This window comes from Streptomyces sp. NPDC007896 (genome assembly GCF_042959425.1).
Lineage (GTDB): Bacteria > Actinomycetota > Actinomycetes > Streptomycetales > Streptomycetaceae > Streptomyces.
This window is the reverse complement of the sequence record NZ_JBIBKX010000027.1, coordinates 1-56,497: the sequence shown is the minus strand read 5'-3', so window position 1 is coordinate 56,497 and position 56,497 is coordinate 1. Positions and strand designations below refer to the sequence as shown.

Here is a 56,497-nt window from a genome sequence, read left to right as displayed (position 1 = left end):
GCACAGCCCGGGCCGGGTCGACGCCATGCGCGGCGAGATCGACCGGATCACCAAGGAACTGATGGAGTCCTTCGAGGCGGGTCGGCAGATCGACATCGTCGACGATTTCGCCTACCCGCTGCCCGTCACGGTGATCTGCCGCCTGCTCGGCGTACCGCGCGAGGACGAGCCGCTGTTCCGGGCCTGGTCCGACGCTCTGGTCGCAGCCGCCGACGTCAGGCCCGAAGAGGACACCGCCGAGACGGACAAGGCGGGCGACCAGGCGCGCATCGAGATGGGCGGGTACCTGGTCAACCTCGCAGAACAGCGTCGTGGCAAGCCGAGCGACGACATGCTCTCCGCCTTCGTCAACGAACCGGACCCGGCCCTGCGGCTCACGCAGGAGGAACTCGCGGAAACCGCCGTGCTGCTCCTCATCGCGGGACACGAGACCACGGTCAACCTGATCACCAACGGGGTGCTCACCTTGCTGCGCCAACCCGAGCACCTGGACCAGCTGCGTAGTGACCCCGACCTGCTGCCGCGAGCGGTGGAGGAACTGCTGCGCTACGAACCTCCGGTCCACATACGTGAGCGCCTCCCGCTCGCCGACATCGACGTCGCCGGTACGCCGATCGCCCAAGGTACCCCCGTCCTTCTGGTACTTGCCTCGGGCAACCGCGACCCCAAGCGGTTCCACGATCCCGACCGGTTCGACCCCACCCGCCCGGACAACGAGCACCTCGGCTTCGGGAGCGGCATCCACGTCTGCTTCGGCGCACCCCTCGCCCGCATCGAAGCCCAGGCCGCCCTGGGCGCACTGCTCCCCCACCTCGGCACGGCACGCCTGGTCCAGGACCCGCCCCCCTACCGCGAGAACGCCATGCTCCGCGGACCCCGCCACCTGCCCATCCAACTCTGAGCCTGCGGGGCGGCGACAGCAGGCGAGAGAGACCAGCCGCCCCGGCACATTACGCAGGCCGCAGGAACCGGTGCGCAGTCGGCGCCAGTCGGCCGGTGCGCGACAGGATGCTCTTCACGCTGTCGCGGGAAGGGGCCGCCGGGCGAGGTCACGGGCCTCGTCCGCGGAGAGGCCGAGCATGTGCAGGATCATCTCGGCCAGTGTGCCTGCGGCCTGGTCGCTGTCGGCCTCGGGCTGGTTGCACCACAGCTCCAGGAGCGCCAGCAGGCTGCCGTTCAGCACGGTCAGGGCGATCACCGGGTCGACCACGGTGAACCGCCCTGCGGCCATGCCCTCCTCCACGTCGCGCTTCGCCCGCGGAGCCAGTCCGTCGCCGGCGCATATCCGACCGAGCTGGCTGTGGCACAGGATCTGCATGATCTCCGGGTACGACTCGGCCATGTTCGCGCTGAGCCGCACGCCCCCGGCGAGGCGCTCGGCGGGATCATCGACGCCGTGCAGGCGTTCGTCGACGGCTTGGGCGTACTCCTCCAGTGCATCGGCCACGGCCGCGTCGAACAGGTCCGGCTTGCCCGTGAAGTGGTTGTAGAAGGAGCCGAGGCCCACATCCGCGCGCTCCGCGATGGCATGGATGCTGGCGCTGGTGCCGCCGGACTCGGCCAGGATCTGCCGCGCGGCGCGGACGAGTGCCTGGCGGGTCTCGGCGCGACGGCGTTCGAATCGGTTCCTGCGTGGGGCTGGCATCGGCATGCTCCATAAATAAGAGCAGCAGTTCTGATGAATTCATCATTGCATCGCCGACCTCGGACGTCTACCCCGGCCCGCTAATCCCGACTCCGCGGTCGCGTGATTGACAGCACACGGTCACATCTGACGCTTTGATCAGTTTCGAGGGGCTTGACGATAAAGCGGTCGTATCTGATTATTTCATCAGAAGTGGACAAACTCGTCCAAGGTTGGCAGGCGTCGTGCCGACTTCCCTTCCACCACGGCCACAGATCGGGCCGACTCCACACAGCCGACGCTGTCTCACACCGATGGGAAGAACCGGATGACGAACACCGACCACACGCCACTCACCGAACCGGTGAGCCCCCGAGAGATACCCGATGCGGCCATAGCGATGCTCGATATGCAGAGGACCGTGGTGGGGTGGACGCACGCCGCCGAGCAGCTTGTCGGGTACTCAGCCGGGGAAGTGGTGGGCCGGTCCGCCACACACGTGCTGCCGCCCGGCGAACACGCCCCGAGTGCTTCGGCGTTCGCCGAGCAGTGTCGTGCCCAGGATGGCTGGTCCGGCACCGTGACGGTGCGCCACCGCGACGGCCACGCCATCAAAATGACGCTGCGGATCTCACGGCTGTGGGGGCAGGACGCCGGCACCCGGTGGCTGGTGTCCGTGACCGACATAGGCACCCTGTCCTCGGGGGCGTCCAACGGAGCTGTGCGGGAGTCGCTCCTGGCCCACGCGCCGATCGGCATCGCCGTCTATGACCCGCAGCTGCGCTGTACCTGGGTCAACGACGTCATGGAGCGCCACGACGGCACTCCTGCTGAGCGACGGTTCGGACGCCGCCTGCGGGACTCACTGCCCGCCGTCGAGGCCGAAGCGCTCGAGGTGGTGATGCGGCAGGTGCTGGAGAGTGGCACCACCACGGTCCACGAGTACCGGACGTGGTCGTCGACGGACCGGCGCCGGGAGCACGCGTTCTCGGCCTCGTTCTTCTGCCTCCAGGACGCGGACGGCACGGCAATGGCAGTGTGCTCCATGAGCGTGGACGTCACCGGCAACCGGCGGGCGCGCGAGCGCCTTGCCATCCTCAGCGAAGCCAGCACGCGCATCGGCAGCACCCTCGAGGTCATGCGGACCGGGCAGGAACTGGCCGACCTTGCCGTGCCCCTGCTGGCCGACCACGCAGTCGTCGACCTGATGGAGTCGGTTCCCTTCGGCGTGGATCCCTCGGCGGGGACCGGCAAGGCGAACGGCCGCCCACCTGTGCTGCGCCGTGCCGGTGTGGCCTCCATCGACCCAGGCATCCTCAAGTTGCCGTGGGTGCGCCAAGAGGTGATCCGCCCCTTCCCGACCTCGCTGTTCGCCACCGCCCTGCGCACGGGCAGGTCTTACCTGGAATCGGTGCTGGACACCTATTCAGGCCACTGGGTCAGTCACGACCCAGTGCAAACGCAGAAGCTCCGTGACAGCGGCGTCCACTCCTTGATGGTCGTGCCCATCCGTGCGCGGCGCTGTGTGCTGGGACTGGCCGTGTTCGGCCGCTCCGAGGAGCCGACGCCGTTCCAGGAGGACGACCTCCTCCTCGCCGAGGAGCTCGTCACCCGGGCCGCGCTCAGCCTGGACAACGCTCTCCAGTACGCCCGCCAACGCACCGCGGCCCTGACGCTCCAACGCGACCTGCTCCCCCACCATGTGGGAGGCGGCGCCGCCCTCGATGTGGCCTCGCGCTATGTGCCGGCTGACATGGACCACGGCGTGGGGGGCGACTGGTTCGACGTGATCAAGCTGTCCGGCGCCCGGGTGGCCCTCGTCGTCGGAGATGTGGTCGGACACGGCATCAACGCCGCGGCGACGATGGGCCGATTGCGCACCGCCGTGCGCACGCTCGCTGACATGGAACTGCCTCCCCACGAACTGCTGGCGCACCTCGATGACACGGTCAGGCGGCTGAGCGAGGAAGATGCCGACGCTCCGGACCAGCTCCCCGCGGCGGTGGGCGCCACCTGTCTGTATGCCGTCTACGACCCGGTCACCCGGCGGTGCACGATGGCGCGGGCCGGGCATCCCCCGCCCGCGATCATCCACCCGCAGGGCCACATCACTTTCCCGGACATGCCCGCCGGGGCCCCGCTCGGCCTCGGCCTCGGTCTGGTCCCCTTCGAGTCAGTGGAACTGGAACTGGCCGAGGGAACTCTGCTCGCGCTCTACACCGACGGTCTGGTCGAGTCCCGCGACGACGACATCGACGTGGGCCTGAATCGCCTGGGCGCCGCCCTGGCAGAGTCCGGTTCGTCCCTGGAAGACCTGTGCTCTCACGTGATCGAGACCTTGCCGACTCAGGCCCCGGCCGACGATGTCACCTTGCTCCTTGCGCGGACTCGCGGACTCGAACCGGCCCAGGTCGCCTCCTGGGAACTGCCGAACGAGCCGGCCGCTGTCCGCATCGCCCGACAGGCAGCCGCCCGTCAGCTCGGCGAATGGGGGCTTGAGCACCTGGTGGCCACCGTGCAGCTGATCGTCAGTGAACTGGTCACCAACGCCATCCGCTACGGCGGCGGCCCGATCCGCCTACGGCTCATCCATCACCAGTTCTTGACGTGCGAAGTCTCCGACAGCAACACCAGCCACCCACGCCCCCGTCATCCCCACATCATCGACGAGAAGGGCCGCGGTCTTTTCCTCGTCGCTCAGTTGTCCCGCAGGTGGGGCTCCCGCTCCGCAACGGACGGCAAGGTCGTCTGGGCCGAACAGGACCTGCCCTCCAAAGCCCTTGCGGCGTGACGCGCGACCGACCGGGGGCTGGCGGCCGCCACAGCATGCCGATCTCTCGAGCCGCAGGCTCTCGCAAAGGAAGCCACAGAAGGAAGCCACACATGGACATAGAGAATGTCAAGAACGCCTACTCGGCAGGCGCCGCCCAAGGACCGACGGGTGTCTCCGGTTCCGGTCCCAGCGGCAGATCGCACCCCTTCGACGGTCCAGCAGCCGCCGTACTCGACGATCGAGGCACGGTAGTGCGGTGGACCTGGGCAGCAGAGGAGCTGACGGGGTTCCGCTCCGAGGAGGTCTGTGGCCGCCCCGTGCGGGAACTGGTGGCCGACCTCCCGGACGACCTGCGCGACGCGGAGATGCCGGCGTCCGGCCGGGTACGGCTGTGGCACCGGTGCGGCGACACCATCGATGTCACCTTCCGGACCACCAAGGTGGGGGGCTCCGGCTCGGCGGAGGTCCTCGTCCTGGCGGCCCCTACACACCACGTCGCCGGCCACGAGCACGGCGCGGCGCTCCTGCGTGCACTGTCCGCACAGAACCGGATCACCATCGCTGTGTACGACACGGATCTCATCACTGTGCAGACGAACGCCGCGCCGGACACTCTCGACGGCCGTCCGGTACAGCCCGGCGCTCGGCTGAGCGACGTGCTGGAGGCCACGGACGCCGAGAACCTCAAGGCACTACTGCGCCAGGTAATCGAGACGGGTACCCCAGTGGTCCGCAGAGACCAGCACGTGAGCTGTCGGCACGATCCGGCGCGACAGCACGCGCTGTCGCTGTCCGCCTTCCGTCTGGAGGACGCGCGAGGACGCCCCACGGGAGTCGCAGCCCTGTACTTCGACAACGCCGACCAGATGCGCGCCCGCCGCCTTCTGGATCTCGCCCGCGAGGTGGCCGAGCGAGTAGGAAAGTCCCTGGATGTCGTGCGCACCGCGCAGGACCTCGCGGACGTTCTCGCACCTGCCTTCGGGGATCTCGCCGCAGTCGACCTTGCGCACTCCGTTTTCGACGGGGACGAACCCTCGAAGCAGCTGAACGGTGGAAACATGGGCAACGCGGCCCTTGCGCCGGCCACCGCGGTGTGGCCGGCCGGCATCAAGCGCGGCCAGTCCATCCCGCCCCTTCCCGACCACCCCCTGCTGCGCAGCTTCCGACACGGCGAGCCAGTCGTCTTCGGCCTTGACGACTTCATCGCCATGGTCAGAGACGCGCAGCTGGTCGAGTATCTCGTCCCGAAGGGCACCCATTCGGTGATGGTGGCACCGTTGCATGCCCGCGGGCTCACACTCGGCGCCATAACGGCCTGGCGCCGCGGCCGATCCGACCCCTTCACCGAGGACGAGGCGGATCTCATGAAGCAGATCGCCTCACGGGGTGCGCTCGCCATCGACAACGCCCGCCGTTACACGCGCGAGCACAGGGCGGCCGTAGCGCTGCAGCAGCTCCTCCTTCCCCCGGCCACGACCGACACTCCGGCAGCCGAGACCGCCGGCGCCTACCTGCCCGCAGGCGGCGGAGCAGAAATCAGCGGCGACTGGTACGACGCCATTGCCCTGCCCTCTCTCCGGGTGGCCCTTGTCGCCGGAGACGTGGTCGGCCATGGCATGCCCGCAAGCGCCACCATGGGCCGCCTGCGCGCCGCCATCCAGACGCTCGCGGACCTGGAACTCGAACCGGACGAGCTGCTCACCCGGATCGCGGACCTGGTCCAGCGCCTCGCGGCCGAAGCCCCACTCGGCGACCACGACATCGTCGGCGGCACATGCCTGTACGCGGTCTACGACCCGGTCACCAGGCGCTGCACCATCGCCAGTGCCGGCCACCCGCCACCCGTCCTGGTCCGGCCCGACGGCACCGCCGAAGCAGTCGGGATCTCGCCAGGGCCACCACTCGCCCTCGGCGGCATGCCGTACGAGACCACCGTGATCGACGTCGAGCCGGGCAGCGTCCTCGCCCTCTACACCGACGGCCTGGTCGAACGGGGCGACCGCGACACCGGCCAAGGCCTGCGGCGCCTGACGGAAGCCCTCGCCGCGTCCTGCCGTCCGGATCGTGCCCTGGACGAAACCGGCCGGGCTCTCCTCGCCGACCTGGCAGACCAGGCTCCGCGCGACGACGCGGCCCTGCTGCTCGCCCGCACCCGCGCTGTCCCAGCGGCGGACACCGCTCACTGGGAGATCCCGGCCGATCCGGCCGCCGTCTCCAAAGCTCGAGAGTGGATAACCCGCCAACTCACCATGTGGGGCCTGGACGACCTCCTCTTCACCACCGAACTCATCGTCAGCGAACTGGTCACCAACGCCATCCGCTACGGCCGTCCGCCGATGGACCTCCGTCTGATTCGCCACCATGTCCTGGTGTGCGAGGTCACCGACTCCAGCAGCACCCAACCCCGCCTGCGGCGTGCCCGCACAACCGACGAGGGAGGACGCGGCCTGTTCCTCGTCTCTCAACTCGGCGGACGATGGGGCTGCCGCCATGGCCAGAACGGCAAGACTATCTGGTCCGAGCAAGTCATCCAGGATTACCTCTGAAGCTACGGCTCACCGTGGGTCGAGGCAGAGTCGCCCACAGCTCTGATGTCTCGCAACCCGGTGTGCCATGACAACACCTATCCGCGGCTGGAGTCTGCGAGCAGGCGCAGACCCCCACCTCGTGGCCGCGGCGCGGCTCGGATCGATGGAGGCGCAGCGACCGGGATCAGGTGCCATCACCGAAGCCTGGCTTGGTATTAATCACGGAAGAGACGTCCACGACCACGTCACTCGCACGCTACTCCGGCACCCCGGCAGCGATCAGGGTGGCGATGACGAGTGGGACGACATCATCATCCAGTACCCCGTCATTAACACTCTCCAACAAGGCGGCCGTCAGCGCTTCTCCCTTGATCGCTAGGGGAAACGGTAGACCCCTGATGCCCAACTGCCATCGTTTGGGACAGAATTCGTCCCGCTGATGCGAGTAGCGGGTGTCTCGCGGACGCCGAACATGATCGTTCCAAAGCGCAGCGTCTCCGGCATGATCCGCCGGACAGGCCCTAAGTCCCCCTGAAGATGAGCCGCATTGCATCACAGCTGCTGCGAGGCATAGGGCAGTGCCACACTGTGTCCCCGGGGAGAGGGGTGGGGCCATGGGATTCGGTTCCCGTGTCGGTGTTCCAGGGATGAGTGTGCGCGTCTCGACGCGCGGGGTGCGGACCTCGATCGGTCCGCGTGTGGCAAGGGTCAGTGTGGGCAGCGGCGGCGTCCGGGCGTCAACAGGTCTCGGCCCCTTCTACGCGTCGAGTTCCCTCAGCGGCAGCCGACGGCGGACCAGCACGCGTCGCACCGCGCGGCCCCGGTCGGTCGCGCCCTCAGCCACCCAGCTGGAGCGGGCACACCGTCAGGCGGAAAGAGCGCAGCAGGAGGCGGAGCGCGATGCCGCCATCGCTCGGTTGCGAGAGCTGAGGCGACAGACGACCAGCGTCCACCTGCAGACCTTCCCCGTCGCGCACCCGCCCTTGATCCCAGACGCTCCGCAATTGGGCCTGCCCTGGGCGCTCGCCGAGGCCCAGACCTTCCACCTCCAGGGGGTGGGGCGGCCGGCCCGTACCGAACGGGCTGCCGCCAAACAACGCGCGCAGCAGGATGCGCCCGCATACCTGGCCGCGGAGACAGCACGTCTGCATGCGGCCCGTGAACGGATGGCCTCCGAGGCCGAACAGTGGTGGCAGGCCCTGCTCGCCAACGACGAAGACACGGTCTGCGAGGCGGTGAACACCGCCTTCTCCGACAACCCGGCCGCCGGCTGCGCCGTCGGCATGGACGGCACTGCTCTGTCGGTCGTGATGCGGCAGCAGGACCTCGACTCGATGCCCCCCAGACACACGGCCTCACCCCCAGCGGGCGCCCCACCCTGAAGAACCTGACCAAACGCGATCGGATTCTGTGGTGGCTGACCGCCATGGGCTCCAACATCATCGCCACCCTCAAGGAAGGCTTCGCCACCGCCCCGGGCATCACGGCCATCGACCTTGCCGTCATGACGCGACTGCCCGACACCCAGCGCCTCGGCTTCGTCGCCTACGGCCGCTGGAGCCGTCAGGCGATCGAGTCCACGCCCTGGCTGGACCCCGAGGACGCCCTGCGCTTCCTGGACATCGGACAGGACGTCGCCTGCTCCGTCACCACCAGCGCCTCCGGCAACCTCTCCAGCACGGTCAAACCACTGGACACCACCCGCGTGCCCGGCCTGCAGGATCTGCTGGATCACGCCCAGGACGAGCCCGACTCCGGCGATCTCTCCCTCGCCGCCCTGGACATCACCCTCGGGGCCAACACCCCGCCCGACGACCGGACCACGATCAGCGACCCATACCGGATCACACCGTTCACCGAGTGGAAGCACGGATCTGTTTCCTCGCCGCCTCCCCCTCCGATCGTCCCTCCCGTCACGCCGACCGTGCTCGTTCCCGGGCAGACCCTCGTCCTGCCCGAGGAAGCCTGGCAGGGGCTACGTATCGTCTTCCGCTTCGCCGGTGCGGACGCGGACCTCACGCTCTTCCTGATCGGGGGCGACGGCCAGGTGGCCGGCGATGAGGACTTCGTCTTCTACAACCAGCCCGCCACCGCCGACGGCGTCGCACGTCTCCTGGGCAAGCAGCAGGAAGGACCGCACACCGTCGAACGCGCCACCATCCATCTATCCGCCCTGCCCGAGCGGGTGCGGCGCGTCGCCGTCGCCATCAACATGGATGTTGAAACCGGCCTGACCTGCGGATCCCTCACACACGCCGCTTTGGACATGGACTGCGTGACTGGCGCCGCCTGGACGTTCCAGCCTCCCGCTGACCCGAACATCCGCGCCATGGTCATCGCCGAGCTGTACCGGCACACCGCCGACGGCCACCCCGTATGGAAGCTCCGCGCCCTCGGTCAAGGCTGGGCGGACGGCCTCGACGGACTCGCCCGCGCCTACGGCGTCGACGTCGAATGACTGTCGCTCATCGTCCAGTAGAAGAGCCTGGTGCGTGCTCTCTTGCAGGTCCTGGTCTGCCGAGGGGCGGATCATGCAAGCGACGATGCCCTAAGGGAATCCGTCCGGCCGCACGGCGATCCCCCGGGCCCAGAACCACCGCTGTGCCAGACTGGTGCAGCTCAGGTTGGGTATCTCCTTGACTGGACTCGCCGAAGGACTTGTGACACCTGGCCGGCGCCCGCCTCCTCCGGACGATCTAGAGGTCGTCTTAGGGGCGGACTACTGGTAGACCGTGGTGATCGGTGTGGAGACACTGGCGCCACTGTTGGGGGCGGAGTAGGAGATGGTCCACAGCGCTGCTGTCTTGTTCGGGTAGCCATACAGATAGCCGCCGTTGTCGCATCCGTAGTTCAGCCGCTGCCCGGCAAGGGTGGAGGTACCGCCGCCTGTGAAGGAGCAGCGAGCTCCGTTGGACAGGACAAGGGTGATCGGTTCGATCTCGGGTCCGCCGGGCCTGTGATCGTTGTTGCCGGGAAAGCCCTGCGGGACCGACAGTTCGACCATGCGGTTGGGGGCTCCGTCCAAGCACAGCGCGCTGGTGTCCCCGGGATTTGAGTCCGGGGAGAAACACGGGTCAAGGATCCGGTCACCGGCACTGCAGCGCCAGGCGTCCGTACGCATGGTGGACTCGGCGGTCCCGAAGCAGGAGCCGCTGGACCGGCCGGTGACGGTGATGCCGCCCGCTGGCGTGCCGTCCGGGGACCAGGGACTGATCGTGACCACCTGCGTCTGAGTCGCCTGCACGGACGAGACCACCGCGGCCGGAGTTTGCGACGGGGCGGAGGCAGTGGGGCGGCCGGTGGGGGAGCTCGATGTCGCCGGTCCGGCAACAGGGGTGGCGCGGGCAGCGGTCGCCCGCAGGGGTTGGTTGCCGCGCGCTTGGGCATGGCCGGGCGCCAGCGCGAGCCAAGTGCCCGTGGCTGACGCGGCGAACACCGCGGCCGCGATGACGGTAAGCCAGGTCCGGCCGATGGGACGGCGTGTCGCAGGAGTGGGCCAGGCGGGGTCTCCGACGGTCGGGGGGTGCCACTGCTGGGCGAGCAGGTTCGGGACCTCGGTGGGCCGGTCGTGGAACGCGCCGAGGACCTGGGTCGCCTGCTCGCCGAGCAGTTCGGCGGTCTTCTCCGCGACGGCGGCGGCCGGAGGGCGGTGGGCCGGGTCTTTGGCGAGGCAGGACTCCGCCACGCCGGCCAACTCGTCGGGGACGCCCGCGAGGTCCGGCTCGCCATTGAGCACGCGGAAGGCGACGGCCTCGGCGTTGCCGGTGCCGAAGGGGTGGCGACCGGTGGCCGCGAAGGCGAGCAGCGCGCCCCAGGCGAAGACGTCCCCGGGCGGCCCGGCGGTGCCGTCCCGGTAGTACTCGGGGCTGAGCCAGCCCGGGGTCCCCGTCAGCATGCCGGTGCGGGTGACCGCGGTGCCGTCGGCGACGTGGGCGATGCCGAAGTCCAGCACCCGCGGCCCGTCCGGGGCAAGGATCACATTCGCGGGCTTCAGGTCGCGGTGGACCACCCCGACGGCGTGCACGGCCGCCAGCGCCCCGGCGGTGCCTGCGGCGAGCAGGTGCAGCTGGATCCCGGCCAGTGGCCCATGTGCCGCCGTATGCTGAGCGAGCGTCAGGCCCGGAACGTAGGCGGTGGCCAGCCACGGGGTCTCCGCCTCGGGATCGGCCTCCAGCAGCGGCACCAGGCCCGGGCCCGAAACCCGCCGCAGCACCTGTATCTCGCGGCGGAACCGCGCCCGGAACTGCTCATCCGCCGCCTGTCCGGCATGCACGACCTTCACTGCCACCCGCTCGCCCCGCTCCCCCACCGCGGCGTACACCGTGCCCATCCCACCCGCACCCAGCACCCCAACCACCCGGAAACGCCCGATCCGGACCGGATCGGAAGCACGACGAGCAGCAACCAGCGACACGAACAACAACCCCCGCCAGGAGCGAAATGTGAACGAGATGTGAACCCTAGCGAGGATCGCTGACGCCGTGGGCCAGTTGACGCCAGCTGAGATCCACCCGTGCCTTGCGCGCCAACAGACAGCGGGTTCGCTGGGCAGCCCTCTCTGCGGCAAGGACCCTGATGAGCCCGGCGGAGTCTGTCCGGATCAGGATCTCGGTGCCGTAGCGGTGGCTGTCGGGGACTTGGGCCAGGGCGTCGTCGAGCACCGTGATGTGGTCGGCGGCGGTGTTCGCTCCGGCGTTGCCCGGTCGTAGTCGTCCGGACAGGGCCTCGCCGGTGTTGACCGGGAAGCACAGCAACGGGTGGTAGCCAAAACCACCCTTGTAGGTGGCTGCGGCCAGTTCCTTTTCCGAGTGCCAGGCCACCAACGTGGCGTCGATGTCCAGCACCAGGCCGGGCAGGGTCTCGAGGCCAGGAGCGATTGGACGACTCACCGTCCCTGCTCAGAAGGCACTTTTGCGTTCACGACACGGTGACCACCCGCACCCCAGCTGAAAGGCCGAGGTTAGTGCGGGAAGCGGCGGGGTGGGCGAGTGACTATGGATTCGCGGAACTCGGCAATCCGCGAGTGAACTTGGCGCATCAGGTGGGTGTCCTCGATCCGATCCAGGTAGAGGCAGCGGGCTGCCAGGCCCGGGAGGTCGAAGGCGAAGTACAGGGACATCAGCGGGTTCACGAACAACTCGCTGCCCCGGGTGCGGTCAGTGAACCGGACATCGCCGAACGAGCCGCGCACGGCTGCCGCGATGGAACCGTTCACGATGCTGGGGTGCTCCGGGGTGTGGTGCTGAGCGTGCGTCACCGCGTCAAGGTAGAGAGCGCCCTCACGGGTGGCCCGCGGTATCGAGAACGCACCGAGGTACGCGCCGTCGCGCTCCAGCGCGGCGATATTCTCCAATACCTGCATATGGTTTACGCCGTGGTACGCGTCTACACCGAAGCCGACTGACACGACGAGCCGCGTCGGTACGCTGTCCAGCGCGGCCAGCGCCGCCACGCTCGTCAGGTCCTCCTCTGGAGTGCCGAGCCCGGCTTCATCGCCGCGCATCAGAATGTCCGTACCGCCGTCGACCAGCACCACAGCGTCGACGCAGTGCAGCTCGATCAGTGCTTCGTAGGCGTCGCGCAGCGGGCGCACCCCGGTCTGGGGGAAGGCGTACACGGTGAACGGGTAGCCGTGCTGGCGCAGCCACTGAGCGAGAGTCCGCTCCGGGAAGTAGCCCTGGTGCAAAGCGGAGTCGGGAGTGACGGCGGCCAGGTCGGGGGCGACCCAGTCATCGATCGGGAGACCGGCGAGTGCACTGAAGGAGAGGTTCGCGAGATATACCTGCTTGCCCTGATGCAGGAGGGAGAGAGCCAACGGCAGGCCGGAGTAAATGTCGAAGCCGCCACCCGCGCCAGCGACGAGGATCCGTTCAGCATCGGCCAGCCGGGTGAAGAGTGGGTTGGAGTGGAGGGACGTCATGACGATCATTGTCCGGGGACCCGGCCCCGGGCGCTCCCGAGTTCTCAACGCGACGACGGAGCCACGGAGTAACCGGAATCAAGACCTCCGACCATCGACCGCCCAGAGTCAACCTGTTGCGGTGATGGCCCTGACTGCGGACACGACCGGGTGGCCGTACCGGCGGCGCAGGGCCGCGCTGGAGTCTGTGTTCGCCGCCCGCCGACCATCGGCGCCATGGGCGCTGCGCCCGTCGACCACCGAGGCCGATGTCGTGCGCGAGTGGCTGACGTGGGCGTCGGTCGAGATGGAGGGGGTGGTCGGTGGTCTTCAAGAGGCTGGACGACGCCTACCGGCCCTCGGTGAGGGGCTGCCAGAAATACAAGGTCCGCGAGACGAGCGAGGCGATCGTCGGCGTGGTCACCGGCTCCCCGGCCACTCCCCGCACGCTGCTGCTCGGCAGGTACGACACCGATGGCCGCCTTCAGTACGTCGGCCGCACCACCACTCTCGCCCGGGCAAAGGGTGCTGCGGTGGGCGGACTCCTCGCTCCGGCCCAGCACTGCCATCCCTGGACGGGCTGGTCTTTCTCCGCCGAGTGGGGCACCAGGGAGACGCTGAACGTCACGCTGGTGCGACCCGAACTGGTGGTAAAAGCCGGCGTCGACGTCGCTCGCGACGCCTCCGGCCGATGGCGCCATCCCGCACGCCGGCACCGCGCCCGCCCCGACCTCTCCCCCTCCGACGTCCCCACGTGACGCCGCCGCTCTGACTGCGGCGCAGCGCGGCGGCCCCGGCCGACGCGCGGGGAGCACCGACGGCGCCCGATCCCCTCGCCCGCCGCCCGGGACTGTCCCACCCACCCACTTTCCTTGTTCTTCCTGCTGTGGGGCGTGGTCCGGGGGCGTAGAGGGGATGTCGGCCTCTCGACCACGGCCTGACCGACATGGTGGCCTGCGGGTTCACAGGAAGGTGCGGCAGAGGGGGCGGGCAGTCGTCGCCCGGGTTGTCGGAGGGGATTCCGGCCTGGTCCACGGAGGCGTTGTCGCTTCGTGACCGTGGTCGGGCCTCCATGGTCGGGGCTCTGGTCGGGGCCGACTGCTGCTGTGGCCGCTACGCGCGGCGCCGGGCAGGACGGTGCCGCACCGGACGGGAAACGAGCGGAACCGTGATGATCAGCGTGGACGCGGGCAGCGGGGACCGGCTGGCGCTGGCCGTGCTGATGCAGTACCGGATGGCCACCACCGAGCAGATGACGGCCGATCAGGAGCCTCAATGCGGGCCGTCTGCCGGTGCCGTAGCGATTCCTCGCTACGGCCCTTGCCAATCCTGCTCGGCAAGGCCTCACTCGATGGGTCGTGAGCGGGCGACCCAGGGTGGAGCTTGGCGGGGCGGCACGGCGGCCGGACCGTGCCCTGCGAGTCCCCTCCGGCGGCCGTTTGGATTCAGCCGCCGCTCTTGCGCCGGAACGACCGCTGACTCGCAGCCGGGCCGTGCGCCCCGCGGACCTTCGACGCGCCGGTGTTCGCAGCGAGGGCGGCCGCGTCCGCCTGCATGCCCCGCTTGCGCGCCAGGGCGTCCCGGAACTTGCGTTTCAAGTCATCCTGCCCGTCATCGTCGGGTGCCGGCGCGGGCTCCTCGATGTCGGCCGGCTCCGAACCTTCTTGCTGTGAGGGCTCTGCAGTCATGGTGACCTCCGTGTTCGGGCAGTGGGAAGCACAGCTTGTCATGAACCTCGGTGTCCGCGATCAGGCCCCCAGTCCGGGCGCGCGTCCGCGTGCGGGGGCGTAGGGTCCCAGGCGCAACGACAGCGCGGGCAGCGAGAGGACGGTGACGACAAGGAGCGCGGCCACGGCGAACAACGTCCTGTGGCGCTCGACCCGCTCGGCCCAGCGGCCCCGGGACCTTGCCGTTCCGTGCCGCTGCGTGTTCACGGGCGGGTGACCGGTCCCTGGGTTCCGGCTGGTCACGGCTCGCCACTGACGCCTGGTCAGCAGTCTGCCCCCGAAGAGGCCGAGCAGGGCCGGCAGCAGGGTCACCGCCGCGATCACCGTGGCCAGGACGGCCGTCGCGGCGCTGATCCCCATCGCGCTGAGGGGGCCGATCCGCAGGACGAGCAGGCCGAGGAGGGCGGTGACGACGGTGAGCCCGGCGAAGACCACCGCCCGCCCGGAGGTGTCCAGTGCGCGTACCGCCGCCTGCTCGGGTGCCAGGCCGGTCCGCAGGGCGGTCCGGTAGCGGGTGACGATGAACAGGGCGTAGTCGATGCCGACTCCGAGCCCGATGAGGGCCGCGACCGTCGGGGCGTCGCTGCCCAGGGTCATCACGTGCGAGGTCAGTCCGACGGCGAGCAGTCCGGCGCCGAGCGCGGCGATCGCGACCAGCAGGGGCAGGAGCATGCCCAGCAGGGAGCCGAAGGCGACGAAGAGGATGATGCCGGCGGCGACCAGCCCGATCGCCTCGGTGCTCTGCGCCTCGCCCTCGGCCGCGGAGCTGATGGCCTGGCCGCCGAGTTCGACCTGCAGATCCGCGTCACGCGCGGCCTGAGCGGTGTCGATGACCAGGGTGACGTCGGCGACCGGTATCCGGTCGGCCTGCGCGTCGAACGTCACCGTCGCGTAGGCGGTCCTGCCGTCCTTGCTGATCCGGGACGCTCCCGCGGGGCCGTACATGCTGGTCACCGAGGCGACCGAGGGCAGTACCGCGACCCGGTCCAGCATGGAGGTCACCTTCTGTCGGACGGCGGTGTCCCGGATCGACCCGTCGCGGCGCACGTGCACCACGATCTGGTCGCTGTCCCCGGCCTGCTGGGGCTCGGACGCCTGGAGCCGCGCCTGCGCCTTCGACGACTCCAGCCCCGGCAGGCTGAACGCGTCGGAGTAGCGGGCGCCGAGCGTCGCGTACGGCACGGCGAGCGCGACCAGCACGGCGGCCCAGATCCCGACGACGAAGAGGCGGTCCGGAAGCACCATCTGGCTAGTGCGGACATGGCTGAACAACCTTCTTTGCGGTGCGGAGAGTGGAACGAGAGCGGAAGGGGGGTCGGCGCGCACTGGTCGGCGCGGCTGCGTCGATCCGCCAGGGGGCCGCGGCCGACCTGGGCCCGCGTCCCCGGCGGCGGGTCGGGGTCCCGACAGGGGCTCAGGAGTCAGCCGGCAGGGGACTCGGCTCCGCTGGGGGCTCAGAATCGGTCGGCACGGACGCGGGGGACTTAGGAATCAGTCGGCACGGACGCGGGCGTGGTGGGGATCGGCTTGTCGAGCATGGTGCACACCGCGGCGTTCACCAGGGCCTGGTCGGCGGCGCCGGACTTGGGGTTCGCGATGCCGAAGATGGTCGTGGCGAAGACCGAGACGGTGCGCCGGCCGGTGCGGTCGGTGTAGTCCCAGCTGGAGTAGCCGGGGACCTGGCCGTCGTGGCCCCAGACGGTGCCACAGGGGGTGCCCACCTTCTTCTCCAGGCCGAGACCGTAGCGGTTCGGGTTGCCGCTCTCCTCCGCGACAGTGGTCTTCATCTCCTTGAGCTGGGCGGGCGGCAGGAGCTTGCCGGACATCAGCGCGGTGTCGAACCGGGCCCAGTCCTGCGCGGTGGAGACCATGCCCCCCGCGGCCCACTCCGTGCTGAGGTTGATCCAGGTGGTGTCGACGTAGCCGGCGGCCCGGGCGGGGCCGGCGAACGCGGTCCCGGCAGGCGTGCCGAGGGGAAGCACGGGGGCCAGATGTGCGGCGTCGGGTTCGTAGCCGTGGGCGAGACGGGGGCTCTTCGCCTCGCCGGAGCCGGTGACCAGGTAGGTGCTCTTCAGGTGCAACGGCCCGGCGATCCGCTCCTGGATCAGATCGCTCAGGCTATGTCCGGCAGCCTTCTCGGCGACCAGGCCGAGCGCGATGTAGTTGGTATTGCTGTAGGAGTACTTCGCACCGGGCGCGAACAGCGGGTCGTGCCGGACGGCCGCGGCGAGCACCTCCCTGGGAGTCCACTGCCGGGTGTCTGACCGGTGAACGCCTTCAGGACGTCGGGATCGTCAATGGTGTTGAACAGGCCGCTGGTGTGGTTGAGCAGCATCCGCAAGGTGATCGCGGCGCCGTTCGGGATGAGGCCGGGCAGCCACCTCTCGACCGGGTCGGTCAGCCGGAGCCGGTGTTCGGCGACCAGTTGGAGGACCACGGTGGCGACCATCGTCTTGGTGTTGGAGCCCATCCGGAACTCGTCGCTCGCGGCGAGCGCGTGGTCGGCCCTGGTCCAGGGCGCCTGCCGGGCGATCTCGATCACTCGCCCGTTGCCCTTGTCGACCCGCACGACAACGCCGGGAGCTCCGGCGTCCACGTCCCGCTGGGCGAGCGTTGTCAGTCGGGCCTCCTGGGCTGTCACCACGCCGGGCCGTCCGGTCGGGGTGTGGGCGGTGCCCTGCGCCGCGGCGGACGCCTCGCAGGCCGCGAGCGTACCCGTCAGTGCCGCGGCCAGGGCCAGCGTCAGGTATGCCTGCCGAGCATGGCGCGGGTAGGGCGTGTTCCGGGGCATGAGGTGTCCTCCTGGACATGAGGCATGGGTCGATCGAACGTGGGGCGTGGGTCGATCGGGTCGGGCGAGGACCGCATCCACGTGGGGCCTGCCGCACCACGCGTTCCGACCACTTCAGCCTCCCGGCCACGGAGACGAAGAACACGGGTGCTGGGCCCCTGCGATGGTGGAGATAACCCCAGTGCGCGGACTCGGGCCGGCCGGTCATCATCAACTTCTGGCCCGTACGGTGGCCTGGCGTCGGCCGGCCGGTCGACGCGGCACCGATGCACGACGATGGACCGATGCACGACGATGGAGCCCGATGACTCACACCGGCGAGCGCCACTCCCCCCGTGGCACACCGCAGTCGGGGGAACGTCCCGCGCCCGGCGTCGCCCCGCGCACCGGTCTCGCCCTGCGGGTGAGCCTGCTGGGCTGGTCGCTGGTGCTGCTGCTCGGTGCGGTCCTGGGTTTCGGCCTGCTCACGCTCTGGATCACCTCGGTGACGGTCGTCGCGTTCTGGGTCGGCATCCCGCTGACCCTGCTTTCGACCGTCCTGGTGCGCTGGTTCGCCGACCTGCACCGTCAGTGGGCCGCCGACCGGCACGGTGAACCGGTGGCCCGGCCCTACTTGCCGACACCCGACGGCGGTTGGCCGGTGCGGCTGTGGGCGATCCTGCGCGATCCGGCGACCTGGCGGGACTGGGCCTGGCTGGTGGCCAACTCGATCACCGGGTGGTTCACCTACGGGCTGTCGTTCGTGTTCTTCCTCTGCGGCGTCTTCTACCTGAGCTATCCGCTGCTGTTCGCGCTGACCCCTCCTCAGGTGTTCCGCACGCCGCTGGGCAACGGCTTTCGTCTGCACAGCGTCCAGGAGTCGTTCGCGCTGGTTCCGCTGGGCCCGGTGTTCCTCCTGCTCTGGTACACCACCGCCGAGCGGCTGGCGAACCTCAACGCCTTGGTGATCCGCTCCCTGCTGGCGCCCACAGCGCAGGCACAACTACGGTCCCGTGTCGCAGAGTTGGCCGCCTCGCGGGCCGAGACCGTCGACACCCAGGCGGGCGAACTGCGCCGGATCGAACGGGACCTGCACGACGGCGCACAGGCCCGACTGGTGTCGCTGGGCATGAGCCTGGGCCTGGCCGAACAACTCCTGCCCGACGATCCGCAGGCCGTCCAGCAGCTGCTGGCCGAGGCCCGCGCATCGACCTCCAGCGCCCTGGCCGAACTGCGGGACCTAGTGCGCGGCATCCATCCGCCGGTGCTCGCGGACCGCGGGCTGGACGGCGCCCTGCAGGCCCTGGCCCTGGCAAACCCGATACCGACGACGGTGGTCACCCGCCTGCCCGGACGGTTGCCCGCGCCGGTCGAGTCCGCGGCCTATTTCGCCGTCGCCGAGGCCCTGGCGAACGCCATTAAGCATGCCCAGGCCCGGCGCATCCAGATCACCGTGGAGTTCACGCCCCACAAGGGCACGACGGCGGGGTTGCTGACGATGCGGGTGTCCGACGACGGCCGTGGGGGCGCCCGTCCCGACGGCGGCACCGGCCTTCGGGGCATCGCGCGCCGCCTGGGGGCCTTCGACGGCACCCTGAGCGCCGACAGTCCGCCCGGCGGACCCACCGAGATAAGGATGTCGCTGCCGTGCGCATCGTCATAGCCGAAGACCACGGAAGCTGGAGCGCATGACGACCCCTCACAGACGGGCAATGGCCGAGCAGATGCTGCCCAGCCGTTGCACCGCCACACCGGCCAGGCACCGCGCGCGGGAGCACGCACGCGGTGCGGAGGGCGCCGTCGAGGTACGCGGGGCAACGGCGAAAGCCTCTGGCCGTGCCCCTCTTCACGCGGTGCCCCGATGCCAAAGGCGGAACAACCGGGGCTGGTTGAGCATTCATCTGTGACTGCCCAGGGACGGTGTCCCCGGGCCCCACCTCCAGCCCATCGGGACAATCCTGCCTGAGGCCCTGGCTGGTCTCCCCCGTCCAGCCAGGGCTTCTCACTGCCCGGACGCCCATCGGCCAAGGACGCTCCCTGCTGCCTCAGTCGAGCAGTTGCTATTCACCGAGAACTGGCGCGACGGCGTACACGGCCTGGTCAATGAACGCCTGCTCCCGCATGGCCGGGTACCTTTCCCAGCAGAGTCAGGGACGGCACGGCACTTACGGAAGACCGGTGCGGTGAAGCGGCACAACAGTCGGAGCGGGTTCTACGGGGCACTGACGGGCGCGGTCGTGGCGGCCATGGCGGCCAGCGGCTGCAGCGCGGGGAGTGGCAGCGCAACCGGCCCGGCCGCCACCTCATCGCAGCCGACCCCCAGCACCGCACTGAGCGCCACCGCCTGGAAGAAGTGGAGTCTCGCGCCGCTGCCCGCGCCCCCGAAACCCCCTGCCGACAAGCCCGTCAAACTGTCCGCTACCGGAACCGTCCCGGTCTTCGAGCACCTACCGACCTCGCAGAAGGTCGTCTTCATTACGGTCGACGACGGAGCGGAGAAGGACCCCAAGTTCATCGAGATGATAAGGGACTTGAAGATTCCGATCACGATGTTCCTCATGAACGACACCATCAAGTCGGACTACGGATACTTCAAACCACTGCAGGCGATGGGGAACCACATCCAGAACCACACCCTGCACCACCCCGCGATGAACACCATCCCGTTGGCCCGCCAGAAGGAAGAAGTGTGCGGCGACCAGAAGATCCTCACCCATCAGTACGGCACCGCACCGCTGCTGTTCCGCCCGCCCTACGGCGCATACAACAGCGACACCAAGACCGCGGTCGGGGAATGCGGGCCCCGGGCCATCGTCCGGTGGCGGGAATCCATGCAGATCACCACCATGCGGTATCAGGAAGCGGACAAGAAGCTGCGCCCCGGCGACATCATCCTCGCCCACTTCCGTGGGTCCAAGGAACTCAAGGGCACCACGATGACGGAGATGTTCGGCAATCTGCTCAAGCACATCCAGAAGCAGGGATTCACCGTGGCGCGCCTGGAGGACTACATCCAGCCACCGGCTGGGTGAGACCGTGGGACGAACCTCCGGCGCACCCCGCGGTCCCGGCGGTGGGGCCTGTCAGAGGCGATCGAAGCACTACTAGGAACTGTCCGGCCGATCCGTGTGGTACGCCATGTGGCTGCAGCGCATCGACACCAAGATCGCCGACCTCCAGAAGCGGGAAGCCGAACAGGAACAGGGCCAGAAGAACCGGCCACAGGAGCCGGACTGGATCGTCGAACTCGGCATCGGCAACGGACGCCCGCCCATCGAAGTGCACGTGGGCGGCTGCTACGCCGCAGGCAAACGACGACGCCCCGTCCCGCGCGACGAAGCACGCCGGCTCCTCACCTCAGGCGTGCGCGCCTGTACGCACTGCAAGCCCGACGCCCAGCTCCGCATCCTCGACTGACAGTGAGGATGTGACGTGGTGACGCCGCGGGTGGGTCTGACTCGCCGACTGACTGACGTCTCGACTGTCCTGTGTGGGATTTGTCGGCCCGCCGGACATCACCACGCGCGCGGCCGGACGGCCGCTTGTGACCTTTTGGCTTGGTCCAGAAGACCCATCACTGTCTTGTCCACCCGCCCGACCGGCGCGTACCGCCCTCCCGTCACAGATGGCGGCGCGGCGCGTGTTCGTCGGCCTCGCTGATCAGCTCCGGGTGCCACCGCTGTCACCGTTCGCGAATGCGCCACCACCAGCGCCCTGCCGTCCACTCGCTCACCCAACCCGGGTTCGGAAGAGTACGACGCTCGAACTCAACATCGATCTGCTCCACCAGGCGGCCCAGGTCGGCTCGGGCTCCCCTCGGAAGGTGCCTCAGAGCCACGTCCAGCGCATCGCGGCCGTCTTCGACCTCGATACCGGGACTCTCACCTGGGCCAGTCAGATAACGTCCCGGCTGCCTGAAGGCCCACTCAAATCGGCTGAGCGCGTCAGCAACGGCATTCGGCCACAGGTACTCGGCCTCAACACGGCGAACAGCGGCCCGTGTCCGAGCAGATACCCCCGGAATCCGAGGGACCGGCACATGTGTGGGGGGCCGCCACCGCTCCACGCGGACGGCCTTCGGGCGCCTACGCGGCATCGCCCTTTCGGATGGGAACCATGTCGGCATTCTGCCACGGCCCACACCTTCGAGGTGGGGCCAACCGACTCGGTCACGCTACCCATCGAAGATCCCCAACTGGGGCCATCAGACTCGCTTGGGTTCTATAGGTCGTTGCAACACCTGCCCTGAGGGATGTTGCGATGACCAAGCCGCGCCGGAAGCCCAAGAAGCCTGGACCTGCCCCGCTCGCCGAGAAGCGTGATCAATACCTTCGGCTCATGGCGCAGGGAATGAGCAACTCGGCCGCGTGCCGCGAGGTGGGTATCAACCGTAGGACCGGGACCCGGTGGAGGTACGGACGGAAGGTCGTTGACCGGGCAGGCCGCGAACGCGTCTACTCGCCGATCGCCGAACAGCGGGACATCGTCGAGGTGTCGCCGCGCTATCTGTCCGAGGACGAGCGGATCGTCATCGCCGACCTGCTCCGGGCCAAGAAGTCCCTGCGCGCCATCGCCCGCGAGCTCGGCCGCGACCCCGCCACGATCAGCCGCGAGATACGCCGCAACCGCGACCCGCGCACCGGCAAGTACCACCCGTTTCAGGCCCAGCGGCGAGCTGCCGTGCGCCGCGCCCGCTCGAAGGAGGGAAAGATACGGCGCGATCCGGAGCTGAAGGAGTTCATCCAGCAGCACCTGGACCGCCGTTGGAGCCCGGAGCAGATCAGCCAGGTCCTGCGTGCCGCCTTCCCGGACGAACCAGACCGCCACCTGGCGCACGAGACCATCTACCAGGCGATCTACCTGCCGCACCGCGGCGGCCTGGAACGCAAGCCCGGCCTGCTGCGATCCGGCCGCCGCGCCCGGCGCCGCCGTCGCCGCGTTGATGAGCGCGCCACCCGCTTCATCGCCCCAGGCACCCTGATCAACCAGCGCCCGGCCGAAGCCACGGACCGCCAGATCGCAGGTCATTGGGAGGGCGACCTCATAGTCGGCCAGGGCAATAGATCGGCCATCGGCACCCTGGTCGACCGCGCTACCCGCTACGTCAAGCTCCTGCACCTGCCCGACGGCCGGGGAGCCGAGCACGTCCGCGACGCCCTCCTGCACGCCTTCGCCGAACTCCCCGCCGAGGTCGCCCGCTCGCTGACCTGGGATCAGGGCAGCGAAATGAGCCGACACGACGAGTTCACCCGCGCCACTGACATACCGATCTACTTCTGCGAGCCGGCCAGCCCATGGCAGCGCGGCTCCAACGAGAACACCAACGCCCCGGCGCCGCCAACCAGTCCTGGACCCTGACGCCCTCCGGTCAACTCACGGTCTACGGCGGAGCGAAGTACCTGGACGCCAAAGGCAGCGCCACGACCGACGGCACCCCGGTGCAGATCTACGACTGCAACGCCACCCCCGGCCAGCAGTGGACCGTCAACAGCGACGGCACCGTGGTCAACCCCAACTCCGGCAAGTGCCTGGACGCCACCGCAGGCGACACCACCCCCACCACCCCGCTGGAGCTCTGGACCTGCACCGGCGGCACCAACCAGACCTGGTACCGCGCCAACACCACCGCCGTCTACAAGGGGAAACAGTCCGGCCGCTGCCTGGACCTGCCCGGCGGCAACCAGGCCAACGGCACCCGTCCTGCGCTGTGGGACTGCAACGGCGGCACCAACCAGACATGGTCCTCCACCGTGAGCGGCGAACTGACCGTGTTCGCCAACCGCTGCCTGGACGCCACCGGCGGAGCCACCACCGACGGCACCCCGCTACAGATCTACGACTGCAACGGCACCCCCGGCCAGCAGTGGCGAACCCGCTCCGACGGCACGATCGTCAACGTCGGCTCCGGCAAGTGCCTCGACACAACCGGCAACGGCAACAGCAACGGCACCCAACTCGAACTCCGGACCTGCGACGCAGACACCAACCAGACCTGGACCCGATCATGAGCCCGACACTCATCCAGAGATAAGCCGCAACCCGGCGGCGCCGACGCCCGGTGTCAGTGGTCGCTGGCAGGATGCGTTGCATGACCTCAGCCACCGCAGCCGACTACGGCTGGGTACGTTCCTCGTCCTCACTGTTCGGGTACGCGCTGGAGATCGGGTACACCCTGACCCTGGTGCGGGGAGTCTCGCCCGCAGAGCTGCTCGGCCTGGCGGGGGCCTAGCAGCGGGGTGTGTGTATTGGGCTCGACACCCTGATCGGGGAACACCAGGAACTCATCCACGAGTCCGATGGCTGGGACGAGTCCGTCATCGCGGGAGCGTGCACCGTCCGGGGCGAGGGAGGAGATTGGACCCTCGCCCTGGCGTTCGGCGGTGATCTGGGGTCGCCTCGATTCATGGAGGAGCTCTCCGCCGGGACCCGTGCCGTCTCCCATTCGAGCAACGGGGGAAAGCCCATGCACTTCTTCCACTGGCGCGAGAACGGGGAATTGCGCACGACGTTCGAGTGGCCCTCGGTCAGAACCGGCAGCACCCCGGACGAGCTGAACGCCGTAATGACGGAGGTCGGGCTCAACCCCACCGGTGATGAAGCCCCCGACGTGGATCGCAAGGCAGCACTGTTCGCACTGGCCGAGCGCCTTACAGGCGTCCGAGTGACCGAGGAACTGCTGGCGGAGGCCGAATACCGGATGGCCGATGTGCCCGAGGCGCCGGCCGATGAGTGGGAGAGCGTCACCATCGACAGCACGGACCCGTACGGCAAGCGGACTTACGTGCAGCTTCGACCGGACCAGCTCTGAACAAAGCCATGCGGCCGGTCGGAGGTGAAGCCGGTACTGTCCGGCATGCAGGCGTGGCGTCCGTTCCTCGGGCGGGGTGTCTGCCGTCCGGTCGCCCGGCTGGCCCCGGCCCGCCCTCTCGAGATTCTCTCGTGCAGCAAGCTCCAGTGCCTCCCGTGCCACCCCGACGGCCCAACCGGCTCATCGCGACAACCGGCTCTCGCGGCCGTGTCCCTGCATCAGCTGGAAAACCCGAAGCCACTGACCCAAGTGGCGCCACCGCCACCCCTTGCAGACAGTAAGAAGCATGAACCGGCACCGACGCTCAGCCCGTCGAGCCCCGTGGATCGCGGGCGGTGCCGCCGTGCTGGTCGCCGGTGGCATCGGCGTCGGCATTTGGGCGATAGTGACGCCCGACCATGAAGCCCCTAGGCCCACGCCGTCGGACATAACACGGCCCACGTCGACACGCACCCCGGGGCCCAAGCCGACAGCGACAGCTCGTCCCCGGCAATCGGCACCCTCGAGCAACCGGCCTCAGCCGACGCCCCGCGAGACGGCGGCGGCCCCCTCGTCCGGGCCGAAACCGAAGCCACCGGCAACGCGGCTCCCCGCGCCCAACCCGTCGGCGACAGCAGTGCCGAAGCCCACGCCGAAGCCGCCCGTACCGTCCCTGCCCACGCCCACACCGAAGCCGCCCGTACCGTCCCTGCCCACGCCCACGCAGCCTCCAGCACCCAAACCACCGACAACAGCAACAGCGACGTCCATACCGACGCTGACCGCGCCGCCCCCGCCCAGGCCCACACCGATACGGCCTTCTGCGCCCAAGTCCACGCCACCCGTGCCGCCTCCGTCGCCGACGCCGACGCCGACGCCGACGCTGTCACAGCCTCCGACGCCGACGCCGACGCCGTCACAGCCTCCGTCGCCGACGCCGACGCCATCGCCGACACGGTGGTACACGAGCGCGGCGGCGACGGCCGCTGCTCAGCGCATGGCCGCCGCTGGAGTGGTCGGCGATCCTGCCTGTTCGCTGGCGGCCGTCGGCAACCCGGACCCGGCGCTGCTTCCAAAGGGCCTCACGTCGGTCGGCACCGGGCAGGCCGGCAACTACTGGTGCCTGATCTGGTAGCGCCCTGGGTCCGGTCGTGTCAGGTGTCCTCGCGGCCCGAGCGCAGCACTCACGGAAGCGGGGAGACATACCGGTCTCCTCTTCGCGCCGTATGACGTCGAAAGCCCGCCGGCTACCGGCCGGATCCATGGTCCTGGCCGGTGAGCAGGGCTGGTTCGCGTTCGGTGTGCGTCTCCTGGGCCGAGCCGGAAGCCGGGCAGCCTGGGCCGGGCAGTCGAGGATCGGGCGTGCAGGCAGGACCCCGTTGGTCGTGAGGTCGCCTCCCGTGTCCTGCCCCGCAGCTGTGTGTGCTGGTGGCGCAAGGCCCCGCGGTGTGCCGGCGGCGGTGGTCATGGTGACGTCGACAGTGCCGGTTCCCGCGGAGGGGGCGACGGCGGTGAGCGACAACGACGTCCCGCCCTGAACGGCGACGCCGCCACAGCTCACACCTGACCGGGCGTCGGTCTCGAAGGCAGGGACCGGCGTGGGGGGAAGCGATCGGCAAGGGAAGCGGTCGACGAGGTTCATGTGTCGGTGCGGGCCTGGCCGTGGTCGGCGTGGCGGGCGCTGAGGGCCAGAGTGCCTTCGCCTTGCGTGCGGCGTGCGTCTCAATGCGGGTGCGGACCGCCGTGGGGCGCGCGATCCGGGATCCTGGTCGGCCGGGGGTGCGGCCGTGTTGCTGTGTGGGCAGGCGCCGGCGTTCCGGAGTGGGGCGGCTCGGGCGCGTCAGCTGTGGTTCAGGGACCACACGACCTGGTCCTCGTGCCAGCGGGCGGTGCTGACACCGTGCCACGAGGCCGCTTCGTCGACCTGGTCCTCGTACCAGCGGGCGGCGCTGACGCCGCGCCACGAGGCCGCTTCGCCCTCGTGGTCCGCAGCCCGTACGTAGCGCACAGTGTCCTGCCCACGGTGGTCGTCACGGCGGTCGTCGTCCGTGTGGCGGCCGGCTTGCTCGCTGCTGGTCGCGGAGGTTGCGGACACGTACTGCGTGTGCTGCACGGGCACCGAAGTCGTGGCTGCCGACGCCGAGCCGCCGGCTCCGAGAAGGGCTCCGCCGGCCAGTGCCGTGGAGGCGAGTGCGATCGAGACGCGCTTGGTCATGCTGTTCATGGTCATTTCCCTTGCGAGACTGCCGCGGTTTCGCCGAGCTGGCGGCCGCCGCTTCCATGTGAACCGAGATCCGGAAATCCCGGGTCAGTCGGCTTGCCGCAAGGTCATCCGGAGGGGTGCCTCACATTCGGCTCTGCCACCGTACCCGAGGGGTGCCTCATATTTGCAGTGAGGCTCATCACAGCACGTCAGAGTGGCGAGATTGCGATCGGAAACATGACAACAACCGAATTCGAGGGGGGCCTCATGTTACGCTCGAGCCATGAGCCACCACCACGCCCCGTCCGCGAGGGAGACACCGGCGAAACCCCTGCGCCGTGACGCACAGCGCAATAGGGACGCGATCGTGGCCGCCGCCCGCACGGCCTTCTCCGAGCAGGGCCTCGGGGCATCCCTGGAGGGCATCGCCCGCGAGGCCGGCGTCGCGATCGGCACGCTCTACCGCCACTTCCCCACCCGGCTCGCCCTGGTCGAAACACTCTTCAACGCGAAGTACACGGAACTGCTCACCACCGCGGAAGAAGCCGCGGCCATGGACGACGCCTGGGAGGGGTTCTGCCGCTACCTGGAGAAACTCTGCCAGCTGCAGGCCTGCGACCGCGCCTTCAACGACCTGGTCTCGGCACGGCTGCCCCTTCACGTGGCCGGCCGCGAGATGTACGAACGCGCCAAGGAAATCTGCATCCAGATCATGCACAACGCCCAGGAACAGGGCGTCCTGCGCGGCGACGTCACCGCGCAGGACATCGCCTTCGTGATCTGGTCCCAGGCCGGGATCATCCAGGCCACACGCACCATCGCCCCCCAAGCCTGGCGCCGCCACCTCCACCTGATGCTCGACGCCTTCCGCACCGAGGGCGCCCACGAACTGCCCGAACCCCCTCTGACCAGCCAGCAGGTCGACCAGACCCTCGTCACTCTCGAGTGCACCGAAGAGGACTGCCGCGAGCAGTCCTGACCACACGCGAGACCAGGCCGCGGACAACAGCTGCGCATCACACCGGACCGGCGCCACACCGGACCGGTACCTCGGCCGACCGGCCGGGACGACCCCGGACAGCACTCCGGGCGGCAGGACCACGGGCCGTCCGACCGCCGTCTTCCGGCTGCCCCGGCCCGCGCTGTCACCGGGATTCCCGGAGGATGCCCCGTCCTTCAGGCCGGGGAGGAATCCGGTTTCCCGCGTAGCGGGGCAGGAGAAGCCGGATCGCCGCCGGGCGATCCGGCGTCTGGCCGGGGAGCGGCGAGGGCGACCTCCAGGAGGTGGAGGATCTCGGAGTTGAGGGACCGCCGGTCCGCAGCGGCGCGGGCGGTCACCTGTTCGTGCAGGTCTGCCGGGATCCGGAGTGAGAAACGAATCACGACGCTACGGTGGCCTCATGACGACGCCAAGTGAAGCCGACAGGGCCGGGCACGCCCGGTACACCTACCGGCTTCGCGTGTCGTCGAGTGCCCGTGTGGCGCTGGAGGCGGAGTGGGCACGGTGCCGGTGGATCTGGAACGAGTGCGTCGCCAAGTCCAAGGCGGTCCACCTGCACAACAAGACCACGGGACAGAAGCGGACCTGTGGCCCGGCGCAGCTCGACCGGATGCTGACCGGGGCGCGGGAGCGTACGCCGTGGCTGCGTGAGGGCAGCTCGGTTGTTCAGCAGCAGCTGATCCGGGACTTCGGCAGGTCCCGCGCGAAGGCGCACAAGGACATCCGGGAACGCCTGCCTCAGCGGCAGCGGGCTGGTATGCCGGGGTGGAAGAAGAAGCGCGAGGCGTTGCCGACGCTGAACTACACCCGGCGCGGGTTCCGGCTGAAGGACGACCGCCTGTGCCTGGCGGGTGGGATCGTGCTGAGCGCGGTGTGGTCGCGCAACCTGCCGGGCGAACCCTCCTCGGTGCGCGTGTACCAAGACAGCGTCGGGCACTGGTACTGCTCGTTCGTGGTCCCCACTGAGGTGCGGCCGCTGCCGCAGACCGGCCGAGTGCTCGGCGTGGACTGGGGGGTGAAGCACACCGCGACCACCACCTCAAACGCCCACGATCTGCCGCACGCCCAGTATGGCCGCAAGGCGCAGGCTGGGCTGACGCGTTACGACCGGATGGTGACCCGCCGCCGGCCGAAGAAGGGGCAGGCCGCCTCGAAGGGCTACCGCGAGGCGAAGAAGTGGCGGGCGAAAACCTACGCGAAGATCGCCCGGCAGCGGCAGGACACCGGCCGCAAGTGGGCGAAGAAGGCCGTGACCGACCACGACGCCATCGCCGTCGAAGACTTCAGGCCGAAGTTCCTCGCCAGGTCCTCGATGGCGCGCAAGGCGGCGGACGCCGCAATCGGCGCCACGAAGAAGGCCCTGATCGAGATGGCCACAAGCACGGACGGGACATCCGTCTCGTGCATCCTGCACACACCACCATGGACTGCGCATCGTGCGGAGCGAGAACCAAGCACGCACTGCCGTTGTCCGAGCGCACCTACACCTGCACCGCGTGCAAAGTCGTCTCCCCCAGAGACAAGAACTCCGCCCACGTGATGCTCGTCCGGGCAGGTCTGAACCCGGCTGGTGTCGAGGGCGTAAGACCACCGGGAGCGCTGCTCCCAGAGGCAGCCTGAGCCAGAAATCCCCGCTCAGCCCTGAAGGGAAGGAATCCCCTCCCTTCAGGGAGGGAAGCAGACAAAGCCGGGACAGTGTGCGCGTGCGCCGCCCGGGAACCGGCCGCTTCGGGACCGCCCCGGTATCAGGGAGTGCGGACGGATCAGTGACCGCCCGCGTCGACGACCTCGACGTCCTCGATGTTCTGCTCGATCGCGTCGGTCGGCAGGGCCACGCGGATCGCCCAGTGGTAGATCGCCAGGGAGAACACGGCCACGACGGCGATGTCCGTCCACATCGGCAGGTTGCCCTGGCCGTTACCGAACGTGCCCTGCCAGGAAATCACACCGATGCCGAGCAGGTAGACCGGCAGCCACTGGGCGGACTTCCAACTGATCCGCGGAGCGTTCGGCAGGCCCTTCTTGGACGCGTAGAGGGCGTAGCCGCCGAGCAGGATGTAGCCCAGGACGATCGCTTCGCCCAGCTTCTCCAGGGTCTGCCAGCCGCTCCAGTAGATGATCAGGCTCGCAACGATGAACGCCAGTGGGGAGAGCACACCGCCGAACGGCAGCCGGTAGCTGCGCTCACGGTTCGGCAGGCGCCGGCGCAGCGCGCCGAAGGCCAGTGGAGCGCCCGCGTACATCAGCACGCTGGCGGAGGTGATGAAGCCGACCAGCTGCTGCCAGCTCGGAAACGGCAGGAAGCAGACCACGCCGGTGACGAAGGACATGATCAGGCCGTACACCGGGACCCCGCGTGAGTCCGTGCGCTCGAAGGCGCGCGGCGCGTAGCCGTTCTTGCTCAGACCGTAGGAGATACGGGAGGTGGAGGTGGTGTAGATCAGACCGGTGCCGCCCGGGGAGACGATGGCGTCGAAGTACAGCACCACGGTCAGCCAGCCCAGACCGACAAGGGTGGCCAGACCCGCGAAGGGGCCACTGATACCGACGAAGTCGAGCTTGTCCCAGCCCTTGGCGAAGCTGCTGCCGGGCAGCGCGCCGATGAAGACGACCTGCAGCAGGACATAGATCAGCGTGCCGATGGCCACTGAGCCGAGCACCGCGCGAGGGATGTCGCGCTTGGGGTTGCGGCTCTCGCCCGCCAGCTGGATCGCCTGCTCGAAACCGAGGAGGGCGAAGACGATGCCGCTGGTGCTGATCGCGGCGAGCACGCCCTTGGAGCCGAACGGCGCGAAGCCGTGCGAGGTGAAGTTGCTGCTGTGGAAGTGGGTCGCAGCGAGGGTGAAGATGGCGAGCAGCGGCACGAAGATCTTCAGCCAGGTGGCAGCGCTGTTGGTCCGGGCCAGCACCGTGACACCGAGGAAGTTCACGGCGACGAAGACGCCCATGAGGATCACCGCGACGATGAAGCCGCTCGTCGTCAGGGTGCCGTTGTCATTGAGGAAGCTCTTGGCGAAGTGCCAGTGACCGGCGTAGCCGATCATGGCCTCGACCTCGATCGGCGCCACGGTCGCCGCCTGCAGCCAGGCGAACCAGCCAAAGGACATGCCTGCCAGGCCGCCGAAGGCGTAGTGCGGGTAACGGGCGGTACCGCCGGCGACGGGGAACATTCCACCCAGCTCGGCATGAACAAACGCCAGCAGCACGATCGCGACCGCGCCGATGCCCCAGGAAATCAGAGCCGCCGGGCCAGCGGCGACGACGGCGTTCTTCGCGCCGTACAGCCAGCCGGATCCGATGATCGAGCCGGCGGACGCCCAGAGCAGTCCAATCATTCCGACGTTCCGTCGGAGGGAGCTGTGGTGCTGGCCCGTGCTTGGTGGGGCGAGCTGGTCGACAGATGCCATGGGGCGGCCTCACGGTGTTAGCGGTGCGTTAAAGAGTCGCCACAGGCTAGGTTCAGAATGTCACCATGCAACAGCCCATAGAGCTGAATGGTTATTTTCATCACGTCACATTCATGTTCGTCTGCGCAGCTCGGTGGCCACAGCTGGACGTGGTGGATCCCGTTCGGCGAAAGTGCGCCACCGGCACGCACATGGGCAAGCAGCAGGCCGAGCAGCTGGTTGAGCGCGCCGCGGCGGACGTCGACGACTCCTACGCACACGCGCGCGACTCCGACTCCGACTCCGACTCCGACTCCGACTCCGACTCCGACTCCGACTCCGACTCCGACTCCGACTCCGAGGAGATGCTGCTGGTGCTCTTGGCGGACGGCAAGGGGATCGTGATGCGTCCGGAGGCGCTGCGCGAGGAGACCAGAAGAGCCGCCGCGAGGAAGGCTGCATCCGGGGGCGGGCCGTTCGCCACCCGCTTGGCCGGCGGGGAGAAGAACGGGCGCAAACGGATGGCGACCGTCGGCGCGGTCTACGACCTCGCGCCGATGCCGCGCCAGGCAGGCGATGTGGTCAGACTCCGCGCCGCCGAGCGCGCAGAGTGCACCGAACGCCCCAGGGCGCGGGCGAAGTGGCTGACCGCCTCCGTCGAACGAGACGCTGAGCAGGCCATCGGCGCGGTGTACGACGAGGCCGAGCGCTGCGACCCGGACCGGGAGCGGGAGTGGACCGACCCGGCCGCCGAGGCGTGGGTCGGCCAGAGTGCGTTCGAGATCCTCGAGGGCCGGGCCGAGCAGGTCGCCGACGTGCTCGTAGCGCGCGGAGGCGGAGGAACTGGACGCCCAGCGGCGCTTCGGGGTGGACAAGGCGATCGGCTACCTGCGGGTCAAACTGCCCTACCTCGGCTACGACATCGCGCTGGCGGAGGGCTGGGATCGCCACCGGCGTGATCGAGGGGGCGTGCCGGCACCTGGTCAAAGACCGGATGGACATCACCGACGCCCGCTGGGGCCTGACCGGGGCCGAGGCTGTGCTCAAGCTCCGCGCGGTGGTCAGCATCGGTGACTTCGAGGAGTACTGGGACTACCACACGCAGCGTGAACACCTGCGGGTTCATGCCGTCCGCTACCGCGACACCCCGGACTCGCAGCGTGATCAAGCTCCCTCAAACCGAGTCGTACCGGCCGGGTTTCAGTACCACCTCAACCCGCATTACTTCTGGTTATCCAACGGAACGTTCTCCTGCCACCGCCGCACTGCCGTTTGCACGGCCTCTTCGTCTTCGACGGTATGGGCACCGGATGCGCCTGCGGCACCGAGGATCAGCTCACCGTCGGTGACCAGAACACCGCCGGCCCACGGGACGAAGTCGCCGCCGTAGAGGTGCTGGATGCTGTCGACAATTCCTCCGGGGAGGTTGATCTGACCGGAGGGCTGCAGTAACCAATCTGTCGGCCGACGTCAGCCCAAGCCCAGGAAGGCGTGGAGTATCGGACACGACCGCGAAGCTAGGAGCGTGGGTCAGTATCAATTTGGGCAGTCCGTGCTGTGCGGCGCTTGGGGCTGCATGAGGCGGCACGGCGGAAACGTGTAGGAAAAAGTTGACACGTCGGAACTCTCCGACGCATCATGGTTTCCATGCCCAAAGGAGATGTGTTCAGCGCGCTGGCCAATCCAGTGCGGCGGCGGCTAATGGAAGCTCTGCAGGACGGACCGTGTGCGGCCGGGGAACTCGCCAGCCAGTTCGCACTCAGCCGACCCGCGATCTCCGAGCACCTGACGGTGCTCAAGAACGCGCAGCTCGTGCGCGAGGAGCCCAGGGGTCGCCATCGCTACTACCACCTCGAGGCCGCTCCACTCGCCGAGGTGAGTGAGTGGCTGCATCCCTTCGAACGCTACTGGCGCACGCGCTTGGGCGCACTGCGCGACCTGATTGACGAGGAGTCTCAATGACCACCACCGATCCGACCGTCATCAACTGCGAGCAGTTCATCGCGCATCCCCCCGCCGCGGTGTGGAAGGCCCTGACCGATCCCGAGCTGCACGCGCGCTGGTGGGCGGCTGGTGACGTGCGGCCGGTCGTCGGCCACCGCTTCACGCTCGACATGGGCCAGTGGGGACAGCAGCCCTGTGAGGTGCTCACGGTCGAGCCCGAGCGCCTGCTCCGCTACAGTTTCGCGCCCGGCACCCTGGACACCACGATCACCTGGCGGCTCCAGAGCGAGGGTACTGGCACCCGACTGTTCCTCGAACACGCCGGATTCGACCTGGACTCCCCGCTGGGCAAGGCCGCAGTCGAGGGCATGGGCAACGGCTGGCCAGGCGTCCTGCGCCGCATCGAATCGGTGCTCGGCGCGGCAGTCCGCTGACAGCCAGGGGTTTCGATCCCCGAGCGAGACCGAACCCTCTGCGTGCCGGAGGCGCGATGGGCTTCGGGAAGGGTGATGGCACCCGGTCCTGACGGGTGTCGGGATCAGGAGCGTGTCTCAGCAACCGGCTACCCGCCTGCGTTCCGTGGGGTGGGGGCGAGCCAGTTCTGATGCGCCTGCCAGTGCTCGACGGGCACGTCGGGGAAGACCTAGGCCGTGTCCGGCCGATCATGATGGAAGTGACAGAGGGCCCCTTCTGCGACGCAGCCTCCGGGGCAGGTGCCTATGTTCTAGGCTCCGGCCAGGGGGTTCTTATGACTGATCGTGGCTGGCACGACGACACTGACTACCAGGATGCGGTAAACCGGGCCGAACGCATGACGCGGTTCAGCTGGAGGGTCATCACGACCGTCAGCTGTGCTTTGCTCACTGTGGTTGTTCTCTGTCTGGTTGCCTGGGTCACATTTGCATTCGCTATAACCGCCATGGATTAGGGAGGGAGTGTCCGGTCGCTCAAGAGCGGAGCCAGATGATCAGGGCTGCGGCGGTGACGGTGCCGAGGAACATGTATCCGCGCTTGTCATAGCGGGTGGCCACGGCCCGCGACTGTTTGAGCTTGTTGATCGCCCGCTCGACGACATTGCGCTTCTTGTAGCGCTCGGTGTCGAATCCGGGGGGGGCCGCCCGCCGCGTGAACCCCGCCGCAGGCGGGCGGCCTTGGAGTCGGACTTCTCACGTCTTCCACGGCCCGAACCGTTCCGGCAGGTCACGCCACTGCACCCCGGTCCGCACCCGATGAAGGATCCCGTTGATCACCTGGCGATGATCCCGCCACCTGCCACACCGGCCGTTGCTCACCGGCAGGAACGGCCACAGTCGTTCCCACTCCTGATCTGTCAGATCACCCCGCCCCATGACCAGAACAACGACCACAGCAACCGCCAGTCACATGATCGACCGGACACGGCCTAGTCGCGGGTGCGGCCTTTGGCGGGCAGCTCTACCACACGGGTGATCTCCACCTTTCCTAGCGCGATGGTGTCCATACCTCCAGCCCGCGCGCCGGATGACGCCGGCGCGATCGGTCGCATGGCTGCAGCTCGGGAGGATGCGGGACGCGGCGCGACACGGCCGGTCCGCGACGCGTGACACCAGGTTCGAGCGGGACGGTGACCATGGTGGGGCGGGACAGCGGGAACTCGTGGCATGTCGCGCGAACAGCGACAGTGCCGCGCTCGGAACGGCCAACTATCACGCTCACTGGCCCCTACGGCGCTCTGTCACCACACCTGTAACCGTTCGCGCTTGTTGGCGATTGAGGCGGGGTGGCTTCGCTGCACGCGCGGTTTCTGTTCACGCGGGTTGGCGGTTTTTGTTCGCGATAGCTGGCGGGAGGAAGGCTTCGGTGGTCACGAAGAGTGCTTGGCTGGGTTGCCTCCCGTGGCTTTGCAGACCCCGGGAGCCTGTCCGCGTGGGGGCGGTCGCCAGGTCATCGTTTTGAGCGAACCCGTCGTGATAGTCAGAACCAATGATTGGTCGACTTCCCCTTGATGAGCAGCTGGACGTCTTGCAGACAGTCCTCTCCCGCAATGGCGTCTTGACGGATGTGCTGGCCAGAACTGCGACGCTTGACTTGCCCGGTTGGTATGTGACCGCAGGCTGCCTTTTCCAGACGGTGTGGAACGTCGTCACCGACAAGCCGCCAACCAGCGGCATCAAGGACTACGACGTCTTCTACTTCGACAGCTCCGATCTGTCCTGGGAAGCGGAAGACGCGGTGATCAAAGCTGGGCAGGAGCTGTTCGACGGGGTGCCGGCCGAGGTGGAGATCCGCAACGAAGCACGCGTGCACCTCTGGTATGAGGAGAAGTTCGGCGTGCCCTGCGCCCCGCACGAATCCACCGAGTCCGCGATCGATTCCTTCGCTGCGACGACGTGCTGCTTGGGGGTGCGGCTGGAGCCGGACGGACGATGGCGCGTCTATGCCCCCCACGGACTCTCCGACGTGTTCAACCTCGTTGTCCGCCCCAATCCGGCGCTCGCCCCACAGGCTGTCTATGAGGCCAAGGCACTGCGGTGGAGAAGCCAGTGGCCCGAGCTCTCCGTGCTGCCGTGGCCGAGCTGATGCTGGTCGATGACAAGGCTCCAACCGCCCATAAAACCCAGCGACATCGCCTTCGCCGACACCACGGCGTCATCCGCGCTCAACGACGAACGACATCACGGCTCACCGACAGAGCCAGTGGCTGCGTGCCCGGCTGCGTACTCATCCAGGAGCGGTCCGAGGGACCGGACGCAGGGGTCCCGCCGGGCAAGTAGCCTTGTCATCGCCTCGCCCATTGGACTTCGACGGGCGAGCGCTGCGCCGGCGCCGGACGTGAGCGGGTCGATGGTGGAGGCGAGACGCCACTCACTGCCGGTGAGTTCCGACCAGACGAGTGCAGACGCGCATTCCTCCAGTCTGCACGTTACTCAGTGCGACGTGATCGCTTGCAGCGGGAACTCGCCAACTCCGACGAACAACCGCCAACAAGCCTGAACGGTCACGACGCCCGGCCGCAGCAGCCGAGGGCAATCCGATTCATTCGTTCGAACACTTGCGCGATCAACTCGACGTCGCGCGGTCCTCCGACGAGTTGACGGATACTGACGGGAGCGCGAAGAAGGCCAGTGCTGCGAGGACCGCCACACTCGCTGCGAGTGCCAAAGCGCCTGGAAGGGACCGGGTCACGACCGGTCCGGCCACTACTGCCCCCAGGGCGAATCCGGTGATTTTCAAGCTGGCGCCGGTAGTGAAGATCTGGCCGCGGAGGTGTTCCGGGGTTTCCCGGTGACGGATGGCGAACAAGGCGGCCAGTTGGGGTCCTTCGCCGATCCCCGCGATGAGTACCGCCACAATGAGCACGACGGACTGACCCCACGTGGCCAAGGCCAGCGCGGCAGCCTGGACGAGAGCACTGGCCCAGATGATCGTGTCGGGGGCGGCTGAACGCGGAAACCGGGCCAGCACGGCATTGGCCACCAGGGCGGAGATCGCCGCGCAGGAGAGCAGCATCGCGCCGCGGCCGGCTCCGCCCAGGACGCGCTCGCCCAGGAGTGGGATGCACGCCGTCAGCATGCCCTGGGCGGTGCAGGAGAGGACCGAGGTGAGGGTCGCTCGGGCCAAAGCCTGCCGTCCGGCGATGACCCGCATTCCGGCAGCGAGGTCGCTGATCACCGAGGTTGTCCGAGCGCCCCGCCCCCGACCGGGACGGGCGGGCAGCATCCATGCGGCAGGCAGTGCCAAGGCGATGAGCCCCGCGGAGACCACCATGGCCGTCGGGGCTCCCAGCGCCCCTGCCACGCCGCCGGCGAGAGCCGGACCGGCCAGACTCGCCACGCTGAACGTCATGGCATCAAGGGTGTTCGCCCAGGGCAGCTGGTCACCCAGCACCACACAGGGCAGTTGGGCCGTCCATCCACCCGACAGGGCCGGCCCCCACAGCCCTGTCAACACAGCGATCAGGATGATGACAGCGAACGGCATACGGCCGAGTCCCAAGAGAATAATCCCCAGCCCCGCCGCATACAGGACGAGGGCCACAGCCAGCAGGCGTCCCGGCCGCCCTGCTCTGTCGAGGAGCGCCCCGAGCACCGGCCCCCCTACCGCGGCAGAGATCGTGATGCCCGCGAGCAGCGACGACGCGTCGGTAGTCGATCCGGCCAGGACGAATCCCGTCAGCATCAGCGCCGGTCCCGACATCTCGTCCCCGGCACGAGCTGCCACTGCCCCGGCCAGATAGAGGCGGAGTGAGTAACGCCTTTTCATCGACAAGACGTTACGGAGGTAACTCAAAACTCAGAAAGATGCGTTAAATTCCACACGTGTCCTCCAACAGTGACGACTGGTCCACCCGGCACTCCGTGCTGACCACAGCTCGGCGGACCGCAGCCCTGATCAACGCTCTCGCTGACGACTGCCCCGACCCGGCCGAAGTCGCCGACGTACTCCGCGCATACGGTGAGACAGACCCCATCGACCTCACCACCCGCGATGTTGCCGGGATGCGCGCAGCCGCCACCCTGCTGCGGCAAGTCTTCGAAGCCGAACCCGCCGATAACGCCGCAGCCACCCTCAACCGCCTCCTGCAGGAACACACCGGGCCCCTCCGCCTGACTTCGCACGGCGGCCGCGCCCCCTGGCATCCCCACCTCGACCACGACGACAACGCCCCCTGGGACGAATGGCTCCTCGCCTCGTCCTGCATGGCCCTGACCGTCCTCGTCTGGGACCGCCAACGCCCGCCCGGCAGGATCTGCGCATCACCCACCTGCCAGAACGCCTTCATCACCCAAGGCAGCGGTCCCGAACGCCGCTACTGCTCCCGCCGATGCGCCACCCGCGAACGAGTCGCAGCCCACCGACGCTCCCACTCCGCCGAACCGTCGCGCGAGCCCAAGTAGGACGCGCTGTGGACGATCACGCAACTCCCCACCGGTGACGCCAACTTCCCCGCCCTATCGTTCGAACGTGCGGATCACGGCTCGGGGGTCCATTCCACGGGAGGGGGTGTGCGGCTGTAGTGGGCTCCTCTGGTGCCGTAGCGGGCGAGGTGGAGGGTCTCACCGTCGATCTGGATCTCTGCCGGCGGAGGGTTGGGAACGGAGATCCGCGGGTGGGCGTAGCGGTGGCCTTCGATGAAGAGAGGCTCCCGGTGGCGGTTCCGGCCGTCTGCCCAGCTCTGGGCCCGCTCGCGGGACCACGGGTTCTGCAGGGTCCGCGGGGCGGCCGGGTCGTGCTCGTAACCGTTGAGGCTGCGCACCAGAGCTTCGCTGTAGACACCCTTGACCCGGAAGTTCTCCAGGTCATTCGCGCGTACGATCATGTGGACGTACCGGCGGCCGTTGCCTCGGTGCCGGCCCACAGCAGGCCAGCGACCGTGACCGGGGTCCCAGCGGACGGGCGGGAGCCACAGCAGGGCACCTGTGCGGAAGTGCTTCGTGCCGTGCTGGATGTCGAGGCCGCTCTCGCCGTGCGCGGTTTCTCGAGCCACGTTGGCCACCAGGCACCAGCCCAGCAGCCCGTCCGGCGTCTCTTCTTCGGTGGGTCCCGTGTCTGTCACGCCGAGAATTTTGAGGCACGAGACGGGGCGCGAGCCAGCGCTTATCAGCTGAGCCGACCGGAACGAACCCTCTGCGGATCACCAGCTGAAGGAGACAGCGGCCTCGTTCGAACATGCGGGTCTATCGGTCAGCCAGACGACCGACCGGACTCAGCCTGCCGCACCGCGCGGGGGAAGATGGGGATGTAATGACGGAACGCGAGGTCTGGAGCTTTCATGGCGAAGCGGGTTCACCAACCCCGTGAGGACGCGGAGTTCGATTTCATCCTCGGGATGAGCGCAGTCCCGGTCCTCGCATACTTCACCGGGACATGGCCCAAGGCAATCGAGCCCTGCCGGGCGATGGACCTCGCCGTGGGTGACATCGCAGACGAGTACACGGGCCGCCTGACGGCCGTCCGCGCCGACATGACGCGCTGTCCGGCCGCGACCAAGCGATACGGGATCACCGGAGCCCCGTCCTACGTCCTGCTGAAGGAGGGAGAGGTGGTGGCGCACGGCACGGGGCCTATGACCATCGCCGAGGTACGGGAGTTCCTGGACGGCCACCTCTGAGCGGTCGCCGCAGCACTGCGGCCTCAACGTCCGTCACGCAAGCCGTAGTGCGCGGGCTGCGGGCGTAGTAGCCGTTGGGATCGACACCGACGACCAAGAACGCGTGGCCCTCCGCGTTGCGCAGCGCGACGTCGGGCCGGCGGTTGGCAAAGCCGACGATGGCGCGGGCCAAAAGAGTTCCCGGCTTCTCCCGAGGCGTCCGGTATTCCTCGGCTTCCTCGGCGACGTCTTCTTCTTCCAGGTGCTGACCGAGCGCGAGGAGAAGAACAGCGTCGCCATCATCGAGACCGGCACGGACTCCTCTCGCCTGGCCAGCACCCGGGCACGGGTTGAGGAGCCCGCCAGGCCGGCTGACCTTTGCAGCTACCTGCTTCGACGGCCAGCCGCCCTGGCGGGCGGCTGGCCGTCGAAGCGCACGGCTACGGATGTCAACGACCTGCAATCCCAACGGGAGCGCAGGTCATCGTCGACGAGGGGGTCTCGGAGCCGAGCCCAAGGCTGCCAAGCAGCCCAGGGGTGTCACCCAGCGGATACGGGACGGTCTCAGGGGACTACTGGGGCGCTCCGCCGCCACGGTCGCGTCGTTCTCGTGGACTGTCCGGTTTGATCACTTGGTGTCCAAGGCGGCTCAGGATGCGACGGGGGGGACGGGCGGATCCTGGGGAAATGAGCGGCAGGGCCCCCCTGGTACGCGGTACGGTGCGCCGATGTCAGCGATCAAGAAGTTCCAAGTCACCTTTGACTGCGCAGAACCTGAGCGCCTCGCTCGCTTCTGGTGTGAAGTGTTGGGGTACGTCATACCGCCGCCACCGGAGGGGTTCACCACCTGGGACGATTTCAACCGCACCCTGCCTCCTGAGGAGCAGGGATCATGGTTCGCCTGCAGTGATCCCTCAGGCGTGGGCCCGCGTCTGTACTTCCAGCGCGTCCCCGAGGGCAAGATCGTTAAGAATCGGGTGCATCTCGACGTCCGGGCCGGCACCGGGCTCGTGGGGGACGAGCGCCTCGCCACGCTCGAAGCCGAGTGCGCACGACTGGTCGCGCTCGGTGCGACCCACGTGCGAACGCTGTACGCCGATGAGGAAAACGAGTCGTGCATCCCGATGCTGGACATCGAGGGCAACGAGTTCTGTATCGACTGAACATTCTCCGAGCCGGGGAGGTGGGGAGCCACCTCCCCTGGGGCTCTCTGGTCTCGTAGGGGGCGGGAGTTACCCCGCGAGGGCGAGGTTGTGCAGCCGGGCGATGCCGAGCATGGCGGTGTGAACGCCGTCGCCTTTCAGACGGCAGTCACGAAGGATCTTCCATGCCTTCATCCGAGCGAAGACGTGCTCGACGCGGGCCCGGACCTTGCGGTAGGAGGTGTTGTGCTCCTCTTTCCAAGCCGGCGGTTCGGTCAGGCCGCGTTCACGGCGGTGCGGAATGAGCAGGCCGGTGCCCCGATAGCCGCCGTCCGCGATGACCGTGGCCCGGCCGACGGCGGCCTTCGCACCGGAAAGTTCCCACGCCTTGCAATCGTTGCGGTTGCTCGTGACCGGTCGGCCGACGGCGACGACGAGCGGATTCGGCGCAAGGCCAAGCGCTTTGCCGCCGAGCGGCGACATCCGGGTGGTGAAGACCGTTCTCAACGGCGGCGGCAACGTCATCGTGGGCACGGCGAACACGATCCGCTACCCGATCGACGTCACCTTCAAGGACAGCTCGGGGGTGAAGGGGCTCACGCACGTCAGCACCTTCAACAAGACGAACGCCTACACCTTCGCAACCTGGAACGACGACTCGTCACGGCCGCCGCAGAAGCCAGACTGTTCCAGCAAGTGCTCTGCCGCGGTCTGGACAAATAGCCGGAAATTGTGGAGGTCTGTCGCCTCATCGGTTTCCCGGCCGTTTGTCACGTCTCTGCTCTCGGGCACCGCTCGCTCCCTCGCCGTGAGCCCAAGGCCTGTGTTGGGCGTGCCAGGCGTGGCACAGAGCGCTGAACTCCTCCTGGCGTTCGGCCAGGAGGTCCTGCGGCCGCTGCAGGTGGCAGTCGAGAATGTGCACACCGTCCTGGAAAGGCTCGAAGCCGAGCTGCTCCCACACACGGCCCAGCTTGACGGCGGCCTCCCAGTGCTGGTCCTCGGTCAGCTCGCGGCCGTCGGCAGAGCCCGGCTCACACACCACCGCGACGCAGTCCTGCGACAGAGGCGGGATCGCCGCCCCCGCCAGGACCGGCCCCAGGCCGCAGCCGCGCCACGCGGGCTCCAGGATGACCCGGTCCATGACCAGCAGATCACCGACCGGGTGCGCGAGCACAGCCTCGAAGGCCGGCTCCCACTCACCGGCTGCGACGTCCAGGACCACCTCACCGATGCGAGCGACGTCCCCGGTGTAGGAGTCCATCGCCTCGAAGGGATGGTCGGGACCGAACATCCGTACCCGCACGAACGACATCCGGCCTACGGAAATGTCCTGCACCGCGTCCAACGAATCCTGATCCATGTCGCTGTACGCGGCCATGTCCTCAGCCAGGACATCCGCGTCGATCCGGGCCGTTACCGTCCACACCTCCAGGGTGTCGACGAACTCGTATGCCTGGAGGGGATGTTCATGGTGGTAGGCGAGGCTGATCAGCCACGGATCGGCCGGCAGCTGGGCAATGTTGGGAGCCACAGTGGTCACCGTGCCACCGAAGTTGCCATGGCCTTCCGCGCGCCGGGAACAGCTCACGCTCACCCGCTCCGCGGCGCTCTGCGGCGCTCTGCGGCGCTCTGCGGCGGGACACGATGCGTGGTTTGGTGAGCCCGGAGCCGCTTCCCAGGTGCAGCGCAGCCGTTGCCGCTTCGGCCGCGCAGGGGACAGGTAGCCATGATCTACAGTGCTCGGTCCGCTCGAGCTCGGCATGACCACGTTCAGCTGTCGTCTGCGTCGGTTTCGTCGTGCTCGGACGTCAGCCGCTCATACAGGTCCTGGATGCGCTGTTCGGCTTCCGGGCTCAGCGGGCCGGGGCGCGGTGGCGCGGCCCGCTACGGAGCAGTCGCCCGGCGAGCTGGAACAGTTCTTCCGCCCGGACACCAGGGCCAGCGAAGATCCCCCGGGTCTGGCCCGGGGGATCACGTGGAACGGGTGACCGGAATCAAACCCGCGGCTGTTCGTGCAGGCTGTGTTCAGAAGCCGCCGTTGAGGCCGTACCAGCTCTGGTGCGCCAGCCGGTACTTGCCGAGGGAGCCCTTGCCGTTGCCCGGGTACAGCCGCAGCTGGTCCGCCGTCGACCCGGCGTGGGGGTTCTCGTACAAGTCCTGCGTGGCGGCGACCAGGTCGAGCCGCTCGTCGCCGTCGACATCACCGACGCTGAGGAAGGCCGACATCTGTCCCCAGCCGCCACTGCCGATGAGCTTCCGGGGGCCGAAGGAGCCGCGTCCGGTGCCGAGGTACAGCCACAGCTTGCCCAAGGTGTCACGAGCGATCAGGTCGCCGTGGCCGTCGCTGTTGAGGTCGCCCGGTGCGGTCAGGGCGTTCATGGACTTCCAGCCGCCCAGGGACTTGCGGGTGCCGAACCAACATGCCACAAACCCACCGCGAAGATCAGCGACAGCAAGCCCACGAAGAGGATGTTGACGGTCTGCACCCGCCCGGCGCAACCGAGGGAGAGCGAACTGACGGGATGACGGAACGGCTTGTAGTCCACACGGCTGGCGCCTTCCAGTACATACGCGAGGGTGAACACCGGGCCAGCGGCTATCCCACAGGCAAGCAGCGCTTGATTACCCATCTTGTCAACAATCGCCAGTCACGGTCAGCATTCCTTTCGCTCTCCCGAGGCGGAGAGCCTACGGAGCCGTCCCCGTCCCGTGCATGGTGTTTTCGGCGGTGCCCGATGAACCAGATCGAGCAGGTCGCGACGCTGGCAACGTTCGGCGCGGTGTGGGCAGTCCTCGCTGTCGGCCACTACCTGGCGGACCATGTGTTCGGGCAGAGCTACCGCCAGACGGCGACCAAGGAGGCGCCGTCAGTGGCCGAGGTCGCCGATGACCATCCGCGTGGGTTGATTCGCGGGCTGGGAGGCCACCAGGCTCAGGGCAGTGCGGCACCATCGGCCTATGCGCGTGGCCTCCTACAGGTGGAGTGTGCCTATTCAGAACCAGGGTGGAGTGGGCGAACCGTCCGGGTTCAGCCCGTACGGCCACCACCTGTCGATACTGAGGCGGGATGCGCCGGCGTCGGCGGCCTGCCGGTAGAGGGTTTCGGCGCCCTCCTGGTCCCCGGCCTTCTCCCGTATCCACGCCAAGCTAGTGCCGCATCAGGCAACGTTCGCCCTGTCGTGACGCGCCGTCCGGGTGCTGTACCGGGCAGCGTGTGGCTGTCAGGGTGTGTCGGTGGCAGAGCGAGTACGCGTGCGTGAAATCGATGACGACGAGGGCCGGCGGTTGTTGCGGATCATCCGCCGGGGCACCGGGTCGGTGGTCACCTGGCGGCGGGCCCAGATGGTGCTGCTGTCCGCGCAGGGCATGCCGGTGGCGAAGATCGCCGAGGTGTCGTTCACCAGCGACGACCGGGTCCGCGATGTGATCCACAACTTCAACACCGACGGCTTCGACTCGCTCTACCCGAAATACAAGGGCGGCCGGCCGACAACGTTCACGCTGCCTGAGCGGCGCGAGATCAAGAAGATCGCGAAGTCCAAGCCGACCGAGCACGACCTGCCGTTCTCGACCTGGAGTCTGACCAAGCTGGCGGACTTCCTGGTCGCCGAGGGGGTGGTCGACGACATCAGCCACGAGGGCCTGCGCATCCTGCTCCGCGAGGAAGGCGTCTCTGCGGGTAGCAGCGCGGCGCAGGGGGGCTTGTTTGCCGTGGACGGGGAGGGCGAGAGCGGCGAAGGCGGATTCGGCCCAGTCATCAGTGAGCTGGTCGTAGTCGTCGTCGGTGAGGTAGTCGGTGGCGGCATCGATGAGGAACGCCTGCGGGAGGTGGAGTCCGACGCCGAGGCGGCGGGCGTCCATCGCGGCCTCCAAAAGGGCTCTGACGGACGGTGTCCCTTGTTCGTAGCGGCGCACCAGTTCGGGCGCGCCAGCGAGGTCCTGGGCGACCCGTCCGTGGGCGTGGGCGCGGGTGAGGGCGTCCCGCCGGATCACCATCGCCGGACACGGACACGTCCAACGACTCGGCGAACTGCCCCACCAGACCCTGCTGGCCTGGCTCGCCCAGCGTCGCGTCACCTGGCCGAAGACTCCCAACCGGCACGTTCTGATCAACGCGAGACCGCCCCGGGAACCGAGCCCGTCAGTACCGAATACCTCAAGCGGCACCTGCTGCACCAAGGCGTCTACCTCGAACGTATCCGCGGCGACCGGGTACTGCACGAAGCACTGACCGTCGGCGCCGACCCGCTGCACCTCGCCCAGGTCTTCAACCTGTCCCACACCACCGCGAGCCGCTACGCAACCATCGCCCAGAGCCTGCTCGACGACCAGATCGAGCAGGCCGCCGACAGCGAGTGAGGGTGCCGATTCACCGGAAGCTCATGGTCATATCCAAATGCAGACAAGATGTGCGGAGGCTCTATCCCCCCGACGGTTCCCCCCATCGGCTCCAACCAGCCAGCTGCGGCCCGTGAAACCAGCACAAAATAGCCCTGGTCTTACAGACGGCGCGTGTGACCTCCATTGATCTGGCCAATCTGATCGAGAAGGGCTGCGTTCAGCTGTGCCCGCGCAGCCCTGACTCGCTCCAGAGCCTCGAGGACCTCACTGCGCACGGGGCTCTCCCACCGGGGACCTTGCAGGACATCGCCACGGACTTCCCGGGTCGCCTCTCGCAAGCGGCCCAGGAGCTGGGAGAGGGCGATGAACGCTGTTCCGTCCGCACTGTCTGGTCGCGCCCCACCTGGGGCTGGGACCAGCGGAATGCCGTGCGGCGGTGTGTCCTGTGATTCGAGCCAGAGACCGCTGTGAGCCAGCGCGTGTCCGGCTTCAGTGGCCTCTCGGCTGACTTGGACCATGATCTCGTCGAATCGGTCGACGTCCACAGGGTGGTGTGCCTGCAGATCTTGAACGAACCGCTCCAGCGCGTCGATCCACGCCCGACCCGTGGTTCGCATCTTCAGCAGCCGAGCGATCTCTATCCCACTTTGGCGAGCCTGCTCCTCGCTCGCCTTCTGCTCAGCTTGCCGCCGATGCAGACGCAGTGGGCCATAGACAGTCGCGAGGCTCGCAACGGCAGCTCCCCCTACAGCCCCGAGCAGTCCGTACAGCGCGCCAATGTCGGCCATACCCCCCCATCCGCTGGTGTAAGGCTGCCAGTAGCCATACCCGTGCGCTCTGTCCCCGATGCTTGCACAGCTGCAGGGTCCGCCCCCGCGCTTCTGGTCGGAAGGCGCAGCCCAAGCTCCTCACCTGAACAAGTTCGCCAAAGTCCACTCGGCACCGTCGACATACCGTCGGCGAACTCATCGCGTTTCCAGGCAGAGACAGTAGGAACAAGCGCGGGTTTCCACTGAAGACCCTTCAATCTCGCTGAACTCACGGCGGACGTGCCGGTAAGAACCGTGTCACCAGCCGCAAACGGCGGTGATCAGTCCTTTGACCTGGAGGGTCGGGGCAGTTCTGCCGTGTTGGTCGACTCGGCGAGCGCGAGACGGCCGCCCTTCAGTTCGGGCACGTAGTTGTAGATGGTGTTGCGGGAGACCCCGAGGAGCTTGGCGATCGAGGTGACGGTGTTCTCCGGGCGGGCGAGCAGGTCGCGGGCGTGACGTACCTGTTCGTCGGTCATGGCCGGCGGGCGGCCGAGGCGGGCACCTCGGGCGCGGGCGGCGTCCAGGCCCTCGTTGTGCCCTGGACGATGAGTTCGCGGATGAACTCCGCGAGGGCCGCGAAGACATGGAAGACCAGGCGCCCGCCGGGCGTCGTCGTGTCGAGTGCCTCGTGCAGCGAGGTGAAGCCGACGCCGCGCTTCCGCAGGCTGGGCACGATGGCGATGAGGTCTTGGAGGGAGCGGCCGAGCCGGTTCAGCGACGGGACGACGAGGGTGTCGCCTTCGCGGAGGTAGTCGAGAGCCTTCCACAGCTCCTCGCGCTCGGCGTTCTTGCCGGACTTCTTGTCGGCGAAGATCCGGATGCACCCTGCTTCGGTGAGCGCGTGGACCTGCCGGTCGAGCAACTGTCCCTTGGCGGACACGCGTGCGTATCCCACAAGGCCACCGGTCCGTACGGCCGGAACGGGGGCGAGGAGATTGGCGGTGTCGTCGTCCTGGGGTGGCTGCACCCGCCAGATCGTACAGAAAAGGGTGCTCCTCAAGTTCTTGAGCACGTCGACTTTCTGACACCGTTTTATGGGCATGATCCGGGGTCGATCCGGCCGCGAGCCCTCGGCTACCGATCTTGCCCATCAACCGGTCGATAAATGAGCAGCGGCGCCTTGCGAGCGAGCTGAACCGCAAAGGATTCTTCGCGAAGATCTCTTTGCGAAGAACCCTTTGCGGACTACTGTGTGTCGCATGGCTGATGCAGTGGAGAGGCCGGGTGGCCCGAACGTTGAAGAGGACTCGGTTGTCCTGGATGCCAAGGGGCTGCGTGCCCTGGCGCATCCGGTGCGCGTGCAGTTGGTCGGGCTGCTGCGGAAGTACGGCCCGTCGACGGCCACCCGCCTCGCGGAGCGGCTGGGTGTGAATTCCGGTACGGCCAGCTACCACCTCCGGCAACTCGGCGCGGCCGGTTTCGTCGAGGAGGACACCGAACGCGGCAACGCGCGAGAGCGCTGGTGGCGTTCGGTGCACCGGACTACCTGGTTCAACGATCCGGAGCTGGCCGAGCGGGAGCCCGAGGCCTCACTGGCCTACCAGCAGTCCGTCGCCGCCATCTACACCCTGCGCACGCAGCAGACCCTGAACGGGCTCCAGACGATGCCCCGCCCATGGCGGAATACCTTCGACATGAGCGACTGGGCCTTGCGGCTCACCCCCGAGGAAGCCGCCGCCCTGTACCGGGAGTTGACGGAAGTCATCGCGCGCTACCGGCGAGACGCGCCGGAGACGGCGGCAAGTGCCCCCGAGGGAGCCGAACGGGTCGCCGTGATCACGCAGATCCTGCCCGAACTGGATGCGCCTGCCGCGTCGTCGCTCCCTTCCGGCCCTCAGGAAGAGGAAGGAATCCCGACGTCATGACCGACGACGCCTCGGAGGCCGGCGGCATACCCGGCAAGAGGTCCTTACGGCCGCTAGGCGGGGTGCTAGCGGCCATGGCCGTGTCGCTGACCGGCACGCGGATCTCCGTTGTGGCACTGCCCTGGTTCGTCCTCGTCACCACCGGCAGCGCCGCCCAGACCGGACTGGTCGCCTTCTGCGAGATGACTCCCTACGTGGTGGTCAAGGCGTTCACCGGACCGCTGGTGGACCGGATCGGCCCGCGGGCCGTTTCCTGGACCACCGATCTGGCCAGCGCGACCGCCGCCGCCGCGGTTCCCCTGCTCCACGCCCTGGACCTGCTCTCCTTTCCCCTTCTGCTGGTTCTGGTCGCACTGATCGGCGCGGCCCGCGGACCCGGCGACCTGGCCAAGGAGGTCATGGTCCCGGAGGCGGCCGAGCGCAGCCAGGTGCCGCTGGAGCGGGCCACCGGTCTATCCGGCGTGATCGAGCGCCTCGCCTCTACCGTCGGCCTGGCGATCGGCGGATCCCTGGTGGCCCTGCTCGGGCCCCTGACCGGACTCGCCGTCAACGCGGGCTGCTTCACCCTCGGATCGGTGATCATCAAACTCGCGCTGCCTCGCGGCATGGGGCACGCGGCTGAGGAAGCCCCCTCGCCGGCCGGGGAGACGGGACCGGGCTACTGGCGGCGGTTCGGCGAGGGCTTCACCTTCCTGCGCGGCGAGCCGCTGCTGCTCACCGTCATCGTCATGTGCGGCATCACCAACCTGCTGGACGCGGCGATCACCTCGGTGCTCGTACCCGTCTGGGCCAGGGAATCAGGCAACGGGCCGACCGCGATCGGCCTGATGGGCAGCGTGATGGGGGCCGCGGGGGTCGGCGGGAGCCTGATCGCCGCGGTGGTCGCGCACCGACTGCGGCGGCGGGTGGTGGTTCTCACCGGGTTCCTGCTGGCCGGGGCACCGAGGTTCCTGATCCTCGCCTTCGATGCCCCGTTGGGGGTGGTACTGGCCGTCTTCGCGGTCAGTGGGTTCGGTGCCGGCTTCGTCAACCCAGTGCTGGGGGCCGTCCTCGTCGAGCGGGTGCCGCGCCGGATGCTGGGCCGGGTCAACGCGCTCGGTGACTCGCTGGCCTGGGCCGGTATCCCTCTCGGCGGGCTGCTCGCAGGGGCGGCGGTGACCGCTGTCGGACTCGTGCCGGTGCTGCTCACCTGCGGCGCCGCGTACTTCCTCACCACGAATCTGGCTGGACTGCGGCCGGAATGGCGCGAGATAGACCGTACGCGTGGGCGGGGCGTCCTGAAGCCGCATTCCAAGGAAGACGCCTCACAAGACAGTGCGAATGTAGCGACATGACGTTTACGGGAGGGAGGTGGACCATCTGGTTTCCTTCTCCCTCCCACCGCTCCTTCTGACTTCGCCCACGCTTCACGCACGCTCAGATAACTGTTGGTTGGCGGCGTCCGTCGGAACTCGGGGGCCTGGAAGTTTGACCGCGGCAAGGTCGAGACGGGTGTCCATGTCGAGGGTGACCTCCCCGTACGGGCGCACGTGCGACCAGAACAGCGGGGTCAGGCCGCGCCGATCGGCGGGTGTGAGAAGCTCGGCCCACTCCGGTTCGCCGAGGATGTCCTGAAGCATCAGGGTGTTCACGTAGACCAGGGCCGATTGCAGAATCCGCAGGCACAGCACGAACATCTCCTGCTCGTCGCGCCGGTTCGAGGCGATCTCGCCGCCCTTGCCGTACGCGATGACGGAGTTGGCTCCGTTGGAGGATTCCACGACGTTCAGGCCCTCCTCGATCTCCCGCTGCAGGTCGCGCAGCCGGAGGTAGCGGGCGACGAAGATGGTCTTCTGAGCGCGGCCGACCTCCAGCATCGCCGCGTAGGTGGGGTGGGAGGCGTTGCGGGTGAAGCGGCGCAGGATCGCCTCGGTGGACGGGGTACGGATCCGGATCGCGGTCGCATACTTGATCATCTGGTCGTACTGCTGGGTGATGAGTTCCCAGCGGATCGGGCGGGTCAGTGCCGGGGTCAGCTGCGGGTAGGCGTCCGGTTCGCCGGCTGCTGGCCGGTACACCTTCACCTTGTTGATCCGCTTGATGCGCGGCAGCAGGTCGAAGTTCAGCAGTTTCGTGATGCCGAACCCGATTTCCGACTGGCCATGGCTGTCTGTGTAGTTGGCCTCGACGTCCATGGTGGTGCCGTGCCGCATTGCGCCCTCGATCATCGCGGCGATCTCGGAGGCGGTGCAGTTGATGAGCTGGGAGTGGATGGCCAGGGACTTCTTCTCCACGTGCCAGTAGATGAGCACCCCGCGGCCGCCGTAGCGCGACACGGTCTTCGGCGGCAGCGACCACTGGTCCGCGGCCGCCGACGAATTGCGCTCCGACGAACGGTGGCGCGTGTGGCTGCGCACCTACCGGGATGCACTGCGCCGGGCAGGGTTCGGCTACCAACTGCAGTTCGAACTCGTCCCCCGCACCGGGCAGCCCCTCTACCTCGTCTTCGGCACCGGCAGCACCGCCGGTCTGAAAGCGATGAAGGACGCCATGTGGAAGGTCGACGACCGCGACGGTGAAAGCTTCCGCGGTCTCAGGACCCGGGGAGCCGAACCCGAAGGTCAGCTCGACCTGTTCCAGGCGGCCGGGCTGGCTGACAGCGAGCTGCTGGAACTGGTCACGCAGCGCCTCACCATCGGGGCTGCCAGCGTAGAGACGGTCGGCGAGTGGCTGCTCACCGAGTCCGCCCGCTGGCTGCCCAAGCACGCCATGCAAGCGGCCCGGCAGATGCGCCAGGACGGTCTGATCGTCGTCCAGTCCCCGGGCAAGCTCACGACGAAAAGCAGGGTCACCCTGCAGGCACAGGTTCGGGCATAGGCATCTGGTCCCAGGTACGGCCCTGAAGAGTCCGGCCGGACACCTTCGGAGTGCGGCCGCCCCATTGCTTGAAAAAGAAGGCAACATCGGCCTGTACGCAGATGTCCCGGATCTCAGTGGTCCGCTCCTCCTCCACTGGGCGGAACCGTGGACCGGACTCACCGCCCGCGATCACCCAGTGAATGCCCGTCAGGTCCAGGCCGCCCAGAGACCCGAGCAGCGGCTCGCAGGACAGGAACCGCACCGAGGCAGGGACTTTCCGGAGATCGTCGACGCGTGGCAGTTCCTTCGCGCTCTCCACCGACACCCCCATCCACAGGTTCGCCGGCCACTCCAGCCGGTCCGCGACCTGCCGCAGCCGCCGCGCCCGCTTCGTCAGCACCTGATAGGTGTGCTGCGGGGTCTGTGCCATCACTTCGAAGACCTGGCGTACATAGTCCAGCGGGACCCGCGCACGGAACAAGTCGGACATAGAATTCACGAACACGGTACGCGGGCTCTTCCACCCATACGGCACCCGCAGCGCATCCGGGTGCACCGTCAGCCCGAAGCCCGGGCCCGACGTGCGCGGATCGCCGTCGTTCTGATACTTCGCCGACCCCATCGCCTTCAACCGCTTCGCCAGCGTCAGCGCGTAACAGTGATCACAGCCGTCCGAGACCCGGTCACAGCCGGTCGTCGGGTTCCACGTCGCCTCGGTCCACTCGATCGCACTCCGGTCACTCACCGGCCGGCCCTCCATTCCCTTGAACCGCACCCTGCGCCGACGCACATCCAGCCCGTCGCTGGTCCAACGAAACGCCGCACGGCGGGACATCGGCATCCGACCATCCGCCACCGGCGGCCGTGCCGCCAAGCCCTAACTCGAACATCTGTACGTGAGCCGCCCTGAGGGTGAAGGCCCCGGTTTCTGATAGAGGTCACCGGCCGTTCGGCCTGGTCGCACCGTGCCAACGCGGGGAATCAAACGCGGCCGCCGGACGCTTTGACCTGGAGTGAAGAAGATAGGTTTCCTCTCGTTCGGCCACTGGTCGCCGAGCGCGCACTCCAAGACCCGGTCCGCAGCCGACTTCCTGCACCAGTCCATCGACCTGGCGGTCGCTGCGGAGGAGCTCGGCGTGGACGGTGCGTACTTCCGGGTGCACCACTTCGCGCGGCAGGCGGCGAGCCCGTTCCCGCTGCTCTCGGCCATCGGCGCACGGACGTCGAAGATCGAGATCGGCACCGGCGTGATCGACATGCGCTATGAGAACCCTCTGTACATGGCCGAGGACGCCGGCGCTGCCGACCTCATCTCCGGCGGTCGGCTGCAACTCGGCATCAGCCGCGGATCACCGGAACAGGTGATCGACGGCTGGCGTTACTTCGGGTACACCCCCGCGGAGGGCGAGACCGGCGCGGACATGGCCCGCCGACACACCGAGACCTTCCTCAAGGTGCTCGAGGGCGAGGGCTTCGCGGAGCCGAGCCCGCGGCCGATGTTCCCCAACCCGCCGGGGCTGCTGCGCATCGAGCCGCACTCCGAGGGGCTGCGAGAGCGGATCTGGTGGGGCTCCGGCTCGAACGCGACCGCCGTCTGGGCCGCGAAGCTGGGGACGAACCTGCAGAGTTCCACGCTGAAGGACGACGAGACGGGCGAGCCGTTGCACGTCCAGCAGCGCAAGCAGATCGAGGCGTACCGCGAGGCGTACAAGGAGGCAGGCCACACCCGAGAACCGCGTGTGTCGGTCAGCCGCAGCGTCTTTGCCCTGACCAACGACCTGGACCGGACCTACTTCGGACACGACCGCAACTCGCGGGACCAGCTCGGCATGATCGACGACACGACCAGGGCGATCTTCGGACGCTCGTACGCCGCCGAGCCGGACGTACTGGTGAAGCAACTCCAGGAAGACGAGGCCATCCAAGCCGCGGACACCCTGTTGCTGACCATCCCGAACCAGCTCGGTGTCGACTACAACGCCCATGTACTGGAGAGCATCCTCACCCACGTAGCACCGGAGGTCGGCTGGCGCTGAGTGTTCTGCCGCCCTGAGTGGGGGCCGACTCGGCACCGTGGTGGTCGGGCTCACGGATGGGCCGAGCCCCGGGCTCTGGCGCGTCCAGCTGCAAGGCGGAGGAGGGCGTCGACGCGATGGGGTTCCCCCCTGCTCGAGCGAAGCCGAGAGCTCGGGGGAGTCGGCAACCGACGACAACGCCGCTGGGGGCACCCCCTACTCGAACAGCTTCGGGGAGAGCGTGCCAGACTCCGCGTCTCCGGCATGATCCGCCGGACAGGCCCTAGCCAGGCGGCGGAGTCGCCCCACCTCGCGAAGCTCATCGCCTTCTCGGCGAAGCCATTGACCTTCTTGACCATGACGTCCGGCACCGGCTTCGGAAACACGGTTCCCGCAGCCTATACTGCACCCCGATCAGGGCGTTGCCCTCCCACCCGTCGCCTTCCTCGAAGTACCCCTCCATGGCGGCGGCGTTGTCGGCCCATCCGCCCTGCCTGACGATCTCCTTGCGGTGCTTCATGTCTCGCTCCTGTCGGTTCGCTTGCTCCCGCTGGGTTGAGCGGAACGGCGCTTCGATTGCTGACACGGCGTGGGTCACAGGGCAGCAGGGGCGCCGCCCAACGATGCTCGCACCGGTGTCCAGCACACCACCACGTCTCCGGACGACCACTCCTGGCGCATGCCCACTCCCGCCCGACGACTCGTTCGGCCCAACGAAGGGTCGACCCGAAGCAATGGGGCCGTCAGGAGCCACGGTGGCCACTTTGCACGGCCGCCGCCAGACGCTGCATACCAGGTGGTCCTGCCCATACCGCGCCGAGTCCTACGCTTCGGGTCAGAACGGACCGTGGAGGCTGCCGAGTCGGTCGGTCAGACGCAGGTTTTCGGAGTAGTCGACGGGACAGGCGATCACGGAGACCGTGTCGTCGTCGAGGGCCTGACGCAGCACGGGCAGGAGCTGGTCGGCGGACTCGATCGCGTAGCCGTGTGCGCCGAAGCTTTCGGCGTAGGCGACCAGGTCCGGGTTGGTGAACCGGGTATGGCTGTGGCGGCCGATCTCGAGTTCCATCTTCCAAGTGATCAGGCCGTATTCCTCGTCGACCAGGACCAGGACGACCAGCGGGATGCGTTCGCGGACGGCGGTCTCCAGTTCCTGGGAGTTCATCAGGAACGAGCCGTCGCCCATCATCGCCAGTACGCGCCGGTCCGGCCGTGCCAGTTTCGCGGCGATCGCGCCCGGCAGCGCAAACCCCATGGTCGACAAGCCGTTGGAGACCAGGCACGTGTCCGGCTCGTAGGTGGGGTAGAGGCGGGACATCCACATTTTCCCGGCGCCGGTGTCGGCGAGGACGATGTCGCGGCGGTCCAGCGCGGTGCGCACGTCGGCCACGACGCGCTGCGGCACCAAGGGGAACGCCTCGTTGTCGCGCCCGTACTGGAGCTCTTCGTCGAGCAGCGTCCGGATCTTCTCGTTGCTTCCGAAGTCGTAGGTGAGTCCGTCGGGCAGTGCTGCCGCGAGTGCGTCCAGCGCTTGAGAGGGGTCGCCCTCGACGCCCACCGCGACCGGGTAGTGGGTGTCCACCTCGGCGGGGAAACGGTGCACGTGGACGATTCGCTTGTCGCCGTTCGGGTTGATCTTGACCGGGTCGAACTCCTGGATCTCGTAGCCCACGCAGATCAGCACGTCGGCGCTGTCGAAGCCGAAGTTGCTGTAGTCGTGCCGCATGAAGCCGACCGCGCCGAGGGCGTTCGGGTGGTCGTCGGGGAAGACACCCTTGCCGTGGAACGTGGTCGCGACCGGGATGTTCAACCGCTCGGCGAACCGCACGAGGGCGTCCGTCGCCCCGGCTCTGGCAGCGCCGTGACCTGCCAGTACGACCGGGTGCCGGGCAGCGGCGATCACCTCCACTGCACGTGAGATCTGGGAGGGCGACGGCGCATCGGTGTGCACCGCGTCGATCTGCAGGGGTGCCAGCTGCTCGGCGGGACGCTCCGCTTCGATGTCTTCCGGCACCGCCAGGAATACAGCTCCGGGCCGCTCGCTCTGCGCGGTCTTGAACGCCTTGCGGGTCATCTCCGGCACCGCGTCGGGACACTCGATGCGGGCCGACCACTGGGTGACCGGAGCGAACATCGACACCAGGTCGATGACCTGGTGCGACTCCTTGTGGACGCGGCGCAGGGAGCCCTGGGCGGCCAGAGCCACCATCGGGGAGCTGTTGGTCATCGCGTCCGCGGTGCCGAGCAGGAGATTGATCGCGCCGGGTCCCAGCGTCGCCGAGCACACCCCGGCGCGGCAGGTGAGGCGCCCGTAGATCTCCGCCATGAACGAGGCGGCCTGCTCGTGGCGCACGAGGATGTACCGGATCCCGGAGTCGTTCAGCGCGTCGACGAACCGGATGTTCTCCTCGCCCGGAATCCCGAAGACGTACTCCACGCCCTCGGCCTGCAAACAGCGCACCAACAGGTGCGCGACGTCCTCCACTGCTGCCGTGTTCCGCGACTCGCTCGCGCCTTCGGTACCCATGAGACGAACGTAGGCACGCCCACCGACCCCGGCCACTCATCGGCCGCCGACCGAGGCGGCCGTTCGGATACCGAAGCATCAAGCATGCCGAGGCCGTTCGGCGGCACTGTGATGGCGGCTGCCACAGGCTGCCCGCAAGCTGGAGCCGGATGTGGACGCGCGCCGCCGAGCATCGTGCTGCGCAAAGGGTTCTGGGAGGACCGTGTGACCGCTTCGTCGCCCGCCACCGACGCACCGCCGGCCCGATACGACGACCTGCGTGCTCTGGTGATCAACTGCACCCTCAAGCGCTCGCCGGAGACGAGCAACACCCAGGGCCTGATCGACCACAGCACCGCCATCCTGGACGCGCAGGACGTGCAAGTGGAAGTCCTCCGGGCCGTCGACTACGACATCGCCACCGGCGTCTGGCCCGACATGACGAAACACGGCTGGGAGACGGACGCCTGGCCTGGCCTGTACCAGCAGGTCCTGGCAGCCGACATCCTCGTGCTGGCCGGCCCCATCTGGCTCGGCGACAACAGCTCCGTGATGAAGCGCGTGATCGAACGCCTCTACGCCTGCTCCAGCCTGCTCAACGAGGCCGGACAGTACGCCTATTACGGACGGGTCGGCGGCTGCCTGATCACCGGCAACGAGGACGGCGTCAAGCACTGCGCCATGAACGTGCTCTACAGCCTGCAGCACCTCGGCTACACCATCCCTCCCCAGGCGGACGCCGGATGGATCGGCGAGGCGGGCCCGGGCCCCTCGTACCTCGACCCCGGCTCGGGCGGCCCGGAGAACGATTTCACCAACCGCAACACCACGTTCATGACCTGGAACCTGCTGCACCTGGCCCGTGCGTTGAAGGATCTCGGTGGCATTCCCGCATACGGCAACCAGCGCACCGCCTGGGACGCCGGCTGCCGCCGTGACTATGAAAACCCCGAACACCGGTAGGGACACCCCCGGCCAGGACAGCCGCGCGCAGCCCGGAAGCAGCGTCTGTCTCCGCCGCCGAGCGTGGCACGGTGCTGCATCGTCAGCCCAGCGCCGTGAGAGCCGCGAGGATGTCGGCGGGTTCGGCTTGGGTGGTGTAGCCGCTGTTGACGAAGTTCCATCGGATGGTGCCGGCGCGATCGATGACGTGGGTGGCGGGCAGCGGCAGGGTGCGCGGGTGGCCGTCGTTGACACGCTGGAGGTCGAAGCCGAGCGGGCACTCAGCAGCCAGACGTGGTGTGACCGGGCGCCCGATGCCCCTGCAGGTTCTGGCGCCGACAGAGGGTTTCGCGCGGCAGCCAGTGCTTACTAGGGCGGCAGGCTCGCAGCGAAGGCGCAGCCCTTGTCGATCCACTCGCCGAGCACCTCGTCCTCTGCGGCAGCGGAGCCAGCGACCTCGACCCAGCCGCGCATCGGGCGACCGGTCATGTCGAAGGTCCTCGTGCCTGGCCGAGCCAGAGCCTACTCGGTGGCTTCGGGGCCAACCCGGACCATGAGGTCGTCGCCGGTCACGCCGACTGCCGTATTGCCGCGGCGCAGGAAGGCGAGAGTGACGCGACCACGAGGCACGGGGGCCTGGAGATCACCGAGACAGCAGTTCCGCCGTTCGGCTGGCGACGGACACCCGCTTGCACCTCAGGCCCGGACAGCCCACCTGACCTGTGCCAGCTTGTAAGTGCCCTGTTTGTCCGGCATGGGTCGTGGCATTGAGGGCCGTCCTTGTGTGAGCGCAGCTCGAAGACTGAAGGAGGCGGCCGATGGCAAGTGACGAACGGCCGTCCGGTCCGGCCCCAACCGGTGGGTCTCGACGCCACAGGTCGGAAGAAAAGCCAGCGTTGAAGCGACTCAAGCGCCTACGTGGCGCGGTGGCTGCGGCCGCGGCCGCAGGCCGTGCTCGGACTCGTGCAACGGCACAGCGCGTCGGGCAGCTTCCCCCACCCCCGGGTCCGTTCCGTCCTGGATTCTGGCGCAGTCCGATCCGCGGGCCTTGGCTGACGTCGGTGTTCGGCCTGGTCCTCCTGATCGGCATTCCGGTGCTGTTCGTCACCGGACTGCTCTCCTACGCCTCCTACAACCCCGACCTGAGCCCCCTCAACGACGAGACACCCGACAAGGGCGTCCTGGGCTTCTACCTCTTCGCCTGGCCCACGCATCCCTACTGGCTGTACCGGCTTCTCCAGGGCGTGCATGTGACGCTGGGCGTGGTGCTGGTGCCGGTGCTGCTGGCAAAGCTGTGGTCGGTGATCCCCAAGCTGTTCGAATGG

General features: G+C 68.3%; 49 protein-coding genes and 8 pseudogenes (1 of these 57 cut by a window edge). 30 read left to right on the top strand and 27 right to left on the bottom strand.

Annotated features, from left to right (window positions below; genetic code table 11):
* Positions 1-901: the 3' portion of a cytochrome P450 gene (locus ACFZDJ_RS49980; RefSeq protein WP_391069563.1), read on the top strand. It extends 284 nt beyond the left edge of the window; 901 of the gene's 1,185 nt are visible here — the last part of the coding sequence; its start codon lies off the left edge, out of view; it ends in the stop codon at positions 899-901.
* A gap of 114 nt (positions 902-1,015) precedes the next feature.
* Here the strand turns inward: ACFZDJ_RS49980 and ACFZDJ_RS49975 are convergent, their stop codons facing one another.
* Positions 1,016-1,651, bottom strand: a complete 636-nt coding sequence (locus ACFZDJ_RS49975) for a TetR family transcriptional regulator (protein WP_391069561.1) — start codon at positions 1,649-1,651, stop codon at positions 1,016-1,018.
* Positions 1,652-1,952: 301 nt separating this feature from the next.
* Here ACFZDJ_RS49975 and ACFZDJ_RS49970 point away from each other — a divergent pair, with 301 nt between their 5' ends.
* From ACFZDJ_RS49970 to ACFZDJ_RS49955, 4 genes are all read left to right on the top strand, one after another.
* Positions 1,953-4,415 carry a SpoIIE family protein phosphatase gene (locus tag ACFZDJ_RS49970; RefSeq protein WP_391069559.1) on the top strand — a complete coding sequence of 821 codons (2,463 nt, stop codon included), beginning with the start codon at positions 1,953-1,955 and terminating at the stop codon, positions 4,413-4,415.
* A 92-nt stretch (positions 4,416-4,507) separates the two neighbouring features.
* Positions 4,508-6,943, top strand: coding sequence for a SpoIIE family protein phosphatase (locus tag ACFZDJ_RS49965; RefSeq protein WP_391069557.1), 2,436 nt, complete (start codon positions 4,508-4,510; stop codon positions 6,941-6,943).
* Positions 6,944-7,929: 986 nt separating this feature from the next.
* Positions 7,930-8,307 (top strand): hypothetical protein, encoded by a 378-nt coding sequence (locus tag ACFZDJ_RS49960; protein ID WP_391069555.1) that lies wholly within the window; start codon positions 7,930-7,932, stop codon positions 8,305-8,307.
* Between the two features lie 44 nt (positions 8,308-8,351).
* The gene (locus tag ACFZDJ_RS49955; protein WP_391069554.1) at positions 8,352-9,383 is read left to right on the top strand and encodes a TerD family protein; all 1,032 of its coding nucleotides are present in this window, start codon (positions 8,352-8,354) and stop codon (positions 9,381-9,383) included.
* Positions 9,384-9,644: 261 nt separating this feature from the next.
* On the opposite strand, the gene ACFZDJ_RS49950 is transcribed toward ACFZDJ_RS49955, so the two are convergent.
* The 3 genes and pseudogenes from ACFZDJ_RS49950 to ACFZDJ_RS49940 all read right to left on the bottom strand — a co-directional run bounded on the left by ACFZDJ_RS49950 (position 9,645) and on the right by ACFZDJ_RS49940 (position 12,845).
* A complete protein-coding gene (locus tag ACFZDJ_RS49950; protein WP_391069553.1) occupies positions 9,645-11,273 on the bottom strand; it encodes a protein kinase in 1,629 nt (542 codons plus the stop codon).
* Positions 11,274-11,490: 217 nt separating this feature from the next.
* Positions 11,491-11,772, bottom strand: a pseudogene (locus ACFZDJ_RS49945) (transposase); the annotation flags it as partial.
* A 113-nt stretch (positions 11,773-11,885) separates the two neighbouring features.
* Positions 11,886-12,845 (bottom strand): DUF1152 domain-containing protein, encoded by a 960-nt coding sequence (locus tag ACFZDJ_RS49940; RefSeq protein WP_384924469.1) that lies wholly within the window; start codon positions 12,843-12,845, stop codon positions 11,886-11,888.
* 302 nt (positions 12,846-13,147) lie between these two features.
* On the opposite strand from ACFZDJ_RS49940, the gene ACFZDJ_RS49935 reads away from it, so the two are divergent.
* Positions 13,148-13,582, top strand: a complete 435-nt coding sequence (locus ACFZDJ_RS49935; RefSeq protein ID WP_391069552.1) for a hypothetical protein — start codon at positions 13,148-13,150, stop codon at positions 13,580-13,582.
* 687 nt (positions 13,583-14,269) lie between these two features.
* Here the strand turns inward: ACFZDJ_RS49935 and ACFZDJ_RS49930 are convergent.
* The 4 genes from ACFZDJ_RS49930 to ACFZDJ_RS49915 form a co-directional block, all read right to left on the bottom strand.
* Entirely contained in the window at positions 14,270-14,512 is a 243-nt protein-coding gene (locus tag ACFZDJ_RS49930) for a DUF5302 domain-containing protein (protein WP_384924467.1), read from the bottom strand.
* Positions 14,513-14,572: 60 nt separating this feature from the next.
* Positions 14,573-15,796: an efflux RND transporter permease subunit gene (locus ACFZDJ_RS49925; RefSeq protein WP_391069550.1), complete on the bottom strand. Its 1,224-nt coding sequence runs from the start codon at positions 15,794-15,796 to the stop codon at positions 14,573-14,575.
* 239 nt (positions 15,797-16,035) lie between these two features.
* On the bottom strand, positions 16,036-16,755 hold the full coding sequence (locus ACFZDJ_RS49920; RefSeq protein WP_391069662.1) for a serine hydrolase: 720 nt from the start codon (positions 16,753-16,755) through the stop codon (positions 16,036-16,038).
* On the bottom strand, positions 16,665-17,342 hold the full coding sequence (locus ACFZDJ_RS49915) for a serine hydrolase (RefSeq protein ID WP_391069548.1): 678 nt from the start codon (positions 17,340-17,342) through the stop codon (positions 16,665-16,667). Before ACFZDJ_RS49915 ends, ACFZDJ_RS49920 begins: the two co-directional genes overlap by 91 nt.
* Before the next feature lie 304 nt (positions 17,343-17,646).
* Here ACFZDJ_RS49915 and ACFZDJ_RS49910 point away from each other — a divergent pair, with 304 nt between their 5' ends.
* From ACFZDJ_RS49910 to ACFZDJ_RS49885, 6 genes and pseudogenes are all read left to right on the top strand, one after another.
* Positions 17,647-18,984, top strand: a complete 1,338-nt coding sequence (locus ACFZDJ_RS49910) for a sensor domain-containing protein (protein ID WP_391069547.1) — start codon at positions 17,647-17,649, stop codon at positions 18,982-18,984.
* A gap of 520 nt (positions 18,985-19,504) precedes the next feature.
* Positions 19,505-20,353, top strand: a complete 849-nt coding sequence (locus ACFZDJ_RS49905) for a polysaccharide deacetylase family protein (protein WP_391069545.1) — start codon at positions 19,505-19,507, stop codon at positions 20,351-20,353.
* A gap of 106 nt (positions 20,354-20,459) precedes the next feature.
* Positions 20,460-20,738 (top strand): DUF6233 domain-containing protein, encoded by a 279-nt coding sequence (locus ACFZDJ_RS49900; RefSeq protein WP_382147054.1) that lies wholly within the window; start codon positions 20,460-20,462, stop codon positions 20,736-20,738.
* A 921-nt stretch (positions 20,739-21,659) separates the two neighbouring features.
* Positions 21,660-22,679, top strand: a complete 1,020-nt coding sequence (locus ACFZDJ_RS49895; RefSeq protein ID WP_391069542.1) for an IS30 family transposase — start codon at positions 21,660-21,662, stop codon at positions 22,677-22,679.
* A complete protein-coding gene (locus ACFZDJ_RS49890; protein ID WP_391069540.1) occupies positions 22,616-23,329 on the top strand; it encodes a ricin-type beta-trefoil lectin domain protein in 714 nt (237 codons plus the stop codon). Before ACFZDJ_RS49895 ends, ACFZDJ_RS49890 begins: the two co-directional genes overlap by 64 nt.
* Before the next feature lie 71 nt (positions 23,330-23,400).
* A pseudogene (locus ACFZDJ_RS49885) lies at positions 23,401-24,129 on the top strand (DUF6461 domain-containing protein).
* 516 nt (positions 24,130-24,645) lie between these two features.
* Here the strand turns inward: ACFZDJ_RS49885 and ACFZDJ_RS49880 are convergent.
* Positions 24,646-25,074 carry a hypothetical protein gene (locus ACFZDJ_RS49880; RefSeq protein WP_391069538.1) on the bottom strand — a complete coding sequence of 143 codons (429 nt, stop codon included), beginning with the start codon at positions 25,072-25,074 and terminating at the stop codon, positions 24,646-24,648.
* 31 nt (positions 25,075-25,105) lie between these two features.
* Between ACFZDJ_RS49880 and ACFZDJ_RS49875 the strand changes: the two genes are divergently transcribed.
* Both ACFZDJ_RS49875 and ACFZDJ_RS49870 read left to right on the top strand, forming a co-directional pair.
* Positions 25,106-25,243, top strand: a complete 138-nt coding sequence (locus tag ACFZDJ_RS49875; RefSeq protein WP_390937385.1) for a hypothetical protein — start codon at positions 25,106-25,108, stop codon at positions 25,241-25,243.
* 527 nt (positions 25,244-25,770) lie between these two features.
* Positions 25,771-26,004, top strand: a complete 234-nt coding sequence (locus ACFZDJ_RS49870; protein ID WP_391069536.1) for a DUF6207 family protein — start codon at positions 25,771-25,773, stop codon at positions 26,002-26,004.
* Here ACFZDJ_RS49870 and ACFZDJ_RS49865 read toward each other — a convergent pair.
* Positions 25,949-26,332: a hypothetical protein gene (locus tag ACFZDJ_RS49865; protein ID WP_391069534.1), complete on the bottom strand. Its 384-nt coding sequence runs from the start codon at positions 26,330-26,332 to the stop codon at positions 25,949-25,951. The two genes, ACFZDJ_RS49870 and ACFZDJ_RS49865, sit on opposite strands and share 56 nt — an antisense overlap.
* Positions 26,333-26,594: 262 nt before the next feature.
* On the opposite strand from ACFZDJ_RS49865, the gene ACFZDJ_RS49860 reads away from it, so the two are divergent.
* The gene (locus tag ACFZDJ_RS49860) at positions 26,595-27,290 is read left to right on the top strand and encodes a TetR family transcriptional regulator (RefSeq protein WP_390937391.1); all 696 of its coding nucleotides are present in this window, start codon (positions 26,595-26,597) and stop codon (positions 27,288-27,290) included.
* 197 nt (positions 27,291-27,487) lie between these two features.
* On the opposite strand, the gene ACFZDJ_RS49855 is transcribed toward ACFZDJ_RS49860, so the two are convergent.
* Entirely contained in the window at positions 27,488-27,694 is a 207-nt protein-coding gene (locus tag ACFZDJ_RS49855) for an Arc family DNA-binding protein (protein ID WP_391069533.1), read from the bottom strand.
* 17 nt (positions 27,695-27,711) lie between these two features.
* Between ACFZDJ_RS49855 and ACFZDJ_RS49850 the strand changes: the two are divergent.
* Positions 27,712-28,931: pseudogene (locus ACFZDJ_RS49850) on the top strand (RNA-guided endonuclease InsQ/TnpB family protein).
* Between the two features lie 143 nt (positions 28,932-29,074).
* On the opposite strand, the gene ACFZDJ_RS49845 reads toward ACFZDJ_RS49850, so the two are convergent.
* Positions 29,075-30,718 carry an amino acid permease gene (locus ACFZDJ_RS49845; RefSeq protein ID WP_390937393.1) on the bottom strand — a complete coding sequence of 548 codons (1,644 nt, stop codon included), beginning with the start codon at positions 30,716-30,718 and terminating at the stop codon, positions 29,075-29,077.
* A 191-nt stretch (positions 30,719-30,909) separates the two neighbouring features.
* Here ACFZDJ_RS49845 and ACFZDJ_RS49840 point away from each other — a divergent pair, with 191 nt between their 5' ends.
* Positions 30,910-31,656: a hypothetical protein gene (locus tag ACFZDJ_RS49840; protein ID WP_391069531.1), complete on the top strand. Its 747-nt coding sequence runs from the start codon at positions 30,910-30,912 to the stop codon at positions 31,654-31,656.
* Between the two features lie 262 nt (positions 31,657-31,918).
* Here the strand turns inward: ACFZDJ_RS49840 and ACFZDJ_RS49835 are convergent, their stop codons facing one another.
* Positions 31,919-32,050, bottom strand: coding sequence for a hypothetical protein (locus ACFZDJ_RS49835; RefSeq protein WP_391069660.1), 132 nt, complete (start codon positions 32,048-32,050; stop codon positions 31,919-31,921).
* 294 nt (positions 32,051-32,344) lie between these two features.
* On the opposite strand from ACFZDJ_RS49835, the gene ACFZDJ_RS49830 reads away from it, so the two are divergent.
* Together ACFZDJ_RS49830 and ACFZDJ_RS49825 are read left to right on the top strand one after the other, a co-directional pair.
* On the top strand, positions 32,345-32,659 hold the full coding sequence (locus ACFZDJ_RS49830; RefSeq protein WP_391069529.1) for a metalloregulator ArsR/SmtB family transcription factor: 315 nt from the start codon (positions 32,345-32,347) through the stop codon (positions 32,657-32,659).
* A complete protein-coding gene (locus ACFZDJ_RS49825) occupies positions 32,656-33,075 on the top strand; it encodes an SRPBCC domain-containing protein (protein WP_384921431.1) in 420 nt (139 codons plus the stop codon). The genes ACFZDJ_RS49830 and ACFZDJ_RS49825 overlap by 4 nt, the downstream gene beginning before the upstream one ends.
* 513 nt (positions 33,076-33,588) lie before the next feature.
* Here ACFZDJ_RS49825 and ACFZDJ_RS49820 read toward each other — a convergent pair.
* Positions 33,589-33,990 (bottom strand): annotated as a pseudogene (locus ACFZDJ_RS49820) (transposase).
* A 613-nt stretch (positions 33,991-34,603) separates the two neighbouring features.
* Here ACFZDJ_RS49820 and ACFZDJ_RS49815 point away from each other — a divergent pair.
* Positions 34,604-35,200, top strand: a complete 597-nt coding sequence (locus ACFZDJ_RS49815) for a nucleotidyltransferase family protein (protein ID WP_384921434.1) — start codon at positions 34,604-34,606, stop codon at positions 35,198-35,200.
* Between the two features lie 480 nt (positions 35,201-35,680).
* On the opposite strand, the gene ACFZDJ_RS49810 is transcribed toward ACFZDJ_RS49815, so the two are convergent.
* Positions 35,681-36,799: an MFS transporter gene (locus ACFZDJ_RS49810; RefSeq protein WP_391069527.1), complete on the bottom strand. Its 1,119-nt coding sequence runs from the start codon at positions 36,797-36,799 to the stop codon at positions 35,681-35,683.
* Positions 36,800-36,939: 140 nt separating this feature from the next.
* Here ACFZDJ_RS49810 and ACFZDJ_RS49805 point away from each other — a divergent pair, with 140 nt between their 5' ends.
* On the top strand, positions 36,940-37,518 hold the full coding sequence (locus ACFZDJ_RS49805; RefSeq protein ID WP_391069525.1) for a CGNR zinc finger domain-containing protein: 579 nt from the start codon (positions 36,940-36,942) through the stop codon (positions 37,516-37,518).
* A gap of 74 nt (positions 37,519-37,592) precedes the next feature.
* Here the strand turns inward: ACFZDJ_RS49805 and ACFZDJ_RS49800 are convergent, their stop codons facing one another.
* Positions 37,593-38,177 (bottom strand): hypothetical protein, encoded by a 585-nt coding sequence (locus tag ACFZDJ_RS49800; protein WP_391069523.1) that lies wholly within the window; start codon positions 38,175-38,177, stop codon positions 37,593-37,595.
* Between the two features lie 216 nt (positions 38,178-38,393).
* On the opposite strand from ACFZDJ_RS49800, the gene ACFZDJ_RS49795 reads away from it, so the two are divergent.
* On the top strand, positions 38,394-38,732 hold the full coding sequence (locus tag ACFZDJ_RS49795; RefSeq protein WP_391069521.1) for a thioredoxin domain-containing protein: 339 nt from the start codon (positions 38,394-38,396) through the stop codon (positions 38,730-38,732).
* 707 nt (positions 38,733-39,439) lie between these two features.
* Complete coding sequence (locus tag ACFZDJ_RS49790) at positions 39,440-39,874, top strand: VOC family protein (protein ID WP_101401784.1); 435 nt, start codon at positions 39,440-39,442, stop codon at positions 39,872-39,874.
* A gap of 69 nt (positions 39,875-39,943) precedes the next feature.
* Here the strand turns inward: ACFZDJ_RS49790 and ACFZDJ_RS49785 are convergent.
* The 5 genes and pseudogenes from ACFZDJ_RS49785 to ACFZDJ_RS49765 all read right to left on the bottom strand — a co-directional run.
* Positions 39,944-40,291 (bottom strand): annotated as a pseudogene (locus ACFZDJ_RS49785) (transposase); the annotation flags it as partial.
* A gap of 310 nt (positions 40,292-40,601) precedes the next feature.
* Complete coding sequence (locus ACFZDJ_RS49780) at positions 40,602-41,384, bottom strand: hypothetical protein (RefSeq protein WP_391069519.1); 783 nt, start codon at positions 41,382-41,384, stop codon at positions 40,602-40,604.
* Between the two features lie 494 nt (positions 41,385-41,878).
* On the bottom strand, positions 41,879-42,280 hold the full coding sequence (locus tag ACFZDJ_RS49775) for an FG-GAP-like repeat-containing protein (protein WP_391069517.1): 402 nt from the start codon (positions 42,278-42,280) through the stop codon (positions 41,879-41,881).
* A complete protein-coding gene (locus ACFZDJ_RS49770) occupies positions 42,229-42,483 on the bottom strand; it encodes a DUF998 domain-containing protein (protein WP_391069515.1) in 255 nt (84 codons plus the stop codon). The genes ACFZDJ_RS49775 and ACFZDJ_RS49770 overlap by 52 nt, the downstream gene beginning before the upstream one ends.
* 363 nt (positions 42,484-42,846) lie before the next feature.
* Positions 42,847-42,999 (bottom strand): hypothetical protein, encoded by a 153-nt coding sequence (locus ACFZDJ_RS49765; RefSeq protein ID WP_391069513.1) that lies wholly within the window; start codon positions 42,997-42,999, stop codon positions 42,847-42,849.
* 88 nt (positions 43,000-43,087) lie between these two features.
* On the opposite strand from ACFZDJ_RS49765, the gene ACFZDJ_RS49760 reads away from it, so the two are divergent.
* Complete coding sequence (locus ACFZDJ_RS49760; protein ID WP_391069658.1) at positions 43,088-44,212, top strand: helix-turn-helix domain-containing protein; 1,125 nt, start codon at positions 43,088-43,090, stop codon at positions 44,210-44,212.
* Between the two features lie 140 nt (positions 44,213-44,352).
* Here the strand turns inward: ACFZDJ_RS49760 and ACFZDJ_RS49755 are convergent, their stop codons facing one another.
* Positions 44,353-44,982 carry a hypothetical protein gene (locus ACFZDJ_RS49755; RefSeq protein ID WP_391069511.1) on the bottom strand — a complete coding sequence of 210 codons (630 nt, stop codon included), beginning with the start codon at positions 44,980-44,982 and terminating at the stop codon, positions 44,353-44,355.
* 302 nt (positions 44,983-45,284) lie between these two features.
* Positions 45,285-45,901, bottom strand: a pseudogene (locus ACFZDJ_RS49750) (recombinase family protein).
* A 304-nt stretch (positions 45,902-46,205) separates the two neighbouring features.
* Here ACFZDJ_RS49750 and ACFZDJ_RS49745 point away from each other — a divergent pair.
* Complete coding sequence (locus tag ACFZDJ_RS49745) at positions 46,206-46,871, top strand: helix-turn-helix domain-containing protein (RefSeq protein WP_391069509.1); 666 nt, start codon at positions 46,206-46,208, stop codon at positions 46,869-46,871.
* The gene (locus ACFZDJ_RS49740; RefSeq protein ID WP_391069507.1) at positions 46,868-48,205 is read left to right on the top strand and encodes an MFS transporter; all 1,338 of its coding nucleotides are present in this window, start codon (positions 46,868-46,870) and stop codon (positions 48,203-48,205) included. The genes ACFZDJ_RS49745 and ACFZDJ_RS49740 overlap by 4 nt, the downstream gene beginning before the upstream one ends.
* A 72-nt stretch (positions 48,206-48,277) precedes the next feature.
* Here the strand turns inward: ACFZDJ_RS49740 and ACFZDJ_RS49735 are convergent, their stop codons facing one another.
* Positions 48,278-49,267 (bottom strand): Tn3 family transposase, encoded by a 990-nt coding sequence (locus tag ACFZDJ_RS49735; protein ID WP_391069505.1) that lies wholly within the window; start codon positions 49,265-49,267, stop codon positions 48,278-48,280.
* Here ACFZDJ_RS49735 and ACFZDJ_RS49730 point away from each other — a divergent pair.
* Entirely contained in the window at positions 49,254-49,727 is a 474-nt protein-coding gene (locus ACFZDJ_RS49730; RefSeq protein WP_391069503.1) for a hypothetical protein, read from the top strand. The genes ACFZDJ_RS49735 and ACFZDJ_RS49730 overlap by 14 nt on opposite strands.
* Here the strand turns inward: ACFZDJ_RS49730 and ACFZDJ_RS49725 are convergent.
* Positions 49,699-50,454, bottom strand: coding sequence for a DUF5131 family protein (locus ACFZDJ_RS49725; RefSeq protein ID WP_391069656.1), 756 nt, complete (start codon positions 50,452-50,454; stop codon positions 49,699-49,701). The genes ACFZDJ_RS49730 and ACFZDJ_RS49725 overlap by 29 nt on opposite strands.
* 268 nt (positions 50,455-50,722) lie before the next feature.
* On the opposite strand from ACFZDJ_RS49725, the gene ACFZDJ_RS49720 reads away from it, so the two are divergent.
* Positions 50,723-51,745: an LLM class flavin-dependent oxidoreductase gene (locus ACFZDJ_RS49720; RefSeq protein ID WP_391069501.1), complete on the top strand. Its 1,023-nt coding sequence runs from the start codon at positions 50,723-50,725 to the stop codon at positions 51,743-51,745.
* A gap of 814 nt (positions 51,746-52,559) precedes the next feature.
* On the opposite strand, the gene ACFZDJ_RS49715 is transcribed toward ACFZDJ_RS49720, so the two are convergent.
* Entirely contained in the window at positions 52,560-54,251 is a 1,692-nt protein-coding gene (locus ACFZDJ_RS49715) for an acetolactate synthase large subunit (protein ID WP_390937412.1), read from the bottom strand.
* A 204-nt stretch (positions 54,252-54,455) separates the two neighbouring features.
* On the opposite strand from ACFZDJ_RS49715, the gene ACFZDJ_RS49710 reads away from it, so the two are divergent.
* Entirely contained in the window at positions 54,456-55,193 is a 738-nt protein-coding gene (locus ACFZDJ_RS49710; protein WP_390937414.1) for an NAD(P)H-dependent oxidoreductase, read from the top strand.
* 82 nt (positions 55,194-55,275) lie between these two features.
* Here the strand turns inward: ACFZDJ_RS49710 and ACFZDJ_RS49705 are convergent.
* Positions 55,276-55,446, bottom strand: a pseudogene (locus ACFZDJ_RS49705) (AhpC/TSA family protein); the annotation flags it as partial.
* Positions 55,447-55,990: 544 nt separating this feature from the next.
* On the opposite strand from ACFZDJ_RS49705, the pseudogene ACFZDJ_RS49700 reads away from it, so the two are divergent.
* A pseudogene (locus ACFZDJ_RS49700) lies at positions 55,991-56,497 on the top strand (hypothetical protein); the annotation flags it as partial.

Excerpts from the sequence above, each read along its gene's own strand:
- ACFZDJ_RS49975 (WP_391069561.1), bottom strand. The coding sequence starts at position 1,651 with ATGCCGATGCCAGCCCCACGCAGGAACCGATTCGAACGCCGTCGCGCC.
- ACFZDJ_RS49970 (WP_391069559.1), top strand. The coding sequence starts at position 1,953 with ATGACGAACACCGACCACACGCCACTCACCGAACCGGTGAGCCCCCGA.
- ACFZDJ_RS49965 (WP_391069557.1), top strand. The coding sequence starts at position 4,508 with ATGGACATAGAGAATGTCAAGAACGCCTACTCGGCAGGCGCCGCCCAA.
- ACFZDJ_RS49955 (WP_391069554.1), top strand. The coding sequence starts at position 8,352 with ATGGGCTCCAACATCATCGCCACCCTCAAGGAAGGCTTCGCCACCGCC.
- ACFZDJ_RS49940 (WP_384924469.1), bottom strand. The coding sequence starts at position 12,845 with ATGACGTCCCTCCACTCCAACCCACTCTTCACCCGGCTGGCCGATGCT.
- ACFZDJ_RS49930 (WP_384924467.1), bottom strand. The coding sequence starts at position 14,512 with ATGACTGCAGAGCCCTCACAGCAAGAAGGTTCGGAGCCGGCCGACATC.
- ACFZDJ_RS49925 (WP_391069550.1), bottom strand. The coding sequence starts at position 15,796 with ATGGTGCTTCCGGACCGCCTCTTCGTCGTCGGGATCTGGGCCGCCGTG.
- ACFZDJ_RS49915 (WP_391069548.1), bottom strand. The coding sequence starts at position 17,342 with ATGCCCCGGAACACGCCCTACCCGCGCCATGCTCGGCAGGCATACCTG.
- ACFZDJ_RS49910 (WP_391069547.1), top strand. The coding sequence starts at position 17,647 with ATGACTCACACCGGCGAGCGCCACTCCCCCCGTGGCACACCGCAGTCG.
- ACFZDJ_RS49900 (WP_382147054.1), top strand. The coding sequence starts at position 20,460 with ATGTGGCTGCAGCGCATCGACACCAAGATCGCCGACCTCCAGAAGCGG.
- ACFZDJ_RS49895 (WP_391069542.1), top strand. The coding sequence starts at position 21,660 with ATGGCGCAGGGAATGAGCAACTCGGCCGCGTGCCGCGAGGTGGGTATC.
- ACFZDJ_RS49890 (WP_391069540.1), top strand. The coding sequence starts at position 22,616 with ATGGCAGCGCGGCTCCAACGAGAACACCAACGCCCCGGCGCCGCCAAC.
- ACFZDJ_RS49875 (WP_390937385.1), top strand. The coding sequence starts at position 25,106 with ATGGCCGCCGCTGGAGTGGTCGGCGATCCTGCCTGTTCGCTGGCGGCC.
- ACFZDJ_RS49865 (WP_391069534.1), bottom strand. The coding sequence starts at position 26,332 with ATGAACAGCATGACCAAGCGCGTCTCGATCGCACTCGCCTCCACGGCA.
- ACFZDJ_RS49860 (WP_390937391.1), top strand. The coding sequence starts at position 26,595 with ATGAGCCACCACCACGCCCCGTCCGCGAGGGAGACACCGGCGAAACCC.
- ACFZDJ_RS49845 (WP_390937393.1), bottom strand. The coding sequence starts at position 30,718 with ATGGCATCTGTCGACCAGCTCGCCCCACCAAGCACGGGCCAGCACCAC.
- ACFZDJ_RS49840 (WP_391069531.1), top strand. The coding sequence starts at position 30,910 with ATGGGCAAGCAGCAGGCCGAGCAGCTGGTTGAGCGCGCCGCGGCGGAC.
- ACFZDJ_RS49830 (WP_391069529.1), top strand. The coding sequence starts at position 32,345 with ATGCCCAAAGGAGATGTGTTCAGCGCGCTGGCCAATCCAGTGCGGCGG.
- ACFZDJ_RS49825 (WP_384921431.1), top strand. The coding sequence starts at position 32,656 with ATGACCACCACCGATCCGACCGTCATCAACTGCGAGCAGTTCATCGCG.
- ACFZDJ_RS49815 (WP_384921434.1), top strand. The coding sequence starts at position 34,604 with ATGATTGGTCGACTTCCCCTTGATGAGCAGCTGGACGTCTTGCAGACA.
- ACFZDJ_RS49810 (WP_391069527.1), bottom strand. The coding sequence starts at position 36,799 with ATGCTGACGGGATTCGTCCTGGCCGGATCGACTACCGACGCGTCGTCG.
- ACFZDJ_RS49795 (WP_391069521.1), top strand. The coding sequence starts at position 38,394 with ATGGCGAAGCGGGTTCACCAACCCCGTGAGGACGCGGAGTTCGATTTC.
- ACFZDJ_RS49790 (WP_101401784.1), top strand. The coding sequence starts at position 39,440 with ATGTCAGCGATCAAGAAGTTCCAAGTCACCTTTGACTGCGCAGAACCT.
- ACFZDJ_RS49770 (WP_391069515.1), bottom strand. The coding sequence starts at position 42,483 with ATGGGTAATCAAGCGCTGCTTGCCTGTGGGATAGCCGCTGGCCCGGTG.
- ACFZDJ_RS49755 (WP_391069511.1), bottom strand. The coding sequence starts at position 44,982 with ATGGCCGACATTGGCGCGCTGTACGGACTGCTCGGGGCTGTAGGGGGA.
- ACFZDJ_RS49745 (WP_391069509.1), top strand. The coding sequence starts at position 46,206 with ATGGCTGATGCAGTGGAGAGGCCGGGTGGCCCGAACGTTGAAGAGGAC.
- ACFZDJ_RS49740 (WP_391069507.1), top strand. The coding sequence starts at position 46,868 with ATGACCGACGACGCCTCGGAGGCCGGCGGCATACCCGGCAAGAGGTCC.
- ACFZDJ_RS49715 (WP_390937412.1), bottom strand. The coding sequence starts at position 54,251 with ATGGGTACCGAAGGCGCGAGCGAGTCGCGGAACACGGCAGCAGTGGAG.